This is a genomic window from Sphingopyxis sp. (genome assembly GCF_019459305.1).
Classification (GTDB): domain Bacteria; phylum Pseudomonadota; class Alphaproteobacteria; order Sphingomonadales; family Sphingomonadaceae; genus Sphingopyxis.
The window spans coordinates 1-57511 of the sequence record NZ_JAIBES010000137.1 but is presented as its reverse complement, the minus strand read 5'-3'; the positions used below and the strand labels follow the sequence as shown (position 1 = coordinate 57511).

Sequence of the window (57511 nt, the reverse complement as noted above, 5' to 3'; positions counted from 1 at the left end):
TGCACGTGAAGGGCGCATGCAGCGGAGCGAGCAGGGCGGCGAGATCATCGAGTGGCGCGGTGGTCATCAGGCAAGCTTTCTCACAAATGCAAGCAACGCCTCGTTATAGGCCGAGGGGTTTTCCAGTTGGGGCGAATGGCCGGTGTCCATCGTGAGCAGCCTGCCGTTCGCGGCGCAATTCGCGGCAAAGCCAGCGATGGCTGGGTCAGCGATCGTATCTCTGGCGCCGCCGATCGACAGCACGGGGAAGGCAAAGGAAGCGAGCAGGTCGCGCTGGTCGAGTGTAGCCAGGCCGGCAAGCGTATCGCTTGCCCGCGGGCCGGTGGCGAGGAAGCCGCGCTCGACCCAACCGATCATGGCCTCGCTCGCGCCCTCGCCCGATGCTCCTTCGGCAAGCGCGCGGAAAAAGCCAGGGCGGTCGGCAGTGATCGCCGCGCCGATGCCGAGGACGTCTTCGGGCATGCCGCCGTGTGGAAAGCCCTCGCCCTGGACATAGCGGGGCGATGCGCCGCAGGTCAGGACGAGGCCCGCGACGCGCTCGCCCAGCAATTCAGCCGCGGCGACGGCGACAGCACCGCCAAGCGACCAGCCATTTAGCGCGACGCGAGGTGCCCCGCAGTGCTCGGCGATCGCGGCGACGTCGCGCGCGATTGCGTCGATCGACATGTCGCCAAAATCGCGGTCGGAGCGACCGCAGCCGCGGTGATCGACCACGATCGCGCCATGGCCTTCGGCCAACAGCGCCTCGACCGCCGAGGCCCAATAGTCCCCCGACATGCCCCAGCCGTGGATGAGCACGACTGGCAATTGGGGCGCGCGGTGGTGCTCATAATAGACGCGGCCGCCGTCATGGGTGTCGAGATAGGCCATAAAAGCTCCTATGCGGGGGCGGACAATGTGACACCGGGCAGCGGGTTGAAGTGATACATCTTCACCTTGCGGTGCACGATCTTCCACACGCCGTCGCGCCGTTCGAATGTGTCAAAATAGCTCGCGCTGACCGTCTGCGCCTGTCCGTCGGAAGTGGTGCCGATGCAATCGACGTCGCACACGCCTGTCGCCCGGTCGATGCCGTTAAAGGTGATGACGAGGTTGGTGGTGAAGTGGCTCGATGCAAGCCACGCAGGCCAGAGAATATCCTTCGTGACATGCGCGATGCCCTCGCTGGCTTCAAATTTTCCAAATGGGGGGCCGATGTCCCACACTGCGTCGGGCCACCAGATCGCGCTGAAGCGGTCCCAGTCGCGCTTGTCAAAACCGTGGCAATAGTCGCTGACCAGGTCGTGCAACGCAAAGCGGCTTTCGACGCGGTCGAGACGCTGGGCGAGGTCGGTGGCTTCGGTCATATCGGGCTCCTTGCGCCGCGGCGCATCAGTCAAGGTAGGCGGCAAATTTCTCGCGCGCAGCAGCAAGCCGCGCCGGCACATGATAGCTGGGGAATGGGCCATCGAACGGGGCGACGTCGCGCAAAATGTCCTTGGCGACGCCGATCTTGTGGACCTCGGTCGGGCCGTCGACGATGCCCATCTCGGGAACATATTGCCACATATCCATCAACGGGGTTTCGTTCGACATCCCGAGCGAGCCGTGGAGATGGAGCGCGCGATAGACGACGTCTTTCAGAACCCCGGGCATCGCCGCCTTGATCGCGCTGATTTCCCGGCGAACCGGGCGCGTGTAGCTCTTGTCGCGGTCGAGCAGCCAGGCGGCGTAAAGCACGTGCAGCCGAAACTGCAGGATTTGCGTGTAACTGTCGGCAATCTTTTCCTGCACCATCTGCTTGTCGGCCAGCCGTTCGCCCTTGGTCGTGCGGCTGACGACGCGCTCCTTCATATAGTCCATCGCCTTGTTGAGCATGCCGACGGTGCGCATCGCGTGGTGGATGCGGCCGCCGCCGAGGCGCGACTGCGCCACCTTGAACCCTTCGCCGACCGGGCCGAGCCGGCTCGCCTCGGGCACGCGGCAATTGGCGAAACGCAGATAGCCGTGGACGCCGCTGCCGATTTCGTCCTTCGGACCGACGGCGGTGTTGCGGACGATTTCCAGCCCCGGGGTGTCGTGCGGAACGATCAGCATCGTCGAGCCCTGATGGACCGCAACCTCGGGATCGGTGATGACCATGACGATCAGAAACTCGGCGATGCACGCGTGGCTGGCGAACCATTTTTCGCCGTTGATCACCCATTCATCGCCGTCAAGGCGCGCCTGGCAGGTGAATTCGGCGGGGTCGGCCCCAGCCTGCGGCTCGGTCATCGAATAGCAGGACACGATCTCGCCATCGAGCAGCGGCTGAAGATATTTCGCCTTCTGCTCGTCGGTGCCGAAGCGCGCGAGGATTTCGGCATTGCCGGTGTCGGGCGCCTGGGTGCCGAACACCGTCGGCGCAAAGCGGCTGCGGCCGAGAATCTCGTTCATCAGCCCGAGTTTCAGCTGGCCGAAGCCGTTGCCGCCAAGCTCGGGACCAAGGTGACAAGCCCAAAGCCCCCGCTTTTTCACTTCCTCCTTGAGCGGCGCCATCGCGCGCGCGGCGGGCGAGCGCGGATCGAATGGCGCTGCGGGATCGCGAAAGACGAGGTCAAGGGGTTCGATTTCCTCAGCAACGAAGGTGCGCATCCATTCGAGCTGCTGTTCGAAATCGGGGTCAGTGGAAAAGTCCCAGGCCATCAGCGGTTGGTCCCTTTGGCGTGCACGCTTGCGGCCATGATCATTGCCCCGCGTACCACGCGCCGTCGACCCAGAGTTCGGCGCCCGACACATATTTGGCTTCGTCCGAAGCAAGGTAGAGGCTGGCGTAGGCAATATCCATCGGATCACCGACGACGCCCATCGGGATCGACGCCTTGATCGCGGCGTCCTGTTCGGGGGTGATGTCACCGAGGATCGGGGTCTTGATCTGGCCGGGGAAGATCGTGTTGACGCGAATGCCCTGCTTGGCAAATTCGAGCGCCCCGGCCTTGCCCATGATGCGCACCGCCGCCTTTGAGGCGTGGTAGGAAATGGCATTCGGGCTGCCGATGAGACCGTAGAGCGAACTGATATTAACGATGGCCGCATTGCCCGAGGCAAGCAGGGCAGGGGCGGCGGCCTTCATCCCCAGAAACACCGCGGTCTGATTGATCGCGATCATGCGGTCCCAGCCTTGCTGGGTCTCGTCGATGATCCCGCCGGGATGGAAGATGCCGGCATTGTTGACCAGCGTCGTCAGCTTTCCGAACCGCGCGACAGCGTCGGCGACGGCCTTGCCCCAATTGTCGGCATCGGTCACGTCGAGGTGGATGAAGGCCGCCTTGCCGCCTTCGCTGGCGATCGCGGCGACGACGGCATGGCCCTTTTCCGCCTGCACATCGCCGATCAGCACCGACGCGCCTTCTCGGGCATAAAGGATCGCTTGCGCTTCGCCCAGGCCGCTCGCGCCGCCCGAAATCAACGCCGACTTACCGTCCAGCCGGCCTGCCATTCTGCACTCTCCCAGTCTGTCATTATCGTTGCGAATCTTGTTACACACTTACTAGATGAGAACAAGCAAGAATATTCCGGGCCATCGGCGTGAGAGATAAAATAGCAATAAATCATAGGGATATAAAGGTTCATGCTCATCTTTCATTTGCACCGAATAAAATTTGCTTGTCGAAAGCAAGCAAGTGCGTCAATCTGTCCTCGGAGCGTGACTCGCGAGACCCGCACACAGCATTCGCGAGAAAATCATACGCCCGTCGATGGGAGAGAAATGATCATGACCGATCGCGTCAAAACCGCGAGCCTGCTCGCCACCGCTGCAATGATAATCTGTCCGGCATCGGCCGCCAGCGCGCAGGAAGCGAGCCGCGAAACGTCGGCGGCATCGTCAGGCGGACTCGAAGAAATCGTTGTCACTGCGCGCAAGCGCGAAGAAAGCATGCAGGATGTGCCTGCGTCGATCAGCGCGCTTTCGGCTGGCGAACTGGACCGACGGTTCGATTCCGACGTCCGTGATTTCGCCGATTCCTCACCCAACATCGTGATCGATGATACCCAGCAGGGACCAGGCGGCGTTGCTGCGGTTTATATCCGCGGGATCGGCGTCGCGGACGTGGAGAAATCGGTCGATCCCGCGGTCGGCGTTGTGTTCGATGATGTCTATATCGGCCAAAGCTCAGGCAGCCTGCTGAAAGCGATCGACATCGACCGGGTCGAAGTGCTGCGCGGGCCGCAGGGCACGCTGTTCGGACGCAATGCCACCGGCGGGGTCATCAACCTTGCCCGCTCGCGCCCGACCTACGACCTCACCGGCAAAGCGCGTCTGACCTATGGTCGGTTCGACACCTGGAAGATTGAAGGCGTTGCGAGCACCGGATTGTCCGAGAATGTCGCGGTGAAGGTCAGCGGTGCTTATGAAAAATCTGACGGCTACATCTATAACAGCTTTCAGGACCAGCCCGGCCAGCGGTCCAAATTTTACGCGTTGTCTGCCGCGCTGCTGTTCGAGCCGACCGACAATCTCGACATCCAGCTGAGCTATGACCATCAAAAGACCAAGCAGGATCCGCCGCAGCTGCTGGCGGTCAATCGGCCGACCGACCTGTTCTGCGTCGCTTACGCCCAATGCTCGGCCTCGCCGGGCGAGCCAACCTCGGGCGATCGTTATGTCAGCGTTTCGGACGGCAGGCTGGAGCGCAATGCGACGTTCAAGCTCGACATGGCGATTGCCAAGGCGACCTATGACGTCGGATCCGACATGCAGGTCGATTACATTCTTGGCTGGCTCAAAACCGACGAAGAGATCAATCAGGATTTCGATGCCGGACCGCAGACGCTGTATCACACCGATCGGCCCGCGCGCTGGCGGCAGACGACCAACGAGCTGCGGCTGACCAAGGGCGGGTCGGGGCCGTTGACCTTCGTGCTCGGCGCCTATCTGTGGGACTCGCGCTACACGATCAATCTCAAGAACTATATCGGCTTTGCCGGACCGCCGCTGCTGACCAGCGCGCAGGATGTGACGCAGACCAACAAGTCGTGGGCGATCTATGGCGAAGCGGATTATGAGATTTTCGACAAGCTGACGCTGACCTTGGGTGCGCGGTACACCAAGGATAAGAAGTCCAGCATCGTCAACGACCTGCCCGTCTTCATTTATGGCACCACGGTCGAGGCGAATCCGATTGCCACGGTTCCGGGCGCGATCGTGATGGCCGCTCCGGTGAAGGAAAGCTGGAAGAAATTCACGCCGCGGGTTTCGCTACGCTACGAGTTATCCGACGAAGCAATGGTCTATGCCTTGTGGTCGCGCGGCTATCGCGGCGGCGGGTTTAACGGACGCCCGGCTACCCTTGGCGCGGCGACGATACCTTATGATCCCGAAACGCTCGACAACTATGAAGCCGGCTTCAAGACCGAGTTCGCCGGCGGGCGCGTGCGCTTGAATGGCGCGGCGTTCCTGATGAAATATAAGGATATGCAGCAGGATCTGGACGTTCCGGCGCCCGGCACATCGACCGGGCGCGAGAACCGCACGATCAACGCCTCGTCGGCGGAGTTCAAGGGGGTCGAGCTCGACCTGACCGCCCGCCTCTTCGACGGCTTCACGCTCAGCGGCAACATGGGCTATCTCGATGCGAAATATAAGGATTTCTTCGGCGACATCTACAGCACCGGCACCCCCGTCGATGCGTCGTTCCTGAAGATCCGCCGCGCGCCCAAATGGACCTGGAGCCTCGGCGGCATTTACGAGGCCGACATCGGAAGCAATGCATCGGCATGGATCGCGGGTGACGTCCATTTTATCGGCGGGCACGAGATCACCTTCCTCAACAACCCGAATCTGCGCAACAGCGGTCAATATCTGGTCGATGCGTCGATCAACGCGCGGTTCAACAAGACGACGGTCAGCTTGTTCGGCAAGAATCTGGCGAATGAAAAGGGCTGGACGATCGGTTACGATGTGCAGGGGGTGTGGAGCTACGCCGCGCCGCGTCCGCGGCGGACGTGGGGCGTCGCTGTGACGCAGGCCTTTTGAGCAGGGCCGGGGATGACGACATCGTCGAAAACTGAACCACGTCGATGGGTGGTTACCGGCGCGTCGCGAGGCCTTGGCCTCGCGATCGCCCGGCTGGCCGCCAGCAAGGGCGACCGGGTTGCCCTTATCGCGCGCGGTGCGGATATCGATGCCCAGGCAAAAGCGATCGACGGCGAGGCCATCGGCCTGGTCGCCGACGTGACCGATCCGGCGTCGGTCACCGACGCATGCGGTGAAGTCGCCCGGCAGTGGGGCGGCATCGATGTCCTCATCAACAACGCCGGTCTCCATCGCGGCGGGCTGCTTGCCTCGCTGTCGCAAAGCGATTGGCAGTCGGTGCTCGATACCAACCTCTCCGGCCCCCTCAACTTCGTGCGCGCCGCTTTGCCGCACATGGGCGAGGGGGGATCGATCGTGAATATCGGCGCCGTCGTCGGCCTGCGCGGCTTTGCCGGCGACGCCGCCTATGGCGCGTCGAAGGCCGGGCTGGCCGGGCTCACGCAAGTGCTGGCGGTCGAACTCGCGCGGAGCGGAATCAGGGTCAACTATGTCATTCCGGGACTGACCTCGACCGAAATGACCGCAGGCATATCGGCGCGCGCCAAGGCCAAGCTGGTGGCCAGCATCCCGCTCGGCCGCGAAGGCACCGCCGAGGAGCTGGCCGATGTCGTGTGGTGGGTGGCGGGGTCGCCCTATATGACCGGCTCGATCATCTCGAACGACGGCGGGCTGCTGTGCAGATTGTGAGCGATCCGGCCGAGCGGTTCGCCCGCTGGCTGGACCGTGAAGCCGGGATTGCCGAAGCGCGGATCGTCCGTCCGCTGACCGGTGGCAATGCCAATGTCACCAGCCTCGTGGAAACGGCGAGCGGTCCCATGGTATTGCGCCATCCGCCCGCCGACACCGTGTCCGACCTTGCTGGTGCCGGCATTGCGCGCGAATTTCGCTTCATCTCGGCGATCGCGGGTGAGGCGCCGGTCGCCGAACCCATTCTCTTCTGTGACGATCCGGCGGTGCTCGGCGCGCCGTTTTCGCTGACCCGCTTTGTGCGTGGGATGGCAATTACCGACACGCTGCCGCCCGCCTATTCGAGCAACATCGAGACTCTGGATGCCGTCGGCCACGCGCTGATCGACGCGCTCGCCAGCGTCCATGCGATCGCGCCGGTTCCAGCCGAATTGGGCGACATCGACAAGGCGCGAGCGTTTGTCGCGCGCCAGATCGAGCGCTGGCGCGCGGTGCGGTCGGCGCGCGCCGTCCGCGATCTGCCGCTGATCGAAACGCTCGGCGCGTGGCTTGCGGCGAACACGCCGACGCCCGAAGCGGTGCGGATCGTCCATTGCGACTATCACCTCGACAATGTGCTGATGGACCCCGCTGTGCCACAAGTCAGGGCTATCCTCGATTGGGAAATGGCGACGCTGGCTGATCCGATGGTCGACGTCGGGCTGGTCACCGCGATGTGGAACCGCGATGAAAGCCTGCCGCTCGGTTTCGCCTTCGTGCAGCGCGTGTCGAACGTCGCCGGTGTGGTCAAGGGCCGCGACCTCGCGCAGCGCTGGGCGCGCGCAACCGGGCTGTCGATCGAACATCTGGGATATTTTCAGGCCTTCGCGCTCTGGCGCCTCGCAGCGATCGTTGAGGGTGCTTATGTGCTGTTTCGCGAAGGGCAGGTCGATGGTCCCTATGAGCGCGGGCTTGAGCAGGATGTCCCGGCCTTGCTTGACGCGGCGCGGCGGATCGCGGCAGGCGAGGGAATGGTGTGATGGACGCCACGATGATGCACGAGCCCCTGGGTACCGGGACGATCTTTGCCCACGGCGAACATATCCACGCCACCAGCCGCATCGGGCTGTTCGACGGCGAAGAGATGGTGTGGCGAAGCTATGCCGAAACCGCCGGCCGCGCCCGCCGTCTTGCCGCGGCGTTGCAGGCGGCGGGTGTCGAGGCAAACACCCGTGTCGCGACGCTTAGCTGGAATGATTTTGCCCATTTCGAGGCGTATCTGGCGGTGCCCGCGATGGGCGCAGTGCTCCATACGCTCAACCTGCGGCTACATCCCGACCAGCTTCGTTTCATCATGGCGGATGCCGAAGACGGCATTCTCATTGCCGATGGTGCATTGCTGGCAGCGCTGTTGCCGCAGGTCAATTTGTTGGAAGGATTGGCGCAGGTTATCGTCACCGGCGACACCGATGGCCTTGCCGGGCTCGAGAAGCCTTGGCAGCCCTATGAGCTTTTCATTGCCGCGCACGCACCCCTCGCAGAATTTCCGGAGCTTGATGAGACCGCCGCCGCGGCGACCTGCTACACGTCCGGCACGACCGGCGATCCCAAAGGTGTCGTCTATTCGCACCGTACGATATTCCTGCACAGCCTCGCCTCGATGGCCGCGAATGCCTTTGCCCTCAGCGACCGCGATACCATCCTGCTGTTGCCGCCAATGTTCCATGCCAACGCCTGGGGGCTACCCTATTCGGGCTGGCTCGCAGGCGCCGATTTTGTCCTGCCGGGGCCGCATCTGCAGCCCGAGGCGATCCGCCGGATGATCCGCGCTACCGCGCCGACCTTTACTGCGACCGTGCCGACCATTCTCAACGACCTGCTGCGCGCCGATGCCACCGATCCCGTCGACATGACGAGCTTTCGGGTCATCGTGGCGGGCGGATCGGCGGTTTCGCAAGGGCTGATCGCGGATGTCGAGCGCCGCTGGAACATACCGCTGATCCAGGGCTGGGGTATGACCGAGACCAGCCCCTTGTGCGTCCTCTCGCATCCCCCCGCCGACGTGGCGCCGGATGACGCGCGCCGCTTGCGTGCGAAAAGCGGACGTCCGGTTGCCGGGGTCCGGGTGCGGCTGGTTGACGATCAGGACAAGCCGGTCGCCGAGGACGGCAAGAGCGTCGGGCGGTTGCAGCTGCGCGGCGCGTGGATCGCGCGCGGTTATCACCGCGGCGCGGGCGCCGATGTGCTGACCGACGACGGCTGGCTCGACACCGGCGATGCCGGGACGATCGACGCACGCGGCTATGTCCAGGTCACCGACCGGCTGAAGGACCTTATCAAATCGGGCGGTGAATGGATTCCCTCGGCCGAGCTGGAGAATCACGTTGCCAGCCTGCCCGGCGTCGATCTCGCCGCCGTGATCGGGGTTGCCGATCCGCGCTGGGAAGAACGACCGCTGGCGATCGTCACCACGCTCGATGGCATGCGCCCCGATTTCGCGAGCCTGCGATCAGCGTTGCAGGGCCGGATCGCGCGTTTCTGGATTCCCGAATTTTGGGCGCACGCCGAAATGCTGCCATTGACCAGCGTCGGCAAGATTGACAAGCAGGCGCTGCGCGCCGCGGTGGCGGCTGGCCGGATGAGTTTTGAAAGGATTGATGAATCTTCATGAACGCGCCGTCGTCGATGAAGGGCAAGGCCTCGCTGCGCGAGGTGACAGAGATTCCTGCCAAGGTGCGCGCCAAACCGCGCGCCAGTCGCCGCACGCAGGCAGAACGCACCGCGCTGTCTGACGCCCGGATGTTCGACGCAGCGATGCAGTTGATTGTCGAACAGGGGACACATGATACAACACTGAAAGCGGTCGGCGAACGCGCCGGCTATTCGCGCGGGCTGGCGTCAAGCCGCTTCGGCTCGAAAGATGCGCTGTTCGGTCAGCTGGTGCTGCATTTCAACACCAGCTGGACGCAGGAACTGGCAAACAAGGTCGGCACGCGCGGCGGCGCGCAGGCGTGCCTGGCTGCCTTGCGCGCGGTCGAGGGCTTTCTGGCCAGCCACTCGGGTTACATGCAGGCGATGTATATCCTCTGGTTTGAATCGATCAGCTCGCACAATGACGTGCGCGACCATCTCGCCGCCTATCACGAAATCTATCGCCGCGACGTCGCCCATTGGGTCGAGGAAGGCATTGCCAGTGGCGAGATCGACGCCGCGGTAGACGCCGAATGCTATGCTTTCGGCTTCTGCAGCTTCATCTTCGGGACGATCTACCAGTGGCTTGTCGCGTCCGACAGCGTCGACCTGCCAAAGCAATTTGAAGCCTATCGGCGCTCGACCGCAAAAGCCTTTGGAATTTCATACTGATCGCTTCGCCAGGATCACAATAAAATCGATAAAACCAACGGCTTACGCGAGAGCATTTGCGCTTGATTTTTCATTTGCTAGACGCTAGCAAGTAAATAATGAGATGCCGATGATGGCACCGGGGAATGTGGGAGACTTGGCTTGGCACAGGCTGTCGATCCGCTGCGGCTGCGGAACATGTGGGGCTATTTGGTTACCATGTTGGCGGTGATATGCGCTTCTGCGCGCTGGCCCGAACCGCACTTCGCCGAAATGCCAAACGGGTGAATCGCGCGGATCGCATCGACGGCGGTTTGATGCGGCCCGTGCTCAATGGCGTGCGCGTGATCGAACTGGCCGGGATAGGCCCCGCGCCCTTTTGCGCCATGATGCTCGCTGACCATGGCGCCGAGGTGATCCGTATCGACCGGCCCGGCGGCAGCGATCCGCTGGCGCAGGATCAGCGGCGCGATGTCCTGCTGCGTTCGCGGCGGTCGATCACGCTGGACCTCAAGCGCCCCGAAGCGGTCGAGATCGTTGCCAAGCTGGTCGAAACTGCGGACGGCCTGATCGAAGGGTTCAGACCCGGGGTGGCTGAGCGGCTGGGGCTTGGCCCCGACATCTTGATGCGGCGTAATCCGGCGCTCGTCTATGGGCGGATGACCGGGTGGGGACAGGATGGCCCTTTGTCCGACAAGGCGGGGCATGACCTCAATTATATCGCGCTCAACGGCTGCCTCGGCGCGCTGGGTTCGGAGGGCGCGCCGCCCCCACCGCCGTTGAACCTGATCGGCGATTATGGCGGCGGCGGCATGATGCTGGCTTTCGGCTTTGTGGCAGCGCTGCTTGCGGCCCGGCACGGCGGCGAGGGGCGCGTGATCGATTGCAGCATGGCGGAAGGGTCCGCGGCGTTAATGGCGGGCATGTGGTCGCTGACGCACAATGCGATGTGGGAGAAGGGGCGGGGCCAGAATTTGCTCGACGGCGGCGCGCCCTTTTATGCCTGCTATGCTTGCGCCGACGGTCGGTTTGTCGCGATCGGCGCGATCGAGGCACAATTCTATGCGCGGCTAGTGGATGCGCTGGGCCTTGACGGCGACCCGCTGTTCGCCGCGCAACATGACCAGTCCAAATGGCCCGCAATGAAGGCGCGTCTGACCGATATTTTCGCGACGGCCCCGCGCGCAGTGTGGACCGAACAATTGCTCCATCGCGACTGTTGCTACACCGAAGTGCTGACGATGGCCGAGGCGCCGACGCACGGTCATAACCGCGCAAGGGGCAGCTATCTGGAAGTCGATGGCTGGCTGCAGCCGCATCCGGCGCCGCGCTTTGCGAACACCCAGGTTGTTGCGCCCCGGATGTGGCAGCGCGATTCCGACCGCCTGGAAATTCTCGCCGAGATCGGGATCGCCGATCCCGATCGCGTGGCGGCTGAACAGAGACTTTGAGGAAAAATGGCGGGCGCCAGCCAAGGCGCCGTCAGATGATTGGAGAGTGTAATGACGACGACAAACGCGGCTACCAGCTTGGCTACCGAAAATCGCGAAGGTCAACCCGCCCTGGACTATGACGCGATCGTCATCGGTGCCGGTTTTGCCGGGCTGGCGCTGATCCATTACTTGCGCGAGGCCGGTATCAGCGTCCGCGTGTTCGACCGCGCATCGGACATCGGCGGCACCTGGACGTGGAACCGTTATCCGGGCGCAGCGACGGACAGCGAAAGCTATTATTACTGCCTGACCTTCTCGCCCGAATTGTTGCAGGAATGGTCGTGGTCGAAGCGCTATCCCGGCCGCGAGGAAACACAAGCCTACATGCGGTTTGTCGCCGACAAATGCGACATGTGGCCGCATATTCAATTCAATACCGAAATCGTCGCAGCGGAGTATCTGGAATCGCGCGGCTGCTGGCAGGTCACGACCGGCGAAGGCGACGTCTATACCTGCAAATATTTCATCAGCGGCATGGGGATGATTTCGGAACCGATGATACCGAACATCCCCGGCATGGATCGCTTCCAGGGGCCGATTTTTCATTCCTTACGCTGGCCGCACGAAGGGCTGGATTATGCCGGCAAGAAAGTCGGCATCATCGGCGCAGGGGCGACCACGGTGCAGATGCTTCCGGTTGTCGCTGAAACGGCGGGCAGCGTGACGGTGTTTCAGCGCACCCCCAACTATGTCCTGCCCGCCATGCAGAAAGACATGACCCCTGAGTGGGAAAAGGAGATCAAGGACAATTATCCGGCGATCGTGGCCAAATGCCGCAACCATGTCTTTGGCATGGCGTTCGACAGCCCAGTCGGCCGCAATGTGATGGATACGCCGCCCGAGGAACGGCAGCGCATCTTCGAGGAAAACTGGACCGGCAGTTTCCGCTGGGTGTTCGAAACCTTCGACGACCTCCTCGCCAGTCCTGAAGCCAACCGGATGGCTGGTGACTTCATCGCCGCCAAGATGCGCGAGCGGATCAACGATCCTGCGCTCGCCGACCTGCTCACTCCAAGCTTTGACGATTATCCGCTGTTCGCCAAGCGTCCGCCGCTCGACCACGGCTATTTCGAAGCATTCAACCGCGACAATGTACATCTCGTCGATATCAAGAAGCACGAGCCGCTGGTCGAGATCACCGAGACGGGGGTGCGCACCACGCGCAACGACTATGAATTCGATATCATCGTCCTGGCGACGGGCTTCAAGGCCTATACCGGCGCGCTCGAAGCCTTTCCGATCCGCGGCGAGGGCGGCCAGACGCTGCGCGAAAAGTGGCAGGCCCAATCCTCGTCGATCATGGGGGTATGCGTCGCCGGCTTCCCCAACATGTTTGTCGTCACCGGGCCGCAGGCGCCCTTTGCCAACCTGCCGACGTCGATCGAGCAGAATGCGATCTGGATCTCGCGTTGTGTCACCAAGATGGAACGCGAGGGGTTCGACATCTTTGAACCGCGCGAGGAGGCGGAGCGCGAATGGACGGCGGCGACCGCCAACATTCACGGCCAGACGCTGATGGCCGAAGGCGACAAGGTCAATTCGTGGATGATGGGCGCCAATCGCGACGATAAGGGAGCGCGCGTGCTGATCTATTTCGGCGGCGCCAATGTCTATTATGACGCGCTGGACCAGTCGGCCGCGGAAGGATTCCCCGAACTGGAGTTCAAGAAACTCCCGTAAGGATTTCGCCGGGCTGCAGTACCGGCGTGCCCTTGTGCGGCTCGTCAAATGGACCTGCCGACAGCGGTCGCAGCGATAGGAACGACGCAGTAATTCAGCTCGCACGCCACGACGAGTGCCTCCTCGGCTGATCGATAGGACTGCTTCCTTTTCCAAATGCTGAGTATGGTGGGCATGGTTTCTTATCGCTAAAGATCGTGAACGACGCTTTTCGCACAATGGGACCCGACAGGGTGATGCCTGTTTTCGTTGAGAGTTTTGGACGCCGATAGGCGTTGGAAAGTCGGCGATGCCCGAACCGCGGGAATCATATGCTGAGCTAGGGGAAAGCGGTTTTGCAGATCGTGGGGCAGCACCGGCGCAAGCAGGTCCGCTTTCAGGCGCGGGTCTGCTCTGGATGGTGTCTGCGCCAAGCCGTGCCGGGTCATGGCAGCTTCATCCCGGATGACGGCGCCTCACAACCTCTGTATTATGGCCATTGGATCATAACTGGGATTTTCCAGCTCGAAACGGTCCAGAATTCTGGGTGCAGGTCGCTATCGCCCAGTGAAGATTTCACCTATGGCGTGACCGCCAGAGGCCGCGCAAAGGGATCTTCGCGGAGAGATTTTCCCGCAGTTTCGGGCATGAAACGCAGGGCGACCAGCCCGACAATGCACGCGATCATCATATAATAGGCGGGCATTAGCGGGTCGCCGGTCAGGCTGATCAACCCGCTGCCGATCATCGGAGCCGTGCCGCCAAAGATCGACGTCGAGACATTGTAGGCGATAGCGAAACCCGCGAAGCGCACTGCGGTGGGGAACATGGCGGGAAAGGTCGCGGAGATCGTCGCGAGCTGCGGGACATAGAGGAGGCCGAGTAACAGGAAACCTGCAACCGCACCCGCAAAGCCCGTGCCTATCAGCATATAAAGCGGGACGACGAAAACAAGCAGGCCGATCAGCGACCAGCGCCACATCGGCCGCCGCCCGATCCGGTCGGACAAGGCGCCCGCGAACGGCAGAAAGATCATCATGAAGAGCATGCCTATGATCGGCACGATCAGCGCCTCTTCGTTCGACAGGCCGATGCGCCGTTGCAGATAGGTCGGCATATAGCTGAGCAGCGAATAGTTGACGACGTTGAGCGCGACGACCAGCCCGCCGACGACCAAGAGCGGCCGCCAATATTCGCGCATCATCGTGGCGATGCCCGGCGGCTTGCGGCGGTCGGCCGATGCCAATTCTTCGCGAAAGACGGGGGTGTCCTCTAGCTTCGAGCGAAGATACATGCCGACCAGCCCGACCGGCCCGGCGATCAGGAACGGGATGCGCCAGCCCCATTCGCGCATCGCTTCGTCGCCAAGGTGCAGCGAATAGCCGAGCATCAGCGCGGCGCCGAAGGAAAATCCGGCGAGCGTCCCGAATTCGAGGAAGCTGCCATAGAAACCGCGGCGGTCGTCGGGGGCATATTCGGCCATGAAGGTCGCCGCGCCGCCATATTCGCCGCCGGTCGAAAAGCCCTGCAGCATACGCAGGATGATCAGGATCGTCGGTGCCCAGAAACCGATGCTTTCGTATGAGGGGATCAGCCCGACGGCAAAGGTTGCCGCGGCCATCAACAGGATCGTCATCGCGAGCACCGACTTGCGCCCGATGCGGTCGCCGAGCGGGCCCCAGAATAGTCCGCCGAGCGGGCGGACAAGGAAGGAGATCGCAAAGGTTGCAAGCGCGAACAGCACCGCCTCTTCGGTGTTTCCGGGAAACAGCGCGGCAGAGATATAGGTCACGCCATAGGCGTAAATGCCATAGTCGAACCACTCGACCGCATTGCCCAGCGCCGACGCGCCGACGGCGCGGTTAAGCGGTGAGGGTTTGGCAAAGGGCGCGGGTTGTCCCGGCGCTGGGATCATCTTTTCGTCCATGTGTCACCTGTTTGCAAATCGGGCTTCGTCGCCGGAGAGAGGGAGGCGGGGCCGGCGGGATCGAGCAGCGCAGCGACCGGCGTGGTGCGCGGCAGGATCTGGAAATCCTGCTGGTCGGCGCCGGGGACCGGGTCGCTGATCGCGAGGCGCCACAGGCCGAAGGCGAGCATCGCCGCCGCCACCGCGGCGATGAAGAGGAAGAGCCCGCCAGCGCCTGCCAGCGTCATCGCCGCCGCGGCGCCGAGCGGGCCGAGCGCGGCGCCGGCCGAATAGAGGAGGACAAGCTGCCCGCTGGCGGCGACACGCTCCGACGCGAGCAGCCGGTCGTTCACGAAGGCCACGCAAAGCGGATAGAGCGCAAAGCTGAGCCCGCCGAACGCCGCGCCAAGGGCGAGCAGGACGACCCCGACCGGCTGCATCGCCAGCATGACGCTGACCGCCAGCGTGGCCGCAAAGCAGGAAATGATGATGCGCCGCCGGTCGTAGCGGTCCGACAGGCGCCCGAGCGGCCATTGCAGCGCGACGCCGCCAAGGATCACCGTCATCATGAAGGTCGCGGTGTCGCCAAGATCGAGCCCGATGCGGCGGGCGTAAATGGCGGCAAGGCCATAGAAGGCGCCGAGCAGCAGTCCGGTCATGCCCGCCCCCGCGACCCCGAGCGGCGATGCTTCGAACAGGCGCCGCAGTGGCAGCGCAGCGGCGTCGTCCAGCATCGGCGCGGGGCTGCGGGTCAGGCAGACTGGAATGATCGCGAGCGAGATCAGCATGGCAGCGATTTCGAACGGAACATGCGGCGCGGTGTTGCCGGTGCGCAGGAAAAGCTGGCCGAGCGCCTGCCCCGAATAGAGCGCGACCATATAACCCGCGAGCACGGCGCCGCGCGTGTCGCTGTCGGCGCGGTCGTTGAGCCAGCTTTCGACGCAGATGAATACCCCCGCGACGCATAACCCGTCGATCAACCGCAAGCCGCCCCAAAGGAGGGGATGCTGAAACAGTGCATAGGTCAAGGTGCTCGCCGAAAGCAGCGCTACAAACGCTGCAAAGGCGCGGATGTGGCCGACGCGTCGCACAACCTCGCCCGCGCGCAGCGCGCCGATGACCAAACCGGCAAAATAGGCGGTGGCCACCAGACCGACCACCATCGTACCACTGCCTGCCCGGTCGAGCCGCAGACCGATCAGCGTCGACAGAAAGCCGCTGCCCGCCATCATCACAAAGATGGCGATCAGCAGGCTTCGTACCGGCAGGATAGTGGCAAACATCGGATAAGTTCGACCGCCGCATCAAGCGGCGCGCCGGTCCTTTGCCACTTGCGCCTCGTCCTCGATCAGGGCGCGGTGAAGGACGCGGACGGCTATGTCGAAGTCGCAGCTTTCGATGATAAACTGGATATCGACATTGCGGATCTGGTGCTGCATCGCGATCATCGTGATCCCGGCATGGTCGAGCGCGCGCAGCGCATCGGGGACCAGGCGGGGGCGCGAGATGTCGCTGCCGATCGCCGACACCATCGCCACCGGCTGGGCCGAAATGGCGGCGTCGGGATATTCCTTTTGCAGATCGGCGATCACCTTTTTCACCGCATCGGCACTGGCGAGCAGATAGTGGGTGATCGTGTTGGCGTTCGACGATTTGCTGACGATCCACAGTCCGTGGCGCGCCAGCGCGTCGAGAATCGCTGCGTCATACCCTTTGACCCCGACCATATCCTGTTCGAAAAATTGCAGCGCCTGCATGTGGCGAATGCCGGTGATGATTTCGACGCGCGGAACGTCGGAGACATAGTGCCCCGTCACCAGCGTGCCTTCGTCCTCGCGGTCGAAGGTGTTGCGCACCCGCAGCGGAATATCGGTCTGACGCAGGCCGCGCCCCGCGCCGGGATGGATCGCCTCCATGCCAAGGTTCGCGAGCTGGTCGGCGACGTCGTAGTTGGTCCGTCCGATCTTGCGCGCCTTGTCTTCGCCGACCAGCTTCGGGTCGGCGCTCGACAGGTGAAATTCCTTGTGGATGATCGCCTCGCGCGCGCCGGTGACCACCGCGAGCCGCGAAAAGGTCATTTCGGTGTAGCCGCGCGCATAGCGGCGCACCATGCCGCCCTCGCAGCCCGCATAGCCGGTGACGATCGGCAGGGTGGTTGTCAGGTCGATGTCGGCGAACGCGTCGCTGATCCGCGCGTCGAGGCTGCTGAGGTCATCCTGATCCCATAGCGTCAGATCGACGAACCGGGCGTTCACATCGCGGTCGCGCAGCAACAGGCTGGTGCTGTGCGCGCTATGCGCTTCGCCCACTCCGGCGAGCAGTTCGCGCACCGTCATCAGCTGCTCCTTGACGCAGAAGCGGCCATGACTGCGCAGCCGGGCAAGATCGTCGAGACAGGCGGTGACCGCGGCGATCCGGCGATCGACAAAGGCATCGGCTTCGGCGCGGCTTTCGTCACGGGCAAACATTGCGGCGTTGCGCGCGTGCATCGCATGATGAACCTCGCGCATTGCGCCCCGCCAACCGTTGGCGGCGTCATCGGCGACGAAGCGCCCATAAACGCCGGGAACGCCCGTCTTTTTGTTCTCGAGCAGCAGGTCGGTCATCCCGGCATAGGCCGAGACGACAAAGATGCGGTTATAGAGATCGGCGCCCGACCGACCCGCGATCAGGACATTGTCGAACAATGTCGCGGTAGCCGCCATCGACGTGCCGCCGATCTTTTCGACGCTGTGCCGCCTGGTCATGCCGCAACCGTTTCGACCAGTGATCCGCGTTGCGGCGTCAGCGGCGCGGGTTCGTCGCGATTGGCGAGGAACCACGGCCGGGGCTTTTCGACCCCGAACGGTTTTTCCAGCCGATTGCTGACCGCATTATAGACCAGGAACGCATTTGCGCGCGGGAAGGGGGTGATGTTGCCGTTCGATCCGTGCATCAGATTGCAGTCGAACAGGATCACCGTACCCGGCTTGCCGGTGGGCGCAACAATGCCATGCTTATGCGCCAGTTCGGCCAGGCTGTCCTCGTCGGGCACGCCATATTCCTGTTTTTTCAGCGAGCTCAGATAATGGTCGTCGGGGGTCTCGCCGACACAGGTCAGATAGGTTTTGTGCGAGCGCGGAATGACCATCAACGGCCCGTTGTGCGGGGTGTTCTCGGCGAGCAGGATCGACATCGACAGCGCGCGCATCCGCGGCATGCCGTCTTCGACATGCCAGGTTTCAAAATCGCTGTGCCAGTAAAATTCCTTGCCCTTGAACCCCGGTTTGTAGTTCAGGCGCGACTGGTGGATATACACTTCGTCGCCCAGCAGGAAGCGCGCGACATCGGCGAGCCGCGCATCGGCAGCGAGCCGCGCCATCACCGCGTTCTGCCGGTGAATTTCAAAGATCGAGCGGATTTCCTTGCTCTGCGGCTCGGTGACGATCGTGTCGTCGTCGAGCGCAGACGGATCGGCGAGCAGCTTCCCGGCGGCGCGCTGCAGAAAAGTGACCTCGTCGTCCGAAAAAAGATCTTCCAGAACGATATAGCCGTCACGGTCGAATTGTGCGGCCAGTTCGACGCCGATCGGTGCATCGTCGCTCCATTCGCTATGGAGGACAGGATCCTGGCGCGGCCGCATCTCGGCGGTGGCCGCGTGGCGGGATGGGTAGATGTCGGTCATGGGACGCCCCCCTTTCTTGGTCTGGATGGATGTCAGTTGGCGGGAACGGGTTCGCGCGCAGGTGCGGTGTCGGCGGGATAAGCGCCGCTCGCATCATGCACTTCCTTGCCGGTGACCGGCGGGTTGAAGACGCAGGCGGTCAATATGTCGGTCTCGGGGCGCACGATATGGCGATCATGATCGTTGAGCGCATACATCACGCCGGGTTCCAGCTTGTGTGTCTTCCCCGTGCCCAGATCCTCGATCGTGCCGGTGCCTTTCAGGATGAACACCGATTCCAGATGGTTCTGATAGTGCATCTTGAGCTCCGACCCCGCGAACAGCGTCGTGATGTGGAAGGAAAAGCCCATGCCATCGTCCTTGAGCAGCATGCGGGCGCTGGCCCAGCCGTCCGAGCGGACATTCTGGTCGGTCTTGCGAATGGCGTTCAAATTGCGAACGATCATGGTGTTTTCTCCTGCGTTATTCGGCGGCGACGGCGTAATCGGCGGCCATCGCCTGACGGATTTTGGTTTCGAGGATGTCGAGCCCGGTCGCGAGCGTCGCGTCGTCGATGATCAGCGGCGCGAGCACCTTGATCACTTCGTCGTGCGCGCCGCTGGTCTCGATGATCAGCCCGGCGTCGAAACAGGCCGCGGTGACCGCACAAGCGAGCTCGCCCGACCCGGTGCTGACGCCGCGCATCATTCCGCGTCCGCGCGTTTCGAAACCATGCTCGGCCGCGATCCGGTCGAGCCGCGTTTCGAGCAGAGCGCCGCGGCGCGCAACGTCGCGCTGGAAATCGTCGCCGCTCCAGAAATGGCGGAGCGTCGCGGTCGCGGTGACGAACGCGTGGTTGTTGCCGCGGAAGGTGCCATTATGCTCACCCGGCGACCACTGGTCGAGTTCGGGACGGAACAGCGTCAACGCAAAAGGCAGTCCCATGCCTGACAGCGATTTCGCCATCGTGACAATGTCGGGGGTGAAGCCCATGCCTTCAAAGCTGAAAAAGCCGCCGGTGCGGCCGCACCCGGCCTGAATATCGTCGATGATCAGCAGCGCGCCATGCGCCTTGGCAATCTCGGCGATCCGGCGCAGCCATTCGGGCGATGCGGCGTTGAGGCCGCCTTCGCCCTGAACGGTCTCGACGAGAATTGCGGCGGGCGCATCGAGACCGCTCGACGGGTCGGACAGGCGTTGTTCGAGCAGATCGGCGGTATCGACCTCCGGGCCGTAATAATCATAATAGGGTTCATGCGCGACATGGCTGAGCGGCACCCCGGCGCCGCCGCGCTTGGCGGCGTTGCCGGTGCAGGCGAGCGCACCGAGCGTCATGCCGTGGAAGCCGTTGGTGAAGGCGATGACCATCTCGCGCCCGGTGATCTTGCGGGCGAGCTTGATCGCGGCCTCGACCGCGTTGGTGCCGGTGGGGCCGGTGAACATCATGCGATAATCGAGCCCGCGCGGGGTCAGGACCACCTCTTCGAACGCGCGCAGGAAGTCCTCCTTGGCGTCGGTGTGAAGGTCGAGGCCATGGGTGATGCCGTCGGCGGCGATATAGTCGAGCAGCGCCTGTTTCAGCAGCGGATGATTATGGCCATAGTTGAGCGTCGAGCAACCCGACAGGAAGTCCAGGTAACGGCCGCCCTGATCGTCGTGCATCCACACGCCCTGGGCTCTGCCGAACTGACGCGGCATCGAGCGCGCATAGCTGCGCACGCCGGATTCGCGTCGCTCATAGATTTTTCGGTCCGGAATCGTGCCGGACGGTTTCGGTGACATATTCATTTAATTACCCCTGGGCTTTCTGAATCTTGCTAAAGGTCAATGGCCCGATGCGGGCCTGATATTCGGTCGGATAGGCGCCGGCGAAATGCGCCTCGCGCTCGAACAGCGCGGTGCGCTCCAACTCGGCGTCCCAATCGCGGGCAAGGCCGCGAAAGAGCGCCCATGAGGCCTTGTTGCCGTCGGTGATCGTCGTGATCAGATGCGTGACGTCGTGTTGCGCGGACCGCGTGAGCAGCGACTTGATCATTTGACTGGCCAGACCTTTGCCGCGTCCTTCGGCCGCGACGGCAACCTGCCAGACGAAGAAAGCACGCGGGTCCGACGCAGGGCGATGCCCCGAAACCCAGCCGACGATCCGGTCGCCGAGTTCAGCGATCACGCACTGATCTGCAAAATGCGTACACTGGATCAGGTTGCAATAGGCCGAATTGCGATCGAGCGGCGGGCAGCGCGAGATGAGCGCGGTCACCGCCGGGCCGTCAGTGCTGACCGGCGGGCGAAAATGCAGCGCGGCCTGCGACGAGGGCTCAGCATCCAAATCCGGTTGCGAGGGCAAGGACGCATCGTCCTTTTGCCGATCTAAAATAATTCATCTCCTGAAATAAGTTGCCAAGCAGACCCTGAAGCGCTGAGCATAATGTGACGCAAATATAGGATTTTTGACTGAGCAATCAACCCCAGAGCGGATAATATGATTCATTACCTGAAATATATTGCCGCTTGCCGCGACAAAAATTTTGCCATTGGTGCGCAGGCGCCGCGCGGCTAACAGGGACGGATGGAAGCCGCGATCGCCAATGCCACGCTGAAAGCGCTACGCCGGATTTTGCGCGCGACCGACGGCGGCAATCGCAAGCTCGCCGCGGCAACCGGGCTCACGCCATCGCAGTTGCTCGTGCTTCGCGAAGTCGAGGCGCGCGACGAAGCCACCCCGGGCTCAATCGCCCAGCGGCTTCAGTTCAGCCACGCGACGATCACCGCCATCGCCGACCGGCTCGTCGATCTGGGGCTAATTACGCGGACGCGCGGCGAGCGCGACAAGCGGCAGATCCTTCTCAACGCGACAGCGGAAGGGAGCCAGAGGCTCGCCGATGCTCCCGACATGTTGCAGGAAATCTTCGCCGAGCGCTTCGCTGCGCTTCCAACTTGGGAACAGGCGATGATTTTGGCTGGCACCGAGCGGCTCGCTGTCATCTTGGGAGCAGGCGACCTCGATGCGGCACCCCTCCTCGACACCGGAATCATCGACCGGTCGGGCGTCCGCGACGCGCAATAGAGTGGCATTGACCTACGCTACGTCGGCGCCGCGCACTTCCAAGCTGAGGGTTCTGTCCGTCATTTGTGCATTTCGATCGTTTCCACCGGGCCCGGCATGGAACGCAGGGTGGAGGGTTGGAACCAAGCGTTCGCTGAAGCCGAGGCAGATTTGGGCCATCCGCTTCATTCTGGATCGCGAGCATCGTCTACGCCCGGCTTCGCGATCAAACGGGATTTGATCAGGAAATGGCCGCGATGGCACGCGTCCGGGTGTCGCGCGACAGACAGGCAAGGACCGCTTCTGGGCCGGCGAACGGGGCGAGACCCCGGTGGTTTTACGGTATTGGCGGGCAGTTACGATTAACGCATTCCAGGACATGGTGGCCGAGGAAGCGCCGGCATCGCCGCCGCCAAGCTACTCTATATGTTGATCAGAAGGGCTCTTTGTCGTGGATCGTATAAATAATGTCGTAGCCATTCTCCGGTCGGGGCCAGCAAGGCTGCCGGAACTGGCCATACGGAAAAACAAGTTGCTGGGTGATGTTGTGGCGGCGACAGGTGCCGACCATCTGCCGCTCGACATTCTGGCCGGCGCGCTACTCGAAGCTTCTGAGAGCGACAGCGATATCCAGCGGATGGGCTGGGCGTTGCGGGGGGCTGCTTTTTTCAGCGGCGCGGATCAGTCTGCCGTCTGACCAGTAAGCAAAGCGCAAGGCCGCCGTGCCTTTTCAACCTGATGCAGTTTTGGCGAACAGCAACGTCGTGCGACAACAGTTTCGGCCCGCTTCCTTCGCCATGTATAAAGCCCGATCGGCCGATGCGAGGAGCGCGTGCGGCATCGCTACCGATCCGCCGTCGCGGGCAAATGCGGTCGCTGCTCCAAGACTGATCGTAATCACACCGCTTGTCGTCGCGCCGTGCGGGATTTCCAGTGCTTCAACGGCCGCGCGGGCGCGCTCGGCCGTCAATGCTGCGCTGCGGCTGTCGGCATCGCCGAGCACGATCGCCAGCTCATCGCCGCCATAACGGGCGAGCAGACCGCCCGAACCGGCGAGCGAGGATTGCAAGGCTGCTCCGACACTGCGCAGGCAGTCGTCGCCGACCTGGTGGCCGTTGGTGTCATTGAACTCTTTGAAATGATCGATGTCGATCAGTAGCAGCGACATTTGCGACTTTTCGGCCGATGTGCGCTGCCACTGGCTTTCCAGCCCTTCGTCGAAGGCGCGGCGGTTGGCGAGGCCGGTAAGTCCGTCGCGCATCGCCATCGATCGCAGCTCGTCCTCCAGCGCCTTGCGATCGGAAATGTCGCGCATGATGACCGCCCGGTCACCGGGCGCGCCATCCGGCGCCGTCGCGATCAGCCGCGACGCGACCTCGACCCAAATGATCTTGCCATCGCCGCGGATTACCCGGACCGTCACGGTCGTATTATCGACCGCTTGCCGCAGCACGTCTTGCCGTGCCGCAGCGATAATCGCTAGATCTTCGGGGACCACGAATTCGGAGATGTGCCGTCCAATGACGTCCTCCACGGACCGCTGAAACAGCCGTTCGGACGATGGGGAGATATAGCGGAACCGCATGTCGTCGCTGACCTGCGCGATGACGTCGATCGAATGCTCCGCAATCAGTCTCAAGGTCTCCGCCGCCGAGATGTCGGAGTTAGTCCACTGTTTCATCATGAATTTCCAAAATCGGATGTTCAAGGTGCAGTGCCGCCGTGTGGCTAACAAGCGATGAAGACCGGGCGACTTTGCGACGGGTTGAGCCGCCGCAAATCGACCGTTGAATTGCTGTGCCGGCACGTGCGCACTGGAATTGGTGACGGCGGATCAAGTGGGGCTGATCCGCCGTCGTTCGAAGGGACCAACCTTCGGAAAGAAACGGATAGCGGCCCCGGTGTTAACCACAGTCAACCACGCGACACGGGAAAACTACGGTATGGGCCGCTGCACAACTTCGCATCGCCAATCGCGGAAACATGCTATCCTGCGCGCACGCAGATTTTATCGACGGCGCTGAGCGACAGCGCGGATCAGCAGGCCGCTCTGTTGGAGGGCGGCATGGCCCAGGGATAAGTGGGATGACAGCGACAATCGAACCGCAGGGCGGCGATCGGGGCAATCCCGCTGGTCCTTTGGTAATTTCGATCCAGAATTCCTGCATTCCAATATTGTTTATCGACGTCGCCCGCGAAAACCATCGTGTCGCGATCGCAAATCCCAGCTTTTTCGCCATGGCCGCGCTCTCGCATACCGAGGTGCTGGGGCGATCCGCGGCGGAGGTGTTCTCGGACATTACCGATGCGGATAGCGTCGCGACAATCGAGACGCTGCTCGAGGCTGGTCAGCCAACCACATGGGAACTGACCTGTCGTCGGCGCGATGGGTCGGCATATATCATGAGCGCTTTGCTCCATCCGGTGCGCGACCATGCAGGGGCGCGTCGCCAGCATATCTTGTCCTTCTATCCTCTTGACGGCCAGGCCGTGCGCCCGCGCAGCAATCCGGCCGAATCGCGCGCGCTGTACAAACATGCGCCGGGCTTCATCGCGACGTCAGAAGGCCCCGATCACCGGATCACCTTTACTAATGAATCCTATCGCCGGTTCGTCGGCGACAGAAAGCTCGATGGCCTGACGGTGGCCGAGGCGATGCCAGAGATTGCCGCGCAGGGCTTTGTCGCCATACTCGACCGGGTGTTCCAGACGGGTGTGCCCTATCGCGGCGAAACGGTCGCCTTCGATCTCCAAGGTGCAAAGGGCGGGCGGATGGTTCGGCGCTACGCCGATTTCGTTTATGAACCAGTGCGCGATGCCGATCTGAATATTGTTGGCATATTTTGCGAAGGGTATGACGTCACTGAACACCAGGAGGCCGCGGCGGCGCTGCAAACCTTGCAAACCGAACTGGTGCATACATCGCGCGTCAATGCTATGGGGACGATGGCGACGACCTTGGCGCACGAGCTCAATCAGCCTCTCAGTGCGATTGCCAATTACGCCGCCGGATGCCTGCGCCTGGTGGACGGCAGCGATATCGACAATGCCCCGGTGCGGCAGGCGCTGAACTCGATCGAGATTGCCGCCAAACGCGCCGGCGCGATCATTCGCACGCTGCGCGACCTGACCGATCGCCGCGTTCGCGCCAGCGAAACCTTCGAGCTGAAAGCCGTCGTCAAGGAGTCGATCAATCTGGTGCGCAGTGCCTGCTCGATCGATACCGAATTACGCTATGCCATCCCTGCCAATCTGAAGCTAATGGCGGACCGTACCCAAGTTCAGCAGGTCGTTATCAACCTTCTGCGGAACGGCTGCGAGGCGGTGTCGGACCTGGAGCAGCAGGAAGTCAAGATTTCGGCCGAAACCACCGCTGACGAGATCGTTGTTGCAGTGCGCGATACGGGGCCGGGCGTTTCGGCCGAAGCGGCGCAAGGCATTTTCACCTGGTCCGACACGATCAAGGAAGGCGGCATGGGCCTCGGCCTGTCGATATCGCGCACGATCATCGAGGCACATGGCGGTCGCATCTGGCTGGAACATTCGTCCGATGCAGGCTCGGAATTCCGCTTCTCGCTGCCGATTGCACGGGCTGACGTCGAGGAGACCGCGGGATAGCCAAGGCGCCGCCTTCGCCTGATGTCACACAGTCATGAGTTCCAACATCATATCGGTCAGCCAGCGCGCGGTGCGCTGCTTGTCCACGCCGGGCGGACTTGCCAACACGCGCGCAACGTGGCGTGCGATAAACAACGACGGCCCATTGTACGCCAAAGCCCAATCCTGGAATTTTCGTTCGCGGATCGGCGTACGACGGATAACCGTCACGCTCTGATGGCGTTCGTCGTGCTCAATCGACGTCATCAGTGCCGCGATGTTATCCTCGGGGCCTTCCATTATCTGGGCGAAGTGATCCCCGGTGAACAACAATGCGCCGCTTATGTCGCGGCGCAGATTGTTTGCGATCGACGCCTCCACCAAATCGGCCACGGCGGCCGTTGCGCGCGCCGGTTCGATGAGGCTGCGGCTCACATAGAGCGTCGAGATCAGCATGCCAGCGAGAGGCTTCCGCGCATTGTTGGATGTTTCGCAGGCATGTGAAGTTTCGCCGGCATATAATCCGGCATCGCTCGCTTGATCAGCGACGGAACGTCGGCTGCCGGGGCAGGCGTGCAGTAGAAAAAACCTTGCCCCAGATCGCATCCGTGACGGCGCAGGAAGGACGCCTGCTCAACCGTTTCAATGCCTTCGGCCACGGTTTCGATCCCCAGGCTTTTCCCGAGCCCGATCAGCGCCCGCACGATGGTCGCATCGTCGGGGCGGGTCGCAACGCCAGCGACGAACGAGCGGTCGATCTTGATTACATCGACAGGAAATTGCTTCAAATGGGTCAGCGACGCAAAGCCCGTCCCGAAGTCGTCGAGCGCGATGCGCACCCCGCGCTCGCTTAGCAACGCCAGCGCCCGCGTCACCTGCTCGGTCCCACGTCCCAGGAAGACGCCTTCGGTGATTTCAAGTTCGATCATCGCCGGGTCCAGTCCGCGGGTGTCGATAGCGTCCAGCAGCCGTTCGCCAAAATCATCGCTTTTGAAATCGGTCGCGCTGCTGTTGATCGCGACATGGCCGAACGCGGCGCCGACATCGACCCAGTGCCGGATGTCATCGAGCACCTGCGCCAGCATTTGCCGACTGATATCAGCCGCGAGTTTGCCGTCGCTAAAGGCGTGCGCGAACATTTCGGGCAGCAGCGGCGGCGCGCCAGCCTGTTTGCAGCGGGCCAATGCTTCAAAGCCGACGATCCGGCCCGTCGCCAGGCTCACCTTGGCCTGATAATGCGGGATCAATTCATTTGCGGAGATCGCCGCACGCGCGATCTCAAGTATACGCGCCTGACGGTCGAAATCCTCCGCCATCGCGAGCGAAAAGATGGCCGAGCAGCCGCGCGATCTTTTGGCAGCGGCCAGAGCAAGGTCGCTGCACTTGATCAAATCGTCGGCGGAGGTCGCGTGGTCAGGATAGATTGCGACACCGATGCTGGCCTCGCAATCGATGACCCGCCCATTGTGCTTGAACGGTTTGTGCAAGCGATCACCTAGCGAACGCACGAGCATTTTCAGGTCGTCGCTGGGGCCGATGTCGGGAATGACGAGCCCAAATTCGTCGCCGCCAAGACGCGCCACGGTGTCGGTTTTGCGCGTGGCAGCCCGAAACCGTTTAGCAAAGGCACAGAGCAGCGCGTCGCCAACATCATGGCCAAAACTATCGTTGATCTGTTTGAAATGGTCGACATCGACGGTCATGACCGCCGCACGGCGCCCCGATCGCTTGGCCTCTTCCAGCGCCGCATCGAGCTTTTCGCGGAACAGGTTGCGGCGGGGCAAACCGGTCAGTTCGTCGTGGTTCGACATGTGCCGAAGCTGCCGCGACAACGTCCTTTGCAGCGCCACCTGCTGCTTTTGCAGAATTACGGCATGCCGCAGTTCAAGCAGCGATTCGACCTGCGACGCTAGAATTTGCAGCGTCAGTCGTTGGGCTTCGGTCAAGCCGTCGGGGCGTGGCACCGGGTCCATCACGCATATTGCGGCGATCGGTGTCCTGTCATTCGCAAGCACCCGCATGCCGGCATAAAAGCGGATATGGGGATGACCGGTCACGAGCGGATTTGCGCCAAACATCGGGTTCAGGGAGGCGTCCTTGACCAGGAATATACCGGGAGTTTCAAGCGCGTGCGCGCAAAAGGATTGCTCGATTGGGGTCTCGGCAACACCGAGGCCGTGTTCGGCTTTGAACCATTGCCGGGTGCGATCGATAAAACTGATCGCGGCGAAACTGGCCCCGAACACCTTAGCTGCGAGCACGGTCAGATTATCGAAATCGCGCTCGGCGGCGCTGTCCAAAATATTGTACCGCGCAATCGCCAGGCGGCGATAGGAAGCTTGCGAGGTCTCGGTGCCGGGCTCCTCGATATAGTCCTGCGATCGCAACTTGTTCCCCCTTCGGCGGCATTCATATGCCTCAAGCGTCCGGCATGCACGACAGATACTGCAAGGGCTAGGTCGGGTTATTGCGGGGCGCCGCATGCAACCATTATTAACCTTCGCCGTAATGTGTGTAGGGCGCACCGCCTTCCAGCCACAGCAGTTGCCATTGCAGGTGAATCGATGATCGAAATTCGGGACGAACCGGACGGATCGTCTGGCCGAAACGTCTATGTGATCGATGACGACGTTGACGTTCGTCAGTCACTCCATTTCTTGCTCGGCACATCCCATATTCGGGCGTGGCCATTTGCGGCAGCGGACGATTTTTTCGATCATTTGCCGACGTTAAAGCCGGCGCCCATTCTGCTCGATCTACGCATGCCGAAAATGGACGGTCTCCAGATGCTGGTAGAATTGCGCTGCCGCGATGTGTTGTGGCCGGTGATCATGATGACCGCGCATGGGGACATCGCGACGGCGGTGCGGTCGGTAAAGATGGGCGCAATCGAGTTTCTGGAGAAACCTTTCGAAAGCGGGTTGCTCGATCAGGCGCTGTCAGCAGCCTTTGGCATGCTGGGCGCGCTTCAGGAAACCGCGGCGGCACGATCACACGCCCGCGCGCTGCTCGATTCCCTGTCGGCGCGTGAAAAGGATGTCGTTGCAACCTTGCTCGACGGATCCCCGAACAAGTTGGCGGCCCATCATCTCGGCCTGAGTGTGCGAACCGTGGAGATGCACCGGAAAAATGCGCTGACCAAGCTGCGGCTGAAAAGCATCGCCGAGGTTGTCGCGCTGGTCGCCAAAGCGGAGCGGACGCTCGACCTGTCGAGGCATGCAAAGCAGGACGCGGACAATCGCGCTCAGTAACGCGGCCATGTCACCGCATAAGTTTAAAGATTTCATGACTTGGCGCTGTGGTAGTTCCCACAGCTATCAATTCCCCGCAGCACCTTTAACTTTGCCGTTGGAAGGGGCATTGGATGAACACGCACAGTTTAAACACGTACGGCAGCGATCCGTGGCACGGGTCGATTACCGACGATCAATCGCCGGGTGACGACAAGCGTTCGCAGCCCCGTCAGCGCAGCGTCTTTCGTGTCGCGCGCGTTTCAGTGGCGGGCGAAGAGGGCTTCGCGCGGGTTCTCAATATTTCCGATGAAGGGCTAATGCTCGCTATCCAGTTGCGCATCGCTCCCGGCGCGGACTTGCAAATTGATTTGTCCGAGGCCATTCGGCTGAAGGGAAAAGTCGTGTGGCACGACGGCCAAAACTGCGGCGTGCAGCTTGCCTATCCGATCGACAGTGCGGCCACATTGGTGCGGCTGTTCGCCGACAGCGTCCGGGGCGGCGACCGTCCGCTACGCCTTCATTGCTCGACCGAGGCCATTGCCAGGGGTGAGTTTGGGACGCGAAACGTTCAGATAGAGAATATTTCGCTGCGCGGCCTGATGGTCCGCCATGATGGCAGCCTGCAAGAAGGCCTGAGAGTGAAGTTTGTCCTCGGCATTATTGGCGAACGCGAAGGCGTTGTGCGCTGGTCGCAAGAGGGGCAGGCAGGTATTTCTTTGCTAACCCCGTTTTCATTGCAAGACCTTGGGTCGACGGGCAAACTCGCACGTGCTGGCGTGTGATAGTTTTAGGGCCGGGGTGGCGAAATGCTGGCGACCTGGCAATCGGCTCGCAGCGGGCTCAGGTGAGGGCGGGAGCGCCCGCCGCCCTCAAATGCTCAGAAGTCCATCGCTGGCATCGGCATCGCCATCTCTTGGGTGATTTAGACCCCCGCCATTCGCAGGCCACCGGCAAAATTCTGGCGAGCGCTGCAGCGCTCGCGATCGCCTCCGCCGTCAAAACTTTGATTTTCGGAATTCTCCTGAGCGTCGCGACTATACCAAATACAGGCGCCAACGGTGCCGCCCAGCAGAACGTCTTTCAACGATGCGACGACGCGATGACGTCACTCAGGACCTCGCGGCCCTTCGTCTTCGTCGCCGCCCGGGCCGAGCTGACCTGGCTCGTCGTCATCGCTGCGTTCGCCGCGATATGCGTCCATGTCGATCCGACCAGAGCGTTCCATCTGATGCATGTGATCAACGACGTCTTGCACGTCGTCGGTCTCATCGCTGGACGCTGGTTTTTTGCTGTCCGCCAACGGGTGCTCGCTGCGGGCCGCTTCGGCGACAAACTGTGCCTGCGCGTCCTCGTCATCCTGTGCCCGATTTACCCCCTCCGGCGCGTCAGTGTTTTTGGAATCGGCGATCATTGTACTGGCTCCTGCGTGACGTGATAGCAACGCTGGTCCGGTTCTTACGGTTCCGTCATTCAGCAGTAAGCGCGTCTGTGCGGTGGGCGCAGCAACCGTCATCTACGGTCAATTGGCGGCGTTGCCGGTGGCGACGCGATGCTGATCAGACGGCGGGTGCGTTCGAGATGATCCTTGCGCCTGAGCCGAAAGGCTGTGCTTATGGCTGCAGAGTTTCAATTCGCCGCGGCGCTCGCTAGCCGGAAATACATCGATGATTGCGCCGATCCACGCAAAACTCTGTCACTTTCCTATCTGCCCAGACTATTTGGACATGGACAGAAAACCCCGCGACCGCCGCAAGTGGGCGAGCCTTTATAATATTCCCCGGGAATGAAGACTGGCCCGGCACGAGTGGCCGGTGCGCTTTGTGAGCTGCATGCAAAAGCCGACCGTGCTTTCGGTGCATGATACGTCCGATCCGGTCGCCCAGATCTCTGCGCTGCAGACGTCTAAGAGCGAGCGCACGCGTCTCGGCTTCGACATCACGGCGCACGTCGCCTACGGTGGGGCGCGCACCGTAGATTTTGTCGCCCTTCGCCTCGGCAGCGATTTCTTGGCAGAGGCCTCGCTGGGCCGCTTTTCGCCGTCCTGCCATCCAAACCGACAAACTCAGTTCGGCGGCTTTCCATTGAAACGCGAATGTAGGTCGACGCCAATTAGTCCGCGCCGCCCTAGCAGTTGCCCTTAACTCCATCAGCACAGTCGCCAACCGAGTCGACATCTTTCGCTGCACCATCAACAGTGTTGCAAGCAGATAGCGCCAGCATCGAGCTGCCAAGCACGAAAATTGTCAGAAGCCTCTTCATTTTCTTTCTCCCACGGTGGGCGAACTGCCCACCGCTGAAGACTACGACCCTTTGCAGCAATCGTTCCCTTGTATCGGTCCGTGCCCGCCAAGGCGTTCAAAATGCTCGCTCGGCTGACGGCTTTGGATTAGCGGCGTCCAAGAGCCGACTGCCGCCACCAGCCACATCTGACCAAGTGCTCAAAGCGCATCAGCTTGACCGCCGCTGCGCTATGAAGATGGTCCTTCTCCTCGCGATGGCGGCCGCTGCGATATATTTTGCCTTCCGCTGCGGCGCAAGCGTAACCGTCGCCGTGACATAGCGCGCGGGAGATACCGGGGTGAGTAGCAGACCAAGATACAGGCCGCGCCAGCGAGACGCGACTTTTCCGGGCTGTTTTGATGCAACACCTCGGCAACTCTTCCGATCGCAGGAAAGGCCAGAGTGGCTGGCGATCCCGGAACTTCGCATCACGACGACAATCCTGTCCAGTCAGACATATATCTGTCGCCGGGCATTCGGATCAGCGACGAGGCATGGCTTTACGAGCCCGGGCTTGCAGCGGCGCAGGGCGCGTCAGGCCTTGGGCATGTCTCAAGAGCAGCGCCGTCGTCGCATCGCGATCGACAGCCTTCGAATATAGGTAACCTTGCCCAAGGTGACAGCCTGCGGCACGGAGTTGTCGTGCCTGGCCTTCCGTCTCGATACCCTCGGCGATAACTCGGATATCGAGCTTGCTCGCAATCTGGAGGAGACCTTCGACGATGGCCAGGCTCGCGTCACCCGGCGCAAGGCGGGCAGTGAAACTTTTGTCGATCTTGATGATGTCGACCGGCACCGTCAGCAGGTGAGTGAGCGAGGCATAGCCGGTGCCGAAGTCGTCCAGAGCGACGCGCAGACCCTTGGCGCGCAGCGCTTCGACTGCGCGCTGAACGATGCGGTCGCCTTCGCCCATATAAACCATTTCGGTCACTTCGAGGATCACATGCTCGAGCGGGACATTTTCGTGTCCGAACGCGTCGGCCAGGCGACGGTCGAGCATGCCCCCATGCATGTCCGCCGAAGACACATTGAGGCCGACGTGCTGAAACGGGATGCCCATGTCGAGCCAGGCGCGGACATCTGCCGCCACGATCGCCATCATGCGCGCCGTCATCGCCATCGCGACGTGGACATCATTGGTCGCTTCCTGAAAATCGGCGGCCGCAACGACCTGGCTGCCGATGCGCATTCGGCACAAGGCCTCGAGACCGACGATTTCACGCGTGTCGAGCCGCACGACCGGTTGATAATAAGCGTCAATCCGATGATCGCGGAGCGCCGCATCGACATCGCGGATACTTCCGAGACGACGCGTAATATTTGTCCCGAGGCCAGGCCAGTAGCGCACAAAACCTCCGCGCCCGGTGTCCTTAGCATGATAAAGGGCGTAGTCGGCATTCTGGCGGACGCGCTCCGCGACCCGGTCGCCGGGGGACAGGGCAGCGCCGCCGATTGTGGCGCGTGGAACAATCATATGGTCTGCGCACTGAGCCGGTTCGGCGAGGACAGCGAGAATATTCTCGGCCGTCCGCTCGAGATCCGCCAGCGTGTTCGGGGACTGCAATATGATTGCAAATTCATCGCCGCCAATCCGGAAGGCCGGATCCGGCGCAACCGCGTTGGCTATGCGCTGCGCTGCGACCTTCAGGAGGCAGTCACCGGCATGATGACCAAAGGTGTCGTTCACGACCTTCAGATTATCGAGATCAATGATGAAAAGCGCCCAATCGCCTGGCGTGCCGCAATCGAGTGTGCCCAGCGCCGCATTGAACGCGGCGCGATTTGGCAGCTCGCTGAGCGCGTCGGTGAAGGCGCGCTGTCGATGAACATGCATGCGGTGCTCGCGGTCGAGAGCGATGGCACAAAGGTGGACGCATTGCCGGACGATTTCTCGTTCGGCTTCGGTGGGGCCCCGGCAATCGCGATAGTAGAATGCAAACGTGCCGGACGCCTCGCCAGCCGCGTCAAGGATCGGGCTGGACCAGCAGGCGCGAAGCCCGATCGGCAAGGCCAGATGCCGATAATCAGCCCAACGCGAGTCCGTTTCGATGTCCGTCACCGTTACCTCGGACCGCAGATAGGCGGCGGTGCCGCAAGATCCCGTGGTGGGGCCAATCTTGATACCATCAAGCGCTGCAGAATATGCGGTAGGAAGGCTTGGACCGGCGAGGGGGTGGATAATGCCGCGGTCGTCGACTGTCAGGATCGAACAAATCGCGCTTGGAGCCAGCTTCTCCGCTTCAAGGCACAGCCGCGAGGCGGTGTCGGCCAGAGGTTTGCCCTTGGCGATCATCTCGAGGATGATGTTCTGAAGCGCTAGCACCCTTTTCTCGAGTGACGCGACGACTGCCGAGTTGTGGTTTGAGCCATGGCTATAACTGCCTGATGAGGGCTTAAGATTTACCTTCAAACCCGCTTGAGGCGCGAATTGTTCCGTCCCCTGGACCGGCTTGACGACCCGGTAGCATTGCATGCATCCGACGGCGAGGTAGGATCTGGCCTCCTGTCATGCGCTGGCGTCCGCCGCGCTTGTGCGCAAAGAGCGCAGGAATGCCAAGGCGGAGGCGAACCAGAGGCCGGTAAACGCCACCTCCATTCACGTGCTGCGGCGATTAACCCGATGCCGAAGTGAGCAAATGCAAAATATCCCGTGGCGAGGCGCGGGTCGGCCAAAGGCGCGCGCGCCAGACCCGTTACGGCCCGTCGCTGCCGTGCCAGCCCCCGACGATCGTCCCCGACGCCGTGCGCCCTCGCTTAGGCGGCGATATTCACCAGCGCCGCCTCATCGGGGGTGCAAAAGATGGCCCGCGCCTTGCCACTCGCTTTCGCGCGATAGAGCGCAGCGTCAGCGCAAGCGAGTAAGCACTCAAGTTCGACGCCCTGCTCGGGCGCTATCGCGATTCCGACACTCACCGAGACATGGACGTCGCTGTCGCCGATTTCATAAGCAAGGCTAAGTTGCCGGATGATCCGAAGCGCGAGGAACCCGTGGACACGCAAGCCGAAATAGCGGCGCGGGACTCGGGTTGGGGGAAGCGGTGGGAACTTGCTTCGCTCGGTCCCACGGCGCGAGCGCGCACGCACATCCGCATGGGCCCAAACTTGGCACCGCACGCAACTTCATCGGTTTCAGAACGTTTCCTTCGGGACTGCGGGCGGGCCAAAATGGAGACTGTAATGAAACGCGTTGATTTGGATGCAACCCATATTCTCGCTGCCGACCACCGCACGGTCGAAGACCTGTTTGAAGAGTTCGAAAAAGCCTCGAGTGCGGATCGAAAGGCAAAGCTTGCGAAGCAGATCTGCACCGAGCTCAAGATCCACGCGCAGATCGAAGAAGAAGTTTTCTATCCGGCGCTGAAGGGAAAGATCGACGACGACCTGCTGAAGGAAGCCTATGTCGAGCATGATGGCGCCAAGGTGCTGATCAATGACATCGAAGCTTCCGGACCCGACGACGAATATTTCGACGCGAAGGTCACGGTACTGTCCGAAGAAATCAAGCATCACGTCAGGGAAGAAGAGAAGCAGCAGGACAATATGTTCCAGCAGGCGCGAGCGGCCGATGTCGATCTCAAGGCGCTTGGACAGGCGATGCTGGCGCGCAAGGAAGAGCTCAAAGCGCAGGCTGAGAGCACGGGACTGCCGCCGGCTGAACTTGCGACGATCCGAGCTTGAGCAGCTGCCAATGCCCGTGACCGGATGGAAGCTTGATCGCGCAAGTCGCGAATTCCTCGTCGATATATTCCCGCCGCGCTGGCGCGATCTGGTCGCCGATCATGTGACGCTTGATGCACGGGCGTCGCGGCGCGACCTGCCACCGCCCCAAGCCGACGCCGCCGTCATCGGTCACGCCGATGACGGCGAAGGGCTCGAGGCGCTGGTTGTCGCGATCGACGGCAGGACTAAGCGTCCCGACGGGAGCGTTTGTCACATCACCTGGTCGCTTGATCGTGACAAAGGGCGCCGGGCGGCCGAAAGCAATGTCCTGCTCACCGAACGCGGTTGGCGCCCGCTAGCAGCGCCGATCGCGATCAAGCTTATTCCTGCGCGGTTCTGATGCGGCTTTTCCTCGATTGTGATGGCGTCCTTGCCGACTTCGAAAGTCGCGCGGGCGAAATCCTCGGCATGCACCCGCGCGCGTTCGAGAAGCGGCGCGGCCTCCCGACCTTCTGGCGGGAACTCGCCCGCGCGTCCGACTTTTATGCAAGCTTGCCGCTGCTGCCCGGGGCGCGCCGGTTATTCCAGGCCGTACGGCACCTCGATCCGGTGATCTTGACCGGGTGTCCGCGCGGCGGCTGGGCCGAGGCGCAGAAGGTCCGCTGGGCTGCCGAGCATTTCCCGGGGACCCGCATCATTACCTGCATGGCGATTGACAAACGGCGCCACGGTCAACGCGGCGATATCCTTGTCGGCGACAGGCTTAAACACCGGCATCTTTGGGAAGCGATGGGCGGGAATTTTGTTCACCATCGAGATGTCGAGGCGACTCTTGCAGCGCTTCGTAGCCTCGGTTTAGATTTACATGACCGAGTGCGATAGCGTCTCTTTCACGATGCTGGCCGAGGCGTTGGCGCTGGTCGGGCTCATCGTCAGCGCGCAGTCGTTCCTTGCGTTTTTGCTCGCGATGCGGCGGGCGCCCGAACCTATCATACAGCTATTGCCAAAGCTGCAAGATAGGTCTGTGGGATTCCGTGAGGGAGTTTCGTCCATGCCGATCAAGCACAGCGTTATCGTCTCGTCCGAAATGACGGCCTTTGTTGGTCCCGGCGCGTGCGACCGCCTGCTGCTGCCGCCCGACGCGCTGCTGATCGGCTTTGGTGATGTCGGCGAGCCAGTGGTCCGCACCCTGGCGTTTCGCGAACTGGAAAGCGAAGCTCATTTGCTGGTGTTCGCGGTGTCGCGCGGCGCCTGCCGCCGGTTGTTTGGCGAACTGCCTGATCCCGGCTGGCGCTGGTACCTGCCGTTGGATCTGCGCGCGCTGGGACAATCGATTATCGCTCCCGAATGCGACGCCGCTGCGGCGGACACGTTGCGTCTGGCGCGGAGCATCGAGATGCTGTGCCAGTTTTTCGCCGCGCTAAGCGCGGGCAGCTTGGTGGCGGTCGATGGCCAACCCGGATTATCGGAGAGCGACATCTCGCGGGTCGCCGCGGCGCGGCGGATCGTCGACACCCGCTGGCACGAGAAGCTGACGATCGACAATATCGCGCGCAGTTGCGGGATCAATCGCGACAAGCTGACCCGTGGCTTTCGCGAACTCTATCATTGCAGCGTTGGCGAGGCGCTGAGCGAAAGGCGACTGCGGCAGGCGCGGACCTTGCTGGCGGCGAGCGGCCTGCCGGTGGCGAGCATCGGCTATGGCTCCGGCTACCTCAACAACGCCAGCTTCACGCGCGCCTTTTCGCGGCGGCTCGGCATGGCGCCGACCGCGATGCGGCGGATGGGGGTGGCGGCGTGAGCGGGATGATTGACCTTGGCCGCGGCTCACTCGTCGATCGGGCGGTCGACGCGGTGCGCGACTATATCAGCAGCCATGATTTGAAAGGCGGCGACACGCTGCGCGGCGAGCGGAGCTTTGCGACGCAACTGGGAGTCAGCCGCCCAGTAATGCGCGAGGCGTTCGGCGCGCTCACCGCGCTGCGCCTCGTCGATGTCGACAAAGGCCGCAAGCCGCGCGTCGCCGCGATCGATGGGTCGGTGACGGCTGCGTCGATGGGCCATGCGGTCAACACCGCGCAAGTGTCGCTCGCCGAAGTGTGGGAGGTGCGCCGGACGCTCGAATTGCGTACCGCCGAGCTGGCGGCGATCCACCGCGGCAAGGAACAGGCGCAGGCGATCCTGACCGCTGCGCACGGGCTGTCGGTCGAGCATGACGAGGCGGCGCGGACTGCGGCGGATACTCGCTTTCACCAGACAATCGCGGCGGCCAGCGGCAACCAGCTGTTCCTGCAGATCGTGCGCTCCTTCGAGCAGCTGATGGCGGTCGCCATCCCCCGCGCCTGGGCCGGGCGGACGACGCGCGAAGAGCGCGACGAAACGCTGGCGCTGCACCGCGAGGTCGCCGAGGCGATTGCGGCGCGCGATCCGCTGCGCGCCCAAGCGGCAATGGACAGCCATTTCAACAATTCGATCGGCGAAATGCTCAAGGACCAGTTCTGAGCCGATGTTGGCGGGCGTCGAACTGGGCGGCACGAAATGCATTTGCACGTTGGGCACGGGGCCGGACGATGTACGCGCGCAGGTTGAGATTCCTACAACAAGTCCCGAGGCGACATTGGCTGCGATTGCGGGCGCCCTTGATCGATGGGATTTCGAGTCGCTGGGCATTGCCAGTTTTGGGCCGCTGGAGCTGGATCGCACATCGGCAAACTTCGGGAGCATACTATCGACGCCCAAGCCCGGATGGAGCGGAGTTGACCTGACGTCGCTCGCGAATGGGGTGCCCTTCGCCATCGACACCGACGTCAGTGGTGCGGCGCTGGCCGAAGGTCGCTGGGGCGCGGCGCAGGGGTTGGACAGTTGGGTCTATATCACGATCGGCACCGGGGTCGGTGTCGGATCGGTTTCCGCAGGCCAAATCTTGCGCGGGGCGGGGCATAGCGAGGCGGGGCATCAGCGGGTGCCGAAGCTGGCGGGCGATCTGTTCGCAGGCTGCTGCATGTATCACGGCGACTGCGTCGAAGGTCTGGCGAGTGGCCCCGCGATTGGGGCGCGGACGGGTAAGGACAGCAGGGAGATCCCACCCGACGACGACGCCTGGAACCACGCCGCGCACGCAGTCGCGATGCTGTGTCACAATCTCGTGCTGACAACCCTGCCGCAACGCATTCTGATTGGCGGGGGCGTTATGATGGGCCAGCCGCAACTGCTTGGGCTGGTCCGCAATCATCTTCGAAACAGCATGGCGGGTTACGGTAAAGTGCTTGGTTTTGAAGACTTCATCATTCGTCCGGGCCTCGGCGAACGCGCTGGGCCTTGCGGTTCGTTGGCGTTGGCGTCGACCGTGGTGAATCAGTCCTCCGGGGCTTCATGACGGCCCCAAGGCGCGCGGCGCTATATCCGCATCCCGGGTTTGATTGCACGCGGGCCGTGCCCCCAGAAATTGGTTTGGCACACCGCTGTCTTCGATCGGCATATCCGCGGGCATAGCCTCACGGGTCGGACAGGTGATATGCTTCCGCAATGACAGCTGACAATCAGTGTCGTGCAACAATTGCGATCGCGAGCGGGCCGGCTTGGGGCGGGGCAGTCGTTTGCCGAGCTCACCCGAAAAACTGCGCACGGCAAATAGCCGCCGCGAATGCGATCGGAGGCAACTGAATGGCCTCGCTCGCTAAAGCCTTTAACATTGCCGATATGGCTGCGCTCGCCGGGCGCGCCCTGCCGCGGCCCATCCGTGATTATCTGGAGGGCGGTGCCGACGACGAGTGGCCTTGGCGCGCAACCGAGCCGTGTTCGACGAATGGGTGCTTGCGCAGCACACGCTCGTCGATGTGAGCGACGTCGATGCTGGCACCGACCTGCTCGGATACCCGAGCGCAATGCGGCTGATGCTGTCGCCGACGGGCATGTCGCGGTCGCCAGCTGGACACCGCGGCGACGCCGATCGACTATCTTCGCGTGATCCGCGACCGTATCCAGATTAGCGCCCAATTGATCGCCGACGGCGGAGTGCGCCGCGGCACCGACGTGCGCTTGAGGCGGTCGCGCTTGGCGCCGACGGACGCTCGATCGGTCGGCCTTGCCTTTACGGTCTGGCGGCGGGCGGTGAAGCAGGCGTGGCGCGCGTGCTGGCGATTTTTCGCACCGAGGTCGAGCGTGACATGTGCCTGATGGGCCGTATCCGCATCGCGGAAATTACCGCCAACGATGTCGCTCATATTTCGCAGTTTCGCTCGAAACCCAGCAGCTTTCGGGCTCCCGTCAAATCGATGAGAATTGTGCCATAATACATGGGATCCGCATCGATATTGAGGAATGCGTCCGCTTTGGGCTTCGAACCTCAACTCTGCAAGTCTGACTGCGAATGGCCCTTTTGTGGCGATGCCCCACCCTGGCGCCAGATTGTAAGGCTAGAGGATTGCCAGCACAAGAATTAGTGACATCACGAAACTTGTCAGCGTAGCCATTGCCACCGGCACGGTTGCGCGCCACCCCATTTCGAGCAGCAGGTCCATCCGGGTGCGCATAGCGGTCGCGGTCACCGCGAGCAACAGCAGTGCCTTCGATGCCGTGAGCGCGGCGCCGCGGACCGCTTCGGGCATCGCCACCGAGCTGTTCAGCGTCACCATGGCAAAAAAAGCAACGATGAACCAAGGTAGGGCCAAGCGGCGCCAGATACGCGTGCCGCTCCCATCATCGGGCTTAAGCAGCAGGCTGACCAGTGCGACGATGGGCGCAATCAGCGCCACCCGTGCGAGTTTGACGACTGTCGCACTCGCGCCCGCCGTATCGGAGAAAGCATAGCCGGCGCCAATCGCTTGCGCGACATCATGGATCGAGGCGCCGATCAAGAAACCCGCTTGTGCATCGCTCAACCCGAACTTCGCGGCGAGCAGCGGATAAATTGTCATCGCCAGCGCGCTTGCGAGCGAGACGCCGACCAGGGTCAATGCGAACTGGGCTTGCGACAATCGCTGCCGCCCGATCACGCCATAAAGTGCTAGCGCCGCGCTGGCGCCACAGATCGCGGTCGCGCCGCCCGCAAGCAGTCCGACGTAAGACGACTGACCCGAGATCCGCGCCCCCGCAAATCCGGCGCCAATCGTTACCGTCATGATGAGGATCAGCGCGACGAACGGCACTGGCCCGAGGACTGCTATCTGATGGAACGTGACTTGCAGCCCGAGCACTACGATCCCGACGCGCAGAAATGTGCGCGAGGCGAAGTCGAGCCCGCGGTGCGTCGCCTGGTTGGTCGAAATGAAACTAAGCGCCAGCCCGACAAGCAGGCCTAGCAGGATGATCGGAAATCCATAATGGTCGGACAACCATGCGGCGGCGGCCGATGCGACAGCGCAGGCGGCCAAACCAGGAAAAAGGCTGTCCTTCGGCGTTGCACCCGCCGCGGCCTGGGCATGGTGCAGTTCGCCGAATAGGTCGCCGCTGCTGGGCAAGTCGTTCCAATGCGCGTGCCGCATCGCAGTCAGGTCGTTTCTGTCTAGCGCTGTCATAAGCTGGTGCCATATCGTGAAGCAGCGAAAGCGTGCAAGCCCTCTCTTGCCCAAGAGAGGGCGACACGCCTAAGCAGACAGTGATGGTCAGCAGGGCGAATGGGGGAGATGCGCAGCCGTGACGATGATTTGCCGGCCGGGTGCGGAGCGCAAGCGCGCATGACCCGCGCGACGATAAAGGATGTCTCACGCGTCGCAGGCGTGTCGATCAAGACCGTTTCGCGCGTGCTTAACAAGGAACGCTATGTCAGCGACGACATGCGGCAAAGGGTCGAAGAAGCGGTCGCGCGTCTCAACTATCACCCCAGCCAGGCGGCGCGCACGCTCGCTGGAAAGCGCTCGTTCCAGATCGGGCTGATCCACGACAATCCGAGCCCCTATTATATCTTCAACATGCAGGCCGGCGTCGGGCAGCGCTGCCGCGAAGCCGACTTTCGCATGATCGTCCAGCCGTGTGACATCAATTCGCCCGGGCTCGTCGATGATATCGGCGCGCTGATCGATCAGGCGCAGCTCGACGGTATCATCATGACCCCGCCGGTGACCGACGTCGGCACCGCGCTCGCCGAACTTTTTCGCCGTAAGATTCCGGTCGTTCGCGTCCAGCCAGGCACTGATTTGACGGCAACGTCGGCGGTTTATATCGACAATGTGCAGGCGGCCGACGATATGACCGCCTATCTGATCTCGCTCGGTCATCGCCGCATCGGCTTTGTTACCGGGCACGGCAATTACTTCGCAAGCGGTCAGCGATTGACCGGATATCGGCAGGCACTACAGCGCGCGGGAATCGGCTTTGACGCATCGCTGGTCTTTCCCGGGCAATTCGATTTCCAGTCGGGAATAGCTGCGGCCGAAGCACTTCTAGCGCTCGACCAGCCGCCGACCGCAATCTTCGCGAGCAGCGACGAGATGGCGGCGGGCGTGCTCGCTGCCGTGCACCGCATGGGCATTGCGGTGCCAAGGCAGCTCTCGGTCGCGGGCTTCGACGACACCGACCTCGCCCAGGTCGTCTGGCCAGCGTTGACAACTATCCATCAGCCGATCCGCGACCTCGGTTACGCTGCCGCCGACCTGCTGCTCGAATTTGGTGAAACGATGGAACGACGTCAGCTCCCTCACAAGCTGATCGTGCGCGGGTCGACGGCAGCCCTCCAAGGCTGACTGCTTCTCTTTTCGTCCGCGCACCTTGATCCGGGTTCCTGCTCGCGACGCGTGCGAGCGATTTCAGCGGCACAGGACAGGTTAGCGGACCAGGTGCGGGCGGCTACGAAAGAAAGCCCTTGTCCTTTGCAGTATGACAGCGTTATCTTATTTGAACAGAAAAAGGGATTCGGGGGGAGAAACACTTGGCGCAAATCGCCGACAAACGCCGCTGGCTCGTGGTCGGGCTCGTCTTTATCGCCATCGTGCTCAATTATGTCGATCGCCAGATCCTTGCGCTGCTAAAGCCGACGCTTCAGCTCGAGTTCGACTGGAGTGACCGCGACTACAGCCACATGGCCTCGGCCTTTCAGTTCGCTGCCGCGCTGGCCTTTCTCGGGACAGGTTGGTTCATCGACAAGGTCGGATTGCGCTGGGGCTTCGCCATTGGTGTCGGCGTGTGGAGTCTCGCGGGTATGGCGCATGCCTTCGCCACGACCGTCTCGGGCTTTATCGCTTCGCGCGCAGTCCTTGGTGCCGCCGAATCGATCGGAACCCCGGCCGCGGTGAAGACCGCCGCGACATATTTCAACGCCAAAGAGCGAAGCTTCGTCCTCGGCCTTGGCGGCATCGCGCCCAATGTTGGCGCGATCCTGACGCCGCTGCTGATCCCTGTCATGGCGTTGATGTGGGGGTGGCAGGCGACTTTCTTGATTGCGGGAGGGCTCGGCCTCGTGTGGGTCGTGGTTTGGCTCGCGGTCCGCATTCCCGAACAGCCAAATGCAGCGCGCGACGCAGCCGCGCCCAAGATTGCGTGGAGCAGCTTGCTTCGTGACCGCCGCCAATGGGCGGTCATCCTGGGCAAGGCGCTCACCGATCAGGTGTGGTGGTTCCTGCTCTTTTTCATGCCCGACCTGTTTCACCGTCTCTTTGGATTGACACAGGGCACGCTGGGGCTCCCGGTCGCTTTCGTCTATTTTATGGCAGCTTTGGGCGGCATCACCGGGGGGTATCTGCCCTCGTACCTGATGGGTCGCCGCGGCTGGACCGTCAACGCGGCGCGCAAAACGACGATGCTGATCTATGCCTTATTGATCCTGCCGGTGCCCCTGCTTGTCGGTGTCGATAGCGCGTGGGTCGCCGCGATGATCCTCGGCCTCGCGCTTTTCGCGCATCAAGGCTTCTCGACCAATATCTTCGGCCTCACCACCGACGTCTTTCCGGCAAGGATCGTCGGATCGGCGATCGGCATCGGCGCCTTTGCCGGTAATCTGTCGGGAATGGCGATGATCGAGTTTGCTGGCTGGTCGCTCGATACCGGCCGCGGCTATCTGCCGATGATGCTCGTTTGCGCCTTCACTTATCTTGCCGCGCTCGCCGCGATCCACCTCATCCTGCCTCGTATCGTTGCGGTGGACGAGGCGGAGGATGGCGACGCGGCGCCGGTGCTGGCACATTAATCGGCTGCCGCAATAAACCCACTTTCCTCTCGCCAAATCTTGGAGTATATGACAGCGATGTCAGATTTTCTTCTCCCTCCCGCTTCGGTGACCCTCGCTGGCCACGCCGTCACACCCATTGCCTGGGGTATGTGGCGCTTCGCCGGGGTCGATGTCGCGACCGCGCGCGCGCGCATCGATGCCGCGTTCGAGGCTGGCGTTACCTTGTTCGACACCGCCGACATTTACGGCTGCGACACCCCGGGTGGCTTCGGCTCGGCGGAGGCTCTGCTGGGCGACGTCTTCGCCGACGCACCGGGATTGCGCGACACCATGGTCCTCGCAACCAAAGGGGGGATCATCCTCGGCGTGCCCTATGACAGCAGTGCGCCCTATCTCACCTCGGCGATCGACATCTCGCTCCGACGCCTGCGCACCGACCATGTTGAGCTATGGCAGATCCACCGCCCGGATCTGCTCACCCATCCCCAAGAAAGTGCGCGGGCGCTCGAGGACGCGCACGGCGCTGGCAAGATCGGCGCGATCGGGGTGTCGAACTTTACCCCTGCGCAGACCGCCGCGCTCGCCAAATTTCTTCCCGTGCCGCTGGTCAGCCATCAAAGCGAATTTTCGCCGCTGCACCTCGCGCCGCTCTTCGACGGCATTTTCGACCAGACGATGGGGGAGGGCATGAGCTTTCTCGCCTGGTCACCGCTCGGTGGCGGCCGTCTCGGCGATCCGAAGGACGAGCGCGCTCAAGCTATCGCCGCGCTGCTCGACGCAAAGGCGACCGAATATGGCGTCTCGCGCGCTGCCGCGACCTATAGCTGGGTGATGGCGCATCCTGCACACCCGATCCCGATCGTCGGCACCCAAAATCCGGACCGCATCAAGGATATTCCGCAAGCCTTCGTGCCGCGCTGGACGCGCGCTGAATGGTATGCGCTGCTACAAACATCGATGGGGGAGAATCTGCCATGAATGCCGCCACGACGCCGTGCGAAGTCAGTTGGTTCTCGGCGCTTTGCGACGACGACTATGAATTTCTGGGTGTACCCGACCCGATGCTCAAGTCGAGCTGGGAGCATTGCCGCGACATCGTGATGCAGGCGGAATCTTTGGGGTTCGACAATATACTCCTCCCATCGGGCTATGCGCTTGGCATCGACACCACCGCTTTCGCTGCCGCAATTGCAACGATGGTGAAGCGCATCCGCCTGCTGATGGCAGTGCGTATCGGCGAAAGCTGGCCGCCGCAACTCGCGCGCCAGATTGCCACGATCGATCGTATCCTCGGCGGCCGCCTGACGGTCAATATTATCTCGTCCGACATGCCGGGAGAGAGGATGGAGTCCGAACCGCGCTACCGCCGTACGGTCGAGGCGATGCATATTCTCAAGACCCTGCTCAATGGCGAGGCGCTCGACCATGATGGCGAGTTCTGGCAGCTAAAGCTCGAACCCGCGCGCATCGGTACGGTATCGGGCAAGGCGCCGCCGCTCTACTTTGGTGGCCTCTCACCTGCCGCGCGGGATGCCGCGGCAAAAGGCTGTGACGTCTTCCTGATGTGGCCTGACCGCGAAGAGGTGGTGAAGGAGATCATTGCCGACATGAGCGCGCGGGCAGCATCCTACGGGCGCAAGCTCAAATTTGGCTACCGAGCCCATGTGATCGTGCGCGATACCGAATTCGAAGCGCGCACTGCCGCTGACCGGCTGCTCTCGAAACTCGAAGCTGCGAGGGGCGCCGAGATCAAGGCTCAGTCGCTCGACTCGCAATCGTTCGGCGTCAATGCGCAGGTCGCCTTGCGTGAAGCAGCCTCCGACGATGGCTATGTTGAGGACAATTTGTGGACCGGCGTCGGCCGTGCCCGCTCAGGCTGTGGTGCTGCTATCGTTGGCGACCCTGATCAGGTGCTCGCCAAGCTGCATCGGTATCGGGAAATGGGCATCGAAGCGTTCATCCTCTCCGGTTACCCGCACGCCGCCGAGGCGGACTTGTTCGCGCGCCATGTGTTACCGAAAATGAGCCACGGCCCCCTGGAGCTCTAATCAGGTGCTAGAAAGCTCATGACCCCGCGAAAGCGCGGCGCATCGCCTGGCCACGCAGCACCCAAACTGGGCAGAGATGGATTTCTGCTCCAGCGGGATGGCCACGAGCTATCCCCGCAGTGGTGTTGACTGTTGGCTAATAGGGCCAGGGTGCCGCGGACTCAAACTGCGAGCGCCATAGCGGTCGTGCATGAAATAATTCAGCCCGCCCAGACCTGGGCGTAGAGTTTCGCCATCTCCTCGGCATCGGGAACGCGCGGATTGTTCGCTGGCGACCCCGACGCTGCCGCCTGCACACACATGGTGGGGACCAGCGCCTCCCAACGCGCTGGGTCGATCCCCCAAGCCGCTGGTCCCGGCACTTCTAGCTCGCTGTTCAAGGCTGCGAGCTCGTCAACCAGCCGCGCAACCGCTGACTGGGCCCCCTCCGCCTCGTCGGCAATTCCCATCGCCCGCGCGCAATCGGCATAGCGATTCAGCGCCGCGGGCGCCGACCAGGCGGTCACCGCCGGCAGCAGCATCGCGTTCGACAGCCCATGCGGGACGTGGAAATGCGCCCCGATCGGCCGGCTCATTCCGTGCACCAGCGCGACCGAGCTGTTCGAGAAAGCGATCCCTGCCTGCGTTGCCCCCAACATCATCGCCTCGCGCGCTGCGCCATCGTGCGGATCGCGGCATACCCGCCGCAAATTCGGCGCAATCGCGCGCATCGCGAGCAAGGCCATGCCGTCGCTGAACGGGTTCGCGCGTTTCGACACATAGGCTTCTATCGCGTGCGTCAAGGAATCGATTCCGGTATCGGCGGTCAGCCGCACCGGCTTGGTAAAGGTCAGCTCATAATCGACGAGCGCCGCAATGGGCAGATAGGCGAGACCGGGGCACAGCATCTTCTCGTCACTCGTCTCGTCGGTGATGATCGTGAAGCGCGTCGCCTCCGATCCCGTGCCCGCAGTGGTGGGGATCGCGATGACCGGCAGTCCGGGCGTATCCTGCACATGCGGCGCCTTGTAATCGGCCATCGCCCCGCCGAACCGGCCGAGTAGTGCAATCGCCTTCGCGCTGTCGAGAGGGCTGCCCCCGCCGAAACCAACGACACAGTCATGATTGCCTGCAAGGAGGAATGCCACGCCCGCGTCGATCGACGCGACCGTCGGATCGGGTACCGTATCGGCAAACACCCGCGCCGCGATCCCCGCCGCCGCCAGCCCTTCGGTCAGTTCGGCGACGCGCCCGCTGCTCGCCAGCCAGCCGTCACTGACGATCAGCGGCCGCGCCAGCCCCAGCGCCGCCAGCACGTCGGGCAGTTCTTTCGACGCCCCGCCGCCGATACGGAAGATACGGGGCAGGGCGATGCTCGCGATACTCAACTCACCATCTCCTCGCGGATCGAACTCCGCGCCAGCCAGAACAGTCCCGACGCTACCGCGCCGAAAAGGATGAAGAGCAGCAACGACCAGCGCACGCCTTCGGCTGACCCTAGCCCCATCGGCCCGCTGATGAAATCGCTCACTGCCCCGACCCCCAGGGGACCCAATCCGAGTCCAATGAGGTTTATGATGAACAACAGGACCGCCGTCGCGGTCGCGCGCGTATGCGGCTGGACCAAGCCTTGCACCGCGGCATAGCCTGGGCCGTACCAGAGCGTGTTAAGGATCGGCGGAAAGGCGAAGAGGATGAGGGCGACGACGGCAGAATCGACGAGCAGCCCGGCGATATAGAAGGGAATGCCGAGCAATGTGGAAATTGCCGGAATCGAAACATAGGCACGCAGATCGCGCGCTCCATATTTGTCGGCAAGATAACCGCCCAAATAGGTGCCGACGGCGCCGGTCAGCCCGAGCACGATGCCCAGCGCTACCCCCAGAAAGCCGGTCACACCCAGCCCGAATCCACCGGCGATTTCGGTCAATTCCGCGGCATGGTTGCGAAAGAAGAAGGGCGCAAGAAACGCCGCAGCGCCATAGCCGATGAACGCTTTGATCGCTGCGGCAAAGGCAATCAGCCAGAAAGTCCGCTTGCCACGAATCTCGGCCATCGCGGTCTTGAAATCGGGGCGTGATGCCTTGAGCGCGGCGAGGTCGGCGTGCAGCTGCCCCCGCGGCTCGCGAAGCGTCGTCCAAGCAATGATCGCCATCAGCAGGCCGGGCAATCCCGCAAACAGAAAGGCCGTCCGCCAGCCATAGGCGTCGGCGATCAGCCCGCCGAGCGCCAGCCCGAGCAACCCCCCGAGCGGAGTTCCGAGTGCGTAAAAGGCGAGCGCGGACGCGCGTTTCTCCCGCGGCGTGTAATCGGTGATCAGCGAGTGTGCGGGCGGGGTGCAACCCGCTTCGCCAATGCCAACGCCGACCCGGCACGCGACAAGCTGGACGAAATTCTGCGCGAAGCCGCACGCGATCGTGAACAGGCTCCACACTCCTGCCGCGACCGCGATTATCCGCGGCCGATGCCCCGTCTCGGCATAACGTGCAATCGGAATGCCGAGCACCGTATAGAAGAGTGCAAAGGCAAGGCCGGTCATGACCCCCAATTGCCAATCGGCAAGGTGCAGCTCGTTTTTGATCGGCTCAGCCAAGATCGCGACGATCTGCCGGTCGAGGAAATTGAGGATGTATATGATGAGCAATACCGTCAGCGCGTAGCGACGATAGTATTTCGACGCCGGCGAGAGCGCGGGTGAAATCGCCGGCGAGGCGGGAACTTGGTAACTCATGATATCCTCTCAAATTCTTTTCTGTTTTGTCGTCTGGACGCGATCCTGGCGCCCGCCAGTCGCGGCCCTGCGTCGTTGGGAGCGGCGTGAGCGATCGGGAGGCTATGCCGAGGGACGCTCAAAGCGAGCGATTGACTCCCGTATCCGAAACGATATGACAGCGTTGTCGGAAAGGAAAGACTTTGCCTGAATTGCTCGTTCTTCAATCGGTTTGGGGTCTCGACCAGTGCCCCGGTTTCGACATCGAAAATCGCTTGGACGATGCGCTGGGCCAAGTCGTCGCGGCGGGCTTCGATGGCGTCGGGGTGAACATTGCGCGCACTGAACGCACCGACGGCGTCGCGCGCGTGATGAACCCGCTCGGTCTCGTGTGGGAAGCGCAGGCACTCGTGGCCAACGCCGATCAACTCCGCCACTGGATCGGCGAAGCACACCGGCTTGGCGCGCATCACCTCAACGTGCAGATCGCTGGACCGACCGCTGACTTTAAGGCCGCGCTCCGCCTGGTCGATAGTCTCGTCGCGGCTGCAAAAGACGCGACGCTTCCTATTTGGTTCGAAACCCACCGTGGTCGCCTTACCAACGACCTGCTTTTCACGCTGCAATTGCTCGAAGAGCGCCCCGGTCTGCCGCTTACCGCCGACCTGTCCCACTATACCGTCGCGGGTGAGATGGAACTGCCGCTCCGTGACGATCAGCTTGGCGCCATAGAAACCATCCTCCAAGGAAGTCATAATTTCCACGGCCGCGTGTCGACGACGCACCAGGTGCAGGTCGCGCTGGACGCGCCGCAGCACGCAGGCTGGCTCAACCAACATATAAGCTGGTGGCGTCGCGGCTTCGAGCTGTGGCTCGAACAGGCGCGGGCGGACGACGCGCTGACGTTCATGTGTGAACTCGGTCCGCCGCCCTATGCGATCACCGCGCCCGACGGCCGCGAAATGACGAACCGTTGGGAAGAAGCGCTGCGAATGCGCGATATTGTGCGCGGACTGTGGAGCGAGGTCGCCGGAGCCCATTGAGCGCGTCACGGCGCAATGGCAGTCTGCCAGCGTGCGAACGCGGCATCGGCTTCGTCGCTCCCGACCTTTGGCAAAAATTCCGCGTCGTAACGCGCCAGCGTCGTGAGATCGCTTTCGTCGAGCAACCCCACGCCCATCCCCGCTGCGAGAGCCGCGCCAAAAGCGCTCGCCTCGCGCACCGCATGGCGTCGAACGGGCCGTTGCAACGCGTCGGCCTGCAACTGCAGCAACGTATCGCTCGCCGACAATCCGCCCGCCACGGGCAGCGCTTCGGGCACCGGCAGCGCCGCGGCGATCACCTCGGCAATCTCCCGAAAACGGAAAGCAATACCTTGCAAGGCAGCGCGCGCGACCTCTCCCGGCCCGTCCGCAAAGCTCAGTCCCGCAATGAGCCCGCGCGCCTCGAACTTCCCATGCGGCGCCCCCATTCCGGCAAGCGAGGGCCGCACCACGACGTTGCGCGCGTCGGCAACCGAAGCCGCCGCCGCTTCCATCGCTGCCGGCGAGGCAAACAGCCCGAGCCCGTTGCACAACCATTCGATTAGCGAGCCGGCGGTAATAACCATTCCCTCGACGCAGAAGCGTGAACGTCCGCCCACGAAGACGAGCGCCTCGGCGGGCATGCTGTTGTGAATCGCCTGCGGCGCGTCGCCCGTGCCAGCCATTAGCACCCCCGACGTGCCGTACGTCGCCTTCCATTCGCCGCGTCCGAGCGCGCCGTGCGCGACCATGGCGGCCTCCTGATCGGCGATCAGCGCGGTGATCGGGACACGCGCGCCGAGCACCGCTGGAGCGCTTTGGGCAATCGCGCCCCAGCTTGCGACCTGGGCCGGAAACATCGCCGCGGGCAGCCGCTGGTGCGCGAGCAATGCCGTGTCCCAGCCGGCGCCGTTGGCATAGTCATAATAGCCCGTCAGCCAGGCGGCCGAGGCATCGGTGACGTGCGCACCGCTCAGCCTGTAAGTCAGCCAGCAATCGAGTGTACCCCATTGCAGATCGCCGGGGTCTCGCCCCGACAGTGCGATGGCGGCGGGAAGTTTCGCAGACGGCACTTGCGGCCAGGCGGTGAACCCTCGCGCGCGCAGCGACCTATATTCCTCCATCCCACGCAAGTCGCTCCAGACCAGCATTGGCGCGACGGGCTCCCCGGTCGTGCGGTCCCACAGGACAATGCTCGCGCGCTGAGTCGTCACGCCGATCGCGGCGACGTCGGCGATGCCGCGCCCGGCGGCTGCGAGAGCGCCGTCGATCACCGCGCGGCAGATATTCCAGACCTCAGCTGGGTCCTGCTCGACCAAGCCCGGAGCAGGGAAGTGGCTCGCGATAGGTCTTTTATCGACGCCCAGCACCGTCCCAGCCGGATCAACCAGCATGGCGCGGGCACCCGTCGTGCCCGCATCGAGTGCGAGCAGCAACTCAGGCATCGGGTAGCAGATTGCCCGGGTTCATGATTCCCTGCGGATCGAGACAGTGCTTCAATTGCCGCAGCAACGCGACGCCGTTGTCGCCCAGATCGTGGTGCAGAAAAGGTTTGCGCAGCCGCCCCGCACCATGGTGATGCGCGACGCCGCCGCCGTGTTTGGCGGTCGCTTCCATGATTGCGCGCCAGCAGGCGAAATAGGCGGGTTCCATCTTGGCACTGTCCTCGAACGTCGCGGCAAAGCTGAAATAGAGATTGATGCCCGAGCGATATACATGGCTGCTGTGCGCCGAGGCATTGATCACGCCCGGAATTTCATTGAGCGCGGCGATGCTGTCGTCATAGATCGCCCCGATCTCGCTCCAGTGCCCCGAAATCTCGACCGTGTCGGCGACATAGCCTCGGTCGAACATGTCGCGCCAGCTCGGGACATGGTTGCGCCGCTCGATCCATTGTTTCGCGGCATCGGGATTGCCCGCTTCGAGCCCAGCCGCGACGCAAATTTCGTGCATCGCCGCCAGCTCGGCATCGACCCGCGCCTTAGGCCCCTCGTGCACCATCAGCAGCATTGTTTTGCCGTCACGCGCATGATCGCGAAACAGTCGCCGCACCTCGCGTCCGTCATATTGGCGCATCACCGGCGGGCGCCAGTCCGCGCGCACAATCTGTCGTTGCGCCTCGAAACCTGCACACATGTCGTCGGCATAGAAGATGCTGTAGTCGCGGTGCGGCGCCTTGGCGCGGAGCGAGAAGGTCACTCCGGTGATCACCCCCATCGTGCCTTCGGCGCCCATGAGCAGGTGGCGCAGGTCCGGCCCCGCCGCAGCGCGCACCGCTTTGCCGAGTGTCACCAGCTCGCCGTTTGGCAGCACTGCCTCGATCGAGTGGATGATATCCTCGATATTGCCATAGGCGGTCGAAAACTGCCCTGAAGCGCGGGTTGCTACCCAGCCGCCGACGCTGCTGATTGCGATCGATTGCGGCCAGTGGCCAATCGTCAGCCCGTGCGCCGCGACGGTCTCCTCGGCCTCCATTCCGTTCAGCCCCGCATCGAAGCTCGCGAGCAGATCGTCGCCGTGGATATACCGGACCCTCTTCATGCCGCTCATATCGAGCAGGATCGCTTGCGGAGACGGCTCGATCCCGCCGCACACTCCGCTGCCAAGGCCATAGGGGATAAGCGGCAAGCGCTTCTCGGCGGCCAGCTTCACGACCTTCTGCACGTCCTCTACCGACTGCGGCCGCACGACGCAGCCCGGCGCGGGCACCGCCTCGCCGCGCCAGTCGCGCAGATGCTTGACCGCCCATTGGTCATATCGCCGCGCATTCAACGCATCGGCATCGCTAGCGACGCGATCGGCGCCGATTATGCTGGCAAGGGCTTCGTTTATCGAACGCATTTCACTCTCCCAAAAGCCTGCGGCTCGCATCGTTGATCTGTCGGCAATGCGCGATCTGCGCTGCCTTCATGGCGTCATCCCAGCCGAGCAGCGCGCCCATGGCGTCGGCGGCGGGGGCGAGTGCGGCAAGGCCGGCGCCGTGATCGAACCAGGCGCGTGCGCTACGCCGCACCCAATAATCCTCCAGCTTAGCGGCGCCCTCATGCGTTACCGCTCGCACTGCCTCGGGGGCGACAGCGCCGCCCGCGTCCACAATCTCGCTCGCCTCGTCACCATAAAGCCCCGCCAACCGCTCGGCAGCGCGCGGATCAAGACGGCTCATGCTGTCGCCAAAACTCCCCGATCCGCCCGGCAGGGGCGCATCTGCGGTCGAACAGGGCCGCGCGCTGCTGCCCAACCGTTCGATGGCCAGATCCACCACGCGCTCTGCCATCGCGCGATACGCGCTGAGTTTTCCTCCCGCGATCGAGATCATCTCGCCGGGCGAAGTCCAGATCTCGTCCTTGCGCGACACTTCGCTCGCCTTCTTCCCCGGCTGCGCGATCAACGGCCGCACCCCCGACCATAGTGAGACGATCTCGGCATCCCGGATCGGATCTACGCGCAGCGCAGACTCGGTCGCGCGCAGCAGATAGTCGATGTCCTCACGCGCGGGCGCGGGCCAATAATCGGCGCCGTCATGGAACACATCGGTCGTGCCGATATAAGTGAACGCTCCGCGCGGCACCGCAAAGATGCTGCGCTTGTCAGGCGCGCGAATGATGATCGTCGAATTGATCGGCAGTCGCTCGCGCTGCAAAACCAGATGAATCCCTCGGCTCAGTGACATTCGGGCATCACATTCGCCTGCCTCGAGCCCGCGCACCTGATCGACCCACGCCCCGGCGGCATTTACTACCAGCTTCGCCTTGATCGTTGCGCCCAGATTGTCATCAAGCGTTGACGTCGCAACCAGCCCGTCGCTCGTCAGTTCCGAAGCTGCAGCATGGTTCACGACCACCGCGCTTGCGGCATGCGCACTGCGGATGTTGGCAAGCACCAGCCGAGCATCGTCAGTCAAAAACTCGGGATAGAGTATGGCACCATTCAGCTTGTCGGTGCGCATCAAGGGCTCGCGCCGTCGTAGTTCAGCGAGCCCAATCACTTCATGCTTCTCGGCTTCGGGCACCCCGCCGAGCTTCTCGAACGTCCAGAGGCCCGTCCGCAATTTCGCGGCCATCGCCATGTTCGTTGTCGGGATCAGGAAAGGGGACAGCCGCGTCAGATGCGGTGCGATCCGGCGTAGGATCTGCCGCTCCGAGGCCGCCTCTTTCACCAGCGCTATATCGCCTTGCGCCAGATAGCGCAGCCCACCGTGAATCATCTTCGACGACCGGCTGCTCGTCCCGCTCGCAAAGTCGCGGGCCTCGACCAGTGCGACCGACAGCCCGCGCATCGCCGCATCGCGCGCGATCCCCGCGCCGGTGATCCCGCCGCCGATCACCGCCACGTCAAACGCGCGCGTTTCCAGTTCGGCAAAGATCTGGCGCCGCGCGCGCGTGTCGAGAGAGGTGGTGCTCATATGGTCACGCTACGCACATGACCGGAGCATTGGTATTGCAAAACAGGAATGATATGGTGCGCGGCATGAACCTCCGCCGCCTCCGCCATTTCGACGCTCTCTATCGCCTCGCCAGCTATGCGCGCGCCGCCGACGAACTCGGTCTCACGCAATCGGCGCTCACCCGTTCGATCCAGAAGCTCGAACAGGAACTGGGCGCCACGCTCTTCGACCGCACGACCCATTATGTGCGCCCCACAAGCGACGCCGACCGGCTGATCCGCGCGGCGCGCGACGTGATCGCCGCTTCGGCGAATCTCGAACAGGAAGCGCGCGGCCTCGGTCATCCGACCGGCGGCACCGTTGCGGTCGGCAGCGGACCCTATCCGCTGCAACCCTTGCTTACCGACGCGATCGCGCGCTTCGCCGAGGCGCATCCGGGCGTACGCGTGACGATTACCGGCGGTCCGTCCGACCAATTGCTCGAAACGCTTGTTGACCGCCGCCTCGACCTCGTCGTCTGCAACCGCGCCAAGTTCGCCGCCTCGGGTCATGCCGATGAAGTGTTGTGCATCCCGCTGCCGCATGAGCCGTTGATGCTCGTCTGCGCCCCCGACCATCCGCTCGCAACAGCGCCGGACGACAGCGCCAATTTTCCCTGGGCGCTGCCGCGTCCCGCACCGGGCAGCAATTTCCCGCGCGCTCTCCGGGCCCGCTTCGCCGCTGGACACTTCCCCGATTATGAGCTCGACTCCACTGCCGCGTGCCTCGACATGGCGCGTAGCGGCCGCGCGATCACCGTAGTTCCGCGCGCACTGGCGGTCCGTTCGGGCCTGCACATGATCGCGCTTCCCCCGTCCGAGGTGACACGCGACGCCATCCATCTCCTCCGCAACCGCAGCCGGAGCGCGCTCGTCGCCGCATTTGTCGCGGTACTGAAGGGCGTGGCTCAGGCCGAGGCAATCCCGTCGAGCAACGCCGCATCCGCCGAACCTGCGCGATAGAACACAGGCGGCTGCCCGAACGGCGCCGCGACCGTTACATCGCTTCCGCCCACATAGCTTTTGCCTGACCACACATGCACCCACTGGGCGCCCGCGGGCAGATAGGCCGTCCATTCACTTATCCCCGCCGCGATCACCGGCGCCACCAACAGATCGGGACCGAGCAGATAGCTCGTCTGGATCGCATAGGTTTCGGGATCATCCTCGAAATGCAGAAAGAGCGGCCGCTGGACGGGCAGTCCCGTTTCCGAGGCCTCGATGGAAAGCCGTCGCAGATAGGGAGCCAGATGGGCATAGATACGCGTCATCTTCGCAAAATGTGCGAGCAGCTCGGGATCGTCGTCATATTGGACATTCTGCCGCGGCCGGTTGCCCTCGTGCGTGCGCATCATCGAGGTGAAGGCTGACATCTCCGCCCAGCGCATCGCCAGTTCGGCGTCGCGCGTGGTATCGAACAAGCTGGTATAGCCGCCGCAATCGCTGTGATGATGCGCGTTGCCCAGCATCCCCGCCGACAGCGCGGCGCAGACGACCGTTCCGATCCCGTCGTGGCGGCTGAAATCCACCGCCTGGTCGCCTGCCCATAGCATCGGGCAATGTCGCTGGACGCCCGCCGCACCCGATCGCATGAACACCATCATCTCGCCGGTTTGCCCCCGCCCTGCGACGCCCTTCGCATTCACTTCGCCCCACAAAGCCGGCCAGCGATTGTGCGCCGTCATCCCGCTCTCGCCATTCGCCAGTCGCACATCTACGGGCAGATATTCGCCGAAGTCGGCCATCCAGCCCGATAGGCCGAAATCGATCATCTTCTCGCCGATGATCGTGTCGGCAAACCATGCGGCGGCGTCAGGGTTGGTGAAATCGACATGCCCGCAGTCGAACTCGCCGAAATCGATGACATAGGGCTCATCCTTTTTGGGGTGCATCACCATGAATCCCTTTGCCGCCGCTTCGGCATAGAGCGGCCCATCGACAGCCAGATAGGGGTTCACATAGCCAAGAAACCGGATACCGCGCTCTTTCAACTCCTCGATCCGCACGGGGAGTTCTGGATAGCGCTCGGCATTCCACTGCCAGTCCCAGAAGAGGCGATTGCCGAAGCTGGTGATACGGAGACCGACCCAATCCTCGCACCACAGTCCCGACACCGCGACCCCGGCGTCTTCATAGGCCTTGAGCCGCCCAAAACTGTTATCGCCGTCTTTAAGTCCGATTACCGCGCCCTTCAGAAGCCATTCGGGCAGCGGCGGCTGGCGCCCGAAACGCTCCGACAGCGCCGACACGAGATCGGCAAAGTGCGGCCTTGCCCACAGCTCGATCCTGGCGGGAACTTCCCAAACTTCGACTTCGTGATAGTCGGCCGCTCGGAAATCGAACGCCGCATAGGCAAAGCTGTCGACATGAAGGGCGTAGCGCCGAGAACTGACGAACGTCGGCTGCGGGTAATTGGTATGGGAATAGCTGCCGCCGCCGCCCTTGCGATGCGCCTCGACCTGTTGGAACAGCGCCGAAGCCGGATCGCGTCCGACCCCAGGCTCGCTCGACCATAAGGGAAAATGATGGCCGCGCAGGTCGAAATAGGAGAATTGCTCGCCGCCGCCCCAGATATGCTCGCCCGCCTCCGCGGGCACCCGCAGCCACAGCCGGTTGAGTCCTGGATCGAGCGCCGTCAAAGCGATCTCCGCATTGTCGCCATCGCCTGAGACCGTTGCTTCGAGCAACCAAGCCGACCCTGCTGCCTCGGCGAAGCGGATGTGTTCGCCATCGACTTCGACATGCCGCAGCGCCATCCGTTCGACCACCTCCTGCGCAACATCGAAATGCCCGAGCTTCGCATGGATGTGCGGCACACCGCGCCCGACCGAAAAGCAAGGCGCGCCTGCGCTGTGTGTCAGGATGGTCCGCCCGCCGAGGTGAAGCGCGAAGCCGGTATCGTGCGCGTCAAGCGCCATGGGGTAGGATCCTTTCGCTCTCAATGTGAGGGGTGGCGAACCGCGCGCGCAAAGCCTTTTTGTCGATTTTGCCTGTCGCACCGAGCGGCATCGCGTCGACGAGCGCGACCGCATCGGGCATCCACCATTTGGCAATCCTGCCTTCGAGCAAGCCGAGCAATTCCGCATCGCTTGCACTTTCGCCGGGATGCAGTTCCGCGACCAGCAACGGCCTTTCGTCCCAGCGCGGATGCGGCACGCCGATCACCGCGCAATGCGCAATTTTCGGATATCCGCTGGCAATATTCTCGATCTCGATCGAGCTTATCCACTCCCCGCCCGACTTGATGACGTCCTTTGCGCGATCGACGATCGCCATATAGCCATGGACATCAATCGTCGCGACATCGCCAGTATCGAAAAATCCCTCGTCGTCGAGAATGTCTCCGTCCGCGCCGCCCAAATATGCCGCTGCCACCGTCGGTCCGCGCACGTGCAGCCGCCCCGGGGTCACGCCATCTTGCGGTAACCGCGCGCCTGCATCATCGACAATCTTTAGCTCGATCCCGAATGGCGGACGTCCCTGTTTCAAGCGCTGCGGCAACTGTTGTTCGAACGGAAGTTCCTTGATTGCGGGCGTCAATTTTCCGTGTGTCCCGATTGGCGAGGTCTCGGTCATGCCCCAGCCTTGCACCGCCTCGACGCCATGCTCGTGCAACCTCCGGATCAGGCTTTCGGGTAGCGCCGCGCCGCCGATGATTACACGGCGAAGGCTGGTCAGCCGGCCACCCGTCATGTCTAGATGATGGAGCAATCCCTGCCACACCGTGGGCACTGCGGCAGAAAAGGTCACGCCTTCGCTTTCGATCAGTTCATGGAGCGAGGCTCCGTCGAGATGCGCTCCGGGTAGCACCAGCTTGCAGCCCACAGCCGGGGTCGAGAGCGGCATACCCCACGCATTGGCATGATACATCGGGACGATCGGCATGGCGACGTCGTTGATGCCCATTCCGAAGACATCGGGCTGCAATGTCATCAACATATGGATCACCGTGGAGCGATGCGAGTAGAGGACGCCTTTCGGATTGCCGGTGGTGCCGCTTGTATAGCAAAGCGCGCACGCCACGCGTTCGTCGAAATAGCCCCAGCGCGCATCGCTTTCGGGCGCGCTGGCAATCAGCGTCTCGAACGATGTCGCACCGGGAAGGGCGTCGCGATCAACTTCATGCTCATTGCCAAAAACGACGACGATGCCGTCCCACGCCATGCCGGATAAAATGTCCGCGAGCAGATTTTGGAAGCATGGATCGACCAGAATAGCGCGATCCGCTGCATGGCCGATGATGTATCGCAGCTGATCGGCGAACAACCGCGGATTCAGTGTATGGCAAACAGCGCCCATACCCATGATCGCGAACCAGCTTTCGAGGTGGCGGATGTTGTTCCACGCCATGGTCGCAACCCGGTCGCCGGGCTGGATGCCGAGGCCCGCCAGCGCCGCCGAAAGCCGCCGCGCCCGTGATCGGATCGCCGCATAATCGCTACGCTCAACGGATCCGTCATTGCCGCGCGCGACAACCGGCCGGTCACCGTCCCATGTCGCACCATGATCGATAATCCGGTCGACGGTCAGCGGCCAGTCCTGCATCAGCCCGAACATCGGATCATTCGCTTTCGAGAAGGGAGTGCCGCGCGGGGTGGACCGCCCCGCGGCGGCAAAGATGAGATTTTATATTTTATACCCCCGGTGACGCC

Annotated in this window: 54 protein-coding genes (1 of these 54 cut by a window edge); 29 read left to right on the top strand and 25 right to left on the bottom strand. The window is 62.7% G+C overall.

The features are described from left to right. The 5 genes in view from K0M74_RS16555 to K0M74_RS16535 are tightly spaced (at most 40 nt apart) and all read right to left on the bottom strand, a layout consistent with a single transcriptional unit that may run on beyond the window. A protein-coding gene (locus K0M74_RS16555) for a 12-oxophytodienoate reductase (protein ID WP_293974932.1) crosses the window boundary here: on the bottom strand, positions 1-67 show its 5' end (the start). It extends 1079 nt beyond the left edge of the window; the window shows 67 of its 1146 coding nt (coding positions 1-67); its start codon is at positions 65-67; the stop codon falls past the left edge of the window. Then, positions 67-870 (bottom strand): alpha/beta hydrolase, encoded by an 804-nt coding sequence (locus K0M74_RS16550; RefSeq protein WP_293974930.1) that lies wholly within the window; start codon positions 868-870, stop codon positions 67-69. The genes K0M74_RS16555 and K0M74_RS16550 overlap by 1 nt, the downstream gene beginning before the upstream one ends. Positions 871-878: 8 nt before the next feature. After that, complete coding sequence (locus tag K0M74_RS16545) at positions 879-1346, bottom strand: nuclear transport factor 2 family protein (RefSeq protein ID WP_293974928.1); 468 nt, start codon at positions 1344-1346, stop codon at positions 879-881. Positions 1347-1371: 25 nt separating this feature from the next. Next, on the bottom strand, positions 1372-2664 hold the full coding sequence (locus K0M74_RS16540; RefSeq protein WP_293974927.1) for an acyl-CoA dehydrogenase family protein: 1293 nt from the start codon (positions 2662-2664) through the stop codon (positions 1372-1374). Between the two features lie 40 nt (positions 2665-2704). Beyond that, positions 2705-3457, bottom strand: a complete 753-nt coding sequence (locus K0M74_RS16535; protein ID WP_293974925.1) for a glucose 1-dehydrogenase — start codon at positions 3455-3457, stop codon at positions 2705-2707. Between the two features lie 270 nt (positions 3458-3727). Here K0M74_RS16535 and K0M74_RS16530 point away from each other — a divergent pair, with 270 nt between their 5' ends. From K0M74_RS16530 to K0M74_RS16500, 7 genes are all read left to right on the top strand, one after another. Continuing rightward, entirely contained in the window at positions 3728-5995 is a 2268-nt protein-coding gene (locus K0M74_RS16530; RefSeq protein ID WP_293974923.1) for a TonB-dependent receptor, read from the top strand. 12 nt (positions 5996-6007) lie between these two features. Continuing rightward, positions 6008-6742 (top strand): SDR family NAD(P)-dependent oxidoreductase, encoded by a 735-nt coding sequence (locus K0M74_RS16525; protein WP_293974921.1) that lies wholly within the window; start codon positions 6008-6010, stop codon positions 6740-6742. Beyond that, the gene (locus K0M74_RS16520) at positions 6739-7761 is read left to right on the top strand and encodes a phosphotransferase family protein (protein WP_293974919.1); all 1023 of its coding nucleotides are present in this window, start codon (positions 6739-6741) and stop codon (positions 7759-7761) included. The genes K0M74_RS16525 and K0M74_RS16520 overlap by 4 nt, the downstream gene beginning before the upstream one ends. A gap of 11 nt (positions 7762-7772) precedes the next feature. Then, positions 7773-9392, top strand: a complete 1620-nt coding sequence (locus K0M74_RS16515; RefSeq protein WP_293974917.1) for a long-chain-fatty-acid--CoA ligase — start codon at positions 7773-7775, stop codon at positions 9390-9392. Continuing rightward, the gene (locus K0M74_RS16510; RefSeq protein ID WP_293974915.1) at positions 9389-10084 is read left to right on the top strand and encodes a TetR/AcrR family transcriptional regulator; all 696 of its coding nucleotides are present in this window, start codon (positions 9389-9391) and stop codon (positions 10082-10084) included. Before K0M74_RS16515 ends, K0M74_RS16510 begins: the two co-directional genes overlap by 4 nt. 263 nt (positions 10085-10347) lie before the next feature. Continuing rightward, positions 10348-11514: a CaiB/BaiF CoA-transferase family protein gene (locus K0M74_RS16505; RefSeq protein WP_366932688.1), complete on the top strand. Its 1167-nt coding sequence runs from the start codon at positions 10348-10350 to the stop codon at positions 11512-11514. A gap of 51 nt (positions 11515-11565) precedes the next feature. Then, positions 11566-13236: an NAD(P)/FAD-dependent oxidoreductase gene (locus K0M74_RS16500; RefSeq protein WP_293974913.1), complete on the top strand. Its 1671-nt coding sequence runs from the start codon at positions 11566-11568 to the stop codon at positions 13234-13236. Positions 13237-13795: 559 nt separating this feature from the next. Here K0M74_RS16500 and K0M74_RS16495 read toward each other — a convergent pair. Genes K0M74_RS16495 through ectA form a run of 7 tightly spaced genes read right to left on the bottom strand, consistent with a single transcriptional unit; the run spans position 13796 to position 21060 of the window. Then, positions 13796-15130, bottom strand: a complete 1335-nt coding sequence (locus tag K0M74_RS16495; RefSeq protein ID WP_293974981.1) for an MFS transporter — start codon at positions 15128-15130, stop codon at positions 13796-13798. Then, positions 15127-16404 carry an MFS transporter gene (locus K0M74_RS16490; RefSeq protein WP_293974911.1) on the bottom strand — a complete coding sequence of 426 codons (1278 nt, stop codon included), beginning with the start codon at positions 16402-16404 and terminating at the stop codon, positions 15127-15129. Before K0M74_RS16490 ends, K0M74_RS16495 begins: the two co-directional genes overlap by 4 nt. A gap of 21 nt (positions 16405-16425) precedes the next feature. Beyond that, positions 16426-17868 (bottom strand): aspartate kinase, encoded by a 1443-nt coding sequence (locus K0M74_RS16485; RefSeq protein WP_293974909.1) that lies wholly within the window; start codon positions 17866-17868, stop codon positions 16426-16428. Beyond that, positions 17865-18785: an ectoine hydroxylase gene (gene thpD / locus K0M74_RS16480; RefSeq protein ID WP_293974908.1), complete on the bottom strand. Its 921-nt coding sequence runs from the start codon at positions 18783-18785 to the stop codon at positions 17865-17867. The genes K0M74_RS16485 and thpD overlap by 4 nt, the downstream gene beginning before the upstream one ends. A gap of 32 nt (positions 18786-18817) precedes the next feature. After that, positions 18818-19231, bottom strand: coding sequence for an ectoine synthase (locus tag K0M74_RS16475; RefSeq protein WP_293974907.1), 414 nt, complete (start codon positions 19229-19231; stop codon positions 18818-18820). 16 nt (positions 19232-19247) lie between these two features. Next, positions 19248-20552, bottom strand: a complete 1305-nt coding sequence (gene ectB, locus K0M74_RS16470; protein ID WP_293974906.1) for a diaminobutyrate--2-oxoglutarate transaminase — start codon at positions 20550-20552, stop codon at positions 19248-19250. Positions 20553-20556: 4 nt separating this feature from the next. Then, positions 20557-21060 (bottom strand): diaminobutyrate acetyltransferase, encoded by a 504-nt coding sequence (gene ectA, locus K0M74_RS16465; RefSeq protein ID WP_366932692.1) that lies wholly within the window; start codon positions 21058-21060, stop codon positions 20557-20559. A 270-nt stretch (positions 21061-21330) separates the two neighbouring features. Between ectA and K0M74_RS16460 the strand changes: the two genes are divergently transcribed. Together K0M74_RS16460 and K0M74_RS16455 are read left to right on the top strand one after the other, a co-directional pair. Further along, complete coding sequence (locus K0M74_RS16460; RefSeq protein WP_293974904.1) at positions 21331-21828, top strand: MarR family transcriptional regulator; 498 nt, start codon at positions 21331-21333, stop codon at positions 21826-21828. Positions 21829-22258: 430 nt separating this feature from the next. Then, the gene (locus K0M74_RS16455; protein WP_293974903.1) at positions 22259-22504 is read left to right on the top strand and encodes a conjugal transfer protein TraD; all 246 of its coding nucleotides are present in this window, start codon (positions 22259-22261) and stop codon (positions 22502-22504) included. Between the two features lie 33 nt (positions 22505-22537). Here K0M74_RS16455 and K0M74_RS16450 read toward each other — a convergent pair whose 3' ends face one another. After that, positions 22538-23488 carry a sensor domain-containing diguanylate cyclase gene (locus K0M74_RS16450; protein WP_293974902.1) on the bottom strand — a complete coding sequence of 317 codons (951 nt, stop codon included), beginning with the start codon at positions 23486-23488 and terminating at the stop codon, positions 22538-22540. A gap of 404 nt (positions 23489-23892) precedes the next feature. Here K0M74_RS16450 and K0M74_RS16445 point away from each other — a divergent pair, with 404 nt between their 5' ends. Continuing rightward, positions 23893-25425 carry an ATP-binding protein gene (locus tag K0M74_RS16445; RefSeq protein ID WP_293974901.1) on the top strand — a complete coding sequence of 511 codons (1533 nt, stop codon included), beginning with the start codon at positions 23893-23895 and terminating at the stop codon, positions 25423-25425. A gap of 24 nt (positions 25426-25449) precedes the next feature. Here K0M74_RS16445 and K0M74_RS16440 read toward each other — a convergent pair whose 3' ends face one another. Beyond that, positions 25450-25860, bottom strand: a complete 411-nt coding sequence (locus tag K0M74_RS16440) for a BLUF domain-containing protein (protein ID WP_293974900.1) — start codon at positions 25858-25860, stop codon at positions 25450-25452. Next, entirely contained in the window at positions 25854-27887 is a 2034-nt protein-coding gene (locus tag K0M74_RS16435) for an EAL domain-containing protein (RefSeq protein ID WP_293974899.1), read from the bottom strand. The genes K0M74_RS16440 and K0M74_RS16435 overlap by 7 nt, the downstream gene beginning before the upstream one ends. Before the next feature lie 81 nt (positions 27888-27968). Here K0M74_RS16435 and K0M74_RS16430 point away from each other — a divergent pair, with 81 nt between their 5' ends. From K0M74_RS16430 to K0M74_RS16415, 4 genes are all read left to right on the top strand, one after another. Next, positions 27969-28655 carry a response regulator gene (locus tag K0M74_RS16430; RefSeq protein ID WP_293974898.1) on the top strand — a complete coding sequence of 229 codons (687 nt, stop codon included), beginning with the start codon at positions 27969-27971 and terminating at the stop codon, positions 28653-28655. A gap of 113 nt (positions 28656-28768) precedes the next feature. Continuing rightward, entirely contained in the window at positions 28769-29419 is a 651-nt protein-coding gene (locus K0M74_RS16425; RefSeq protein WP_293974895.1) for a PilZ domain-containing protein, read from the top strand. A 131-nt stretch (positions 29420-29550) separates the two neighbouring features. After that, on the top strand, positions 29551-30072 hold the full coding sequence (locus K0M74_RS16420; RefSeq protein WP_293974893.1) for a hypothetical protein: 522 nt from the start codon (positions 29551-29553) through the stop codon (positions 30070-30072). A gap of 394 nt (positions 30073-30466) precedes the next feature. Next, positions 30467-30778, top strand: a complete 312-nt coding sequence (locus K0M74_RS16415) for a hypothetical protein (RefSeq protein ID WP_293974890.1) — start codon at positions 30467-30469, stop codon at positions 30776-30778. A 620-nt stretch (positions 30779-31398) separates the two neighbouring features. On the opposite strand, the gene K0M74_RS16410 is transcribed toward K0M74_RS16415, so the two are convergent. Both K0M74_RS16410 and K0M74_RS16405 read right to left on the bottom strand, forming a co-directional pair. Further along, positions 31399-33210, bottom strand: a complete 1812-nt coding sequence (locus K0M74_RS16410) for an EAL domain-containing protein (protein ID WP_293974887.1) — start codon at positions 33208-33210, stop codon at positions 31399-31401. Positions 33211-33671: 461 nt separating this feature from the next. Then, entirely contained in the window at positions 33672-34001 is a 330-nt protein-coding gene (locus K0M74_RS16405) for a diguanylate cyclase (RefSeq protein ID WP_293974884.1), read from the bottom strand. A 93-nt stretch (positions 34002-34094) separates the two neighbouring features. Here K0M74_RS16405 and K0M74_RS16400 point away from each other — a divergent pair, with 93 nt between their 5' ends. The 9 genes from K0M74_RS16400 (at position 34095) to K0M74_RS19910 (ending at position 38869) form a co-directional block, all read left to right on the top strand. After that, entirely contained in the window at positions 34095-34595 is a 501-nt protein-coding gene (locus K0M74_RS16400; RefSeq protein WP_293974979.1) for a hemerythrin domain-containing protein, read from the top strand. Positions 34596-34605: 10 nt separating this feature from the next. Next, positions 34606-34977, top strand: coding sequence for a hypothetical protein (locus K0M74_RS16395; RefSeq protein ID WP_293974881.1), 372 nt, complete (start codon positions 34606-34608; stop codon positions 34975-34977). Next, complete coding sequence (locus K0M74_RS16390) at positions 34977-35459, top strand: hypothetical protein (RefSeq protein WP_293974878.1); 483 nt, start codon at positions 34977-34979, stop codon at positions 35457-35459. The genes K0M74_RS16395 and K0M74_RS16390 overlap by 1 nt, the downstream gene beginning before the upstream one ends. A 169-nt stretch (positions 35460-35628) precedes the next feature. Further along, positions 35629-36378, top strand: coding sequence for an AraC family transcriptional regulator (locus tag K0M74_RS16385; protein ID WP_293974875.1), 750 nt, complete (start codon positions 35629-35631; stop codon positions 36376-36378). Positions 36379-36383: 5 nt separating this feature from the next. After that, positions 36384-37079, top strand: a complete 696-nt coding sequence (locus K0M74_RS16380) for an FCD domain-containing protein (RefSeq protein WP_293974976.1) — start codon at positions 36384-36386, stop codon at positions 37077-37079. Between the two features lie 4 nt (positions 37080-37083). Further along, entirely contained in the window at positions 37084-37953 is an 870-nt protein-coding gene (locus K0M74_RS16375; RefSeq protein WP_293974973.1) for an ROK family protein, read from the top strand. Positions 37954-38347: 394 nt separating this feature from the next. After that, positions 38348-38566 (top strand): alpha-hydroxy-acid oxidizing protein, encoded by a 219-nt coding sequence (locus tag K0M74_RS19920; RefSeq protein ID WP_366932687.1) that lies wholly within the window; start codon positions 38348-38350, stop codon positions 38564-38566. Continuing rightward, positions 38541-38753, top strand: a complete 213-nt coding sequence (locus K0M74_RS19915; RefSeq protein ID WP_366932686.1) for a hypothetical protein — start codon at positions 38541-38543, stop codon at positions 38751-38753. The genes K0M74_RS19920 and K0M74_RS19915 overlap by 26 nt, the downstream gene beginning before the upstream one ends. After that, complete coding sequence (locus tag K0M74_RS19910; RefSeq protein ID WP_366932690.1) at positions 38651-38869, top strand: alpha-hydroxy-acid oxidizing protein; 219 nt, start codon at positions 38651-38653, stop codon at positions 38867-38869. The genes K0M74_RS19915 and K0M74_RS19910 overlap by 103 nt, the downstream gene beginning before the upstream one ends. A gap of 123 nt (positions 38870-38992) precedes the next feature. On the opposite strand, the gene K0M74_RS16365 is transcribed toward K0M74_RS19910, so the two are convergent. Then, positions 38993-40093, bottom strand: a complete 1101-nt coding sequence (locus K0M74_RS16365) for a putative sulfate exporter family transporter (protein ID WP_293974869.1) — start codon at positions 40091-40093, stop codon at positions 38993-38995. 159 nt (positions 40094-40252) lie between these two features. Between K0M74_RS16365 and K0M74_RS16360 the strand changes: the two genes are divergently transcribed. The 4 genes from K0M74_RS16360 (at position 40253) to K0M74_RS16345 (ending at position 44726) form a co-directional block, all read left to right on the top strand. Beyond that, positions 40253-41257, top strand: coding sequence for a LacI family DNA-binding transcriptional regulator (locus K0M74_RS16360; protein WP_293974866.1), 1005 nt, complete (start codon positions 40253-40255; stop codon positions 41255-41257). A gap of 185 nt (positions 41258-41442) precedes the next feature. Continuing rightward, positions 41443-42696 carry an MFS transporter gene (locus K0M74_RS16355; RefSeq protein ID WP_293974863.1) on the top strand — a complete coding sequence of 418 codons (1254 nt, stop codon included), beginning with the start codon at positions 41443-41445 and terminating at the stop codon, positions 42694-42696. A gap of 57 nt (positions 42697-42753) precedes the next feature. After that, positions 42754-43656, top strand: a complete 903-nt coding sequence (locus K0M74_RS16350) for an aldo/keto reductase (protein ID WP_293974860.1) — start codon at positions 42754-42756, stop codon at positions 43654-43656. Continuing rightward, a complete protein-coding gene (locus tag K0M74_RS16345; protein ID WP_293974857.1) occupies positions 43653-44726 on the top strand; it encodes an LLM class flavin-dependent oxidoreductase in 1074 nt (357 codons plus the stop codon). The genes K0M74_RS16350 and K0M74_RS16345 overlap by 4 nt, the downstream gene beginning before the upstream one ends. Before the next feature lie 200 nt (positions 44727-44926). Here the strand turns inward: K0M74_RS16345 and K0M74_RS16340 are convergent, their stop codons facing one another. Beyond that, positions 44927-46093, bottom strand: coding sequence for an iron-containing alcohol dehydrogenase (locus K0M74_RS16340; protein WP_293974854.1), 1167 nt, complete (start codon positions 46091-46093; stop codon positions 44927-44929). Then, a complete protein-coding gene (locus tag K0M74_RS16335) occupies positions 46090-47436 on the bottom strand; it encodes an MFS transporter (RefSeq protein WP_293974852.1) in 1347 nt (448 codons plus the stop codon). Before K0M74_RS16335 ends, K0M74_RS16340 begins: the two co-directional genes overlap by 4 nt. A 182-nt stretch (positions 47437-47618) precedes the next feature. On the opposite strand from K0M74_RS16335, the gene K0M74_RS16330 reads away from it, so the two are divergent. After that, on the top strand, positions 47619-48458 hold the full coding sequence (locus tag K0M74_RS16330) for a hypothetical protein (RefSeq protein ID WP_293974849.1): 840 nt from the start codon (positions 47619-47621) through the stop codon (positions 48456-48458). A 5-nt stretch (positions 48459-48463) separates the two neighbouring features. Here K0M74_RS16330 and K0M74_RS16325 read toward each other — a convergent pair whose 3' ends face one another. From K0M74_RS16325 to K0M74_RS16315, 3 genes are read right to left on the bottom strand one after another with little or no spacing between them, the layout of a single operon-like run. Then, a complete protein-coding gene (locus tag K0M74_RS16325; protein ID WP_293974846.1) occupies positions 48464-49882 on the bottom strand; it encodes an FGGY family carbohydrate kinase in 1419 nt (472 codons plus the stop codon). Beyond that, entirely contained in the window at positions 49875-51278 is a 1404-nt protein-coding gene (locus K0M74_RS16320) for an FAD-binding oxidoreductase (RefSeq protein WP_293974843.1), read from the bottom strand. Before K0M74_RS16320 ends, K0M74_RS16325 begins: the two co-directional genes overlap by 8 nt. A gap of 1 nt (position 51279) precedes the next feature. Continuing rightward, positions 51280-52839 (bottom strand): glycerol-3-phosphate dehydrogenase/oxidase, encoded by a 1560-nt coding sequence (locus K0M74_RS16315; RefSeq protein WP_293974840.1) that lies wholly within the window; start codon positions 52837-52839, stop codon positions 51280-51282. Positions 52840-52904: 65 nt separating this feature from the next. Between K0M74_RS16315 and K0M74_RS16310 the strand changes: the two genes are divergently transcribed. Next, positions 52905-53822 (top strand): LysR family transcriptional regulator, encoded by a 918-nt coding sequence (locus K0M74_RS16310; protein WP_293974837.1) that lies wholly within the window; start codon positions 52905-52907, stop codon positions 53820-53822. Here K0M74_RS16310 and K0M74_RS16305 read toward each other — a convergent pair. Together K0M74_RS16305 and K0M74_RS16300 are read right to left on the bottom strand one after the other, a co-directional pair. After that, on the bottom strand, positions 53768-55777 hold the full coding sequence (locus K0M74_RS16305; RefSeq protein ID WP_293974834.1) for an alpha-glucosidase: 2010 nt from the start codon (positions 55775-55777) through the stop codon (positions 53768-53770). The genes K0M74_RS16310 and K0M74_RS16305 overlap by 55 nt on opposite strands. After that, positions 55767-57416 carry a long-chain-fatty-acid--CoA ligase gene (locus K0M74_RS16300; protein ID WP_293974831.1) on the bottom strand — a complete coding sequence of 550 codons (1650 nt, stop codon included), beginning with the start codon at positions 57414-57416 and terminating at the stop codon, positions 55767-55769. Before K0M74_RS16300 ends, K0M74_RS16305 begins: the two co-directional genes overlap by 11 nt. Positions 57417-57511 lie beyond the last annotated feature (95 nt).

Coding starts and splice junctions, on each gene's coding strand:
- K0M74_RS16550 (WP_293974930.1), bottom strand. CDS start 870: ATGGCCTATCTCGACACCCATGACGGCGGCCGCGTCTATTATGAGCAC.
- K0M74_RS16545 (WP_293974928.1), bottom strand. CDS start 1,346: ATGACCGAAGCCACCGACCTCGCCCAGCGTCTCGACCGCGTCGAAAGC.
- K0M74_RS16540 (WP_293974927.1), bottom strand. CDS start 2,664: ATGGCCTGGGACTTTTCCACTGACCCCGATTTCGAACAGCAGCTCGAA.
- K0M74_RS16535 (WP_293974925.1), bottom strand. CDS start 3,457: ATGGCAGGCCGGCTGGACGGTAAGTCGGCGTTGATTTCGGGCGGCGCG.
- K0M74_RS16530 (WP_293974923.1), top strand. CDS start 3,728: ATGATCATGACCGATCGCGTCAAAACCGCGAGCCTGCTCGCCACCGCT.
- K0M74_RS16525 (WP_293974921.1), top strand. CDS start 6,008: ATGACGACATCGTCGAAAACTGAACCACGTCGATGGGTGGTTACCGGC.
- K0M74_RS16515 (WP_293974917.1), top strand. CDS start 7,773: ATGATGCACGAGCCCCTGGGTACCGGGACGATCTTTGCCCACGGCGAA.
- K0M74_RS16510 (WP_293974915.1), top strand. CDS start 9,389: ATGAACGCGCCGTCGTCGATGAAGGGCAAGGCCTCGCTGCGCGAGGTG.
- K0M74_RS16500 (WP_293974913.1), top strand. CDS start 11,566: ATGACGACGACAAACGCGGCTACCAGCTTGGCTACCGAAAATCGCGAA.
- K0M74_RS16495 (WP_293974981.1), bottom strand. CDS start 15,130: ATGATCCCAGCGCCGGGACAACCCGCGCCCTTTGCCAAACCCTCACCG.
- K0M74_RS16490 (WP_293974911.1), bottom strand. CDS start 16,404: ATGTTTGCCACTATCCTGCCGGTACGAAGCCTGCTGATCGCCATCTTT.
- K0M74_RS16485 (WP_293974909.1), bottom strand. CDS start 17,868: ATGACCAGGCGGCACAGCGTCGAAAAGATCGGCGGCACGTCGATGGCG.
- thpD (WP_293974908.1), bottom strand. CDS start 18,785: ATGACCGACATCTACCCATCCCGCCACGCGGCCACCGCCGAGATGCGG.
- K0M74_RS16475 (WP_293974907.1), bottom strand. CDS start 19,231: ATGATCGTTCGCAATTTGAACGCCATTCGCAAGACCGACCAGAATGTC.
- ectB (WP_293974906.1), bottom strand. CDS start 20,552: ATGAATATGTCACCGAAACCGTCCGGCACGATTCCGGACCGAAAAATC.
- K0M74_RS16460 (WP_293974904.1), top strand. CDS start 21,331: ATGGAAGCCGCGATCGCCAATGCCACGCTGAAAGCGCTACGCCGGATT.
- K0M74_RS16450 (WP_293974902.1), bottom strand. CDS start 23,488: ATGAAACAGTGGACTAACTCCGACATCTCGGCGGCGGAGACCTTGAGA.
- K0M74_RS16445 (WP_293974901.1), top strand. CDS start 23,893: ATGACAGCGACAATCGAACCGCAGGGCGGCGATCGGGGCAATCCCGCT.
- K0M74_RS16440 (WP_293974900.1), bottom strand. CDS start 25,860: ATGCTGATCTCGACGCTCTATGTGAGCCGCAGCCTCATCGAACCGGCG.
- K0M74_RS16435 (WP_293974899.1), bottom strand. CDS start 27,887: ATGCGGCGCCCCGCAATAACCCGACCTAGCCCTTGCAGTATCTGTCGT.
- K0M74_RS16430 (WP_293974898.1), top strand. CDS start 27,969: ATGATCGAAATTCGGGACGAACCGGACGGATCGTCTGGCCGAAACGTC.
- K0M74_RS16425 (WP_293974895.1), top strand. CDS start 28,769: ATGAACACGCACAGTTTAAACACGTACGGCAGCGATCCGTGGCACGGG.
- K0M74_RS16415 (WP_293974890.1), top strand. CDS start 30,467: ATGCAAAAGCCGACCGTGCTTTCGGTGCATGATACGTCCGATCCGGTC.
- K0M74_RS16410 (WP_293974887.1), bottom strand. CDS start 33,210: ATGATCGCCAAGGGCAAACCTCTGGCCGACACCGCCTCGCGGCTGTGC.
- K0M74_RS16400 (WP_293974979.1), top strand. CDS start 34,095: ATGAAACGCGTTGATTTGGATGCAACCCATATTCTCGCTGCCGACCAC.
- K0M74_RS16395 (WP_293974881.1), top strand. CDS start 34,606: ATGCCCGTGACCGGATGGAAGCTTGATCGCGCAAGTCGCGAATTCCTC.
- K0M74_RS16390 (WP_293974878.1), top strand. CDS start 34,977: ATGCGGCTTTTCCTCGATTGTGATGGCGTCCTTGCCGACTTCGAAAGT.
- K0M74_RS16385 (WP_293974875.1), top strand. CDS start 35,629: ATGCCGATCAAGCACAGCGTTATCGTCTCGTCCGAAATGACGGCCTTT.
- K0M74_RS16380 (WP_293974976.1), top strand. CDS start 36,384: ATGATTGACCTTGGCCGCGGCTCACTCGTCGATCGGGCGGTCGACGCG.
- K0M74_RS16375 (WP_293974973.1), top strand. CDS start 37,084: ATGTTGGCGGGCGTCGAACTGGGCGGCACGAAATGCATTTGCACGTTG.
- K0M74_RS16365 (WP_293974869.1), bottom strand. CDS start 40,093: ATGACAGCGCTAGACAGAAACGACCTGACTGCGATGCGGCACGCGCAT.
- K0M74_RS16360 (WP_293974866.1), top strand. CDS start 40,253: ATGACCCGCGCGACGATAAAGGATGTCTCACGCGTCGCAGGCGTGTCG.
- K0M74_RS16350 (WP_293974860.1), top strand. CDS start 42,754: ATGTCAGATTTTCTTCTCCCTCCCGCTTCGGTGACCCTCGCTGGCCAC.
- K0M74_RS16345 (WP_293974857.1), top strand. CDS start 43,653: ATGAATGCCGCCACGACGCCGTGCGAAGTCAGTTGGTTCTCGGCGCTT.
- K0M74_RS16335 (WP_293974852.1), bottom strand. CDS start 47,436: ATGAGTTACCAAGTTCCCGCCTCGCCGGCGATTTCACCCGCGCTCTCG.
- K0M74_RS16325 (WP_293974846.1), bottom strand. CDS start 49,882: ATGCCTGAGTTGCTGCTCGCACTCGATGCGGGCACGACGGGTGCCCGC.
- K0M74_RS16320 (WP_293974843.1), bottom strand. CDS start 51,278: ATGCGTTCGATAAACGAAGCCCTTGCCAGCATAATCGGCGCCGATCGC.
- K0M74_RS16315 (WP_293974840.1), bottom strand. CDS start 52,839: ATGAGCACCACCTCTCTCGACACGCGCGCGCGGCGCCAGATCTTTGCC.
- K0M74_RS16310 (WP_293974837.1), top strand. CDS start 52,905: ATGAACCTCCGCCGCCTCCGCCATTTCGACGCTCTCTATCGCCTCGCC.
- K0M74_RS16305 (WP_293974834.1), bottom strand. CDS start 55,777: ATGGCGCTTGACGCGCACGATACCGGCTTCGCGCTTCACCTCGGCGGG.
- K0M74_RS16300 (WP_293974831.1), bottom strand. CDS start 57,416: ATGTTCGGGCTGATGCAGGACTGGCCGCTGACCGTCGACCGGATTATC.